A 49,669-nucleotide genomic window follows, 5' to 3' on the forward strand; every position below is an offset into this window, starting at 1 on the left:
GACTTCGTAGCACGGTCGGACCAGCGGAATGAGGCGTTGCGCCAATCCCGTGAGGACCGTCGGCGTGGGCTCGGCCAGGGACGACGTCCAGGCGATCCCCCGGCGCGCAGCTCCCGCGCAACATCACGGAGCGGTCACAACGCCGGGGCACCTGTCGACATTCGCCACGAACACCGCGAAGGATTCGCTCACACGTGCCCTGCACCAAAAGGGCCCTGTTCTCTGGAGGAAAGAGAACGTGAGTCAACCCCGCAATCAGAGCAGGCGTACCTCCGCCGCGCTCTTCGCAACGGTCCTGGCCGCCGGCGCCATGACCGTGACGGGTGGTGCCGCCACCGCGATCGCCGCTCCCCCCGCACCCGACACTCCGCAGGCCACCCCCGCCGAGGCGTTGGGCTCGCACGACGCCAAGCTCCTCGCCCAGGCCGAGGCGAAGCACGCGCCGACCGTGACCCTGATCGTCGCCACCGAGAAGGGCGAGGCCGGGGACGTCGCAGCCGCCGTGCAGGCTCTCGGCGGCGCCGTCAACCGCCGCTTCGACCAGATCGGCTACGTCCTGGCCACGGTGCCGACGGCGAAGGTGCTCAAGGCGGCCGCGCTGCCGGGCGTCTCCGCGGTCGACCTCGACGAGACGATCCAGCGCCCGGACCCCACCCCCGAGGCCGCCCCGAACGGCGCCAAGGCCGCCGAGCAGGCCGCCACGCTGGCGGGTCCCGGCGCGGGCACCGGCGCGGTCAACCCGTACATGCCGACCAACGAGACCGGCGCGGAGACGTTCAAGGCGGCCCACCCGCAGTGGGACGGCCGCGGCGTCACCATCGGCATCATGGACTCCGGTGTCGACCTGGACCAGCCGGCACTCCAGAAGACGACGACCGGTGAGCGGAAGATCATCGACTGGGTCACCGCGACGGACCCGGTGACCGAGAACGACGGCACGTGGCGGCGGATGGTCACCGAGGTGACCGGCCCGTCGTTCACCGCCGGCGGCGCGACCTGGACCGCTCCCGCCGGGGCGTACCGGTTCAACCTGTTCCGTGAGTCGATCACCGCCGCCAGCGACCCGGGCGGCGACGTCAACCGGGACGGCGACACCACCGACGCGTGGGGCGTCCTCTACGACCCCGGGACCCACGACATCTGGGTGGACGTCGACCAGGACAACAGCTTCACCGACGAGACGCTGATGCGCCCGTACCGGGAGAAGTTCGACGTCGGGCACTTCGGCACCGACAACCCCGCCACCGCCGTGCGGGACCAGATGCCCTTCGTGGTCGAGTACCGCGAGGACGTCGACATCGACCCGGCCGACGGCAAGCCCGGCCCGTACGCCGACTACGTCAACATCGGCATCATCGAGGCGACCCACGGCACCCACGTCGCGGGCATCACCGCCGCCAACGACATGCTGGGCAACACCGCCTTCGACGGCGCCGCCCCGGGCGCCAAGCTCGTCTCCGCACGGGCCTGCTCGTGGGGTGGCGGCTGCACCGCCGCCGCGCTGACCACCGGCATGGCCGACCTGGTCATCAACCGTCACGTCGACGTGGTCAACATGTCGATCGGCGGACTGCCGACGCTCAACGACGGCGCCAACGCCCGCGCGCAGCTCTACAACGACCTGATCAGCACCTACGGCGTGCAGATGTTCATCTCGGCCGGCAACTCCGGTCCGGGCGTGAACACCGTCGGCGACCCGTCGGTCGCCGAGAACGTCGTCAGTGTCGCGGCGAACATCAGCAGGGACACCTGGCTGGCCAACTACGGCTCGGTGGTGCGGACGAAGAACGCGCTGTTCAACTTCTCCTCCCGCGGCCCACGCGAGGACGGTGGCTTCAAGCCGAACGTCGCCGCCCCGGGATCGGCGATCTCCACCGCGCCGACCTGGCAGCCGGGCAACCCCGTCCCCGAGGCCGGTTACCCGCTGCCGCCGGGTTACCAGATGCTCAACGGCACCTCGATGGCCTCCCCGCAGGCCACCGGCGCGGCCGCGCTGCTGCTCTCCGCCGCCAAGGCCACCGACAAGGGCGTGACCCCGGCGGCGCTGCGCCGGGCCATCTACACCTCCGCCAAGCCGATCGCCGATGTCGCCACGTACGCGCAGGGCTACGGCATGTTCAACGTGCCGGGCGCGTGGAAGCTGCTCAGCAGGACCGTCGAGACCCGGTCGTACGTCTCGGACGCCCCGGTCTGCACCGAGCTGTCGCCGAATCTCACCCGCTACGACCGCGAGCTGAGCAGGTTCGTCCCCAACCCGAACCGCGGCGCCGGCGTCTACAACCGCTGCGCCTCCGCCCAGGGCGGGCAGAAGGTCGGCCAGAGCCGCACGTACCAGGTCACGGTGACCCGGACCAGCGGCCCGGCCGGCACGGTCAGCCACAAGCTGGCCCTGCGCGGCAACGACGGCACCTTCACCGCGCCCAAGACGGTCGCGCTGCCGCTCAACAAGGCCGTCTCCATCCCGGTCACCGCCAAGCCGAAGTCCACCGGCGCGCACGGCACGATCCTGACCGTGGACGACCCGAGGACCTCGGTGATCGACTTCGAGGTCTCCGCCGTCGTGGTGGCCGCGAACGACGTCACCAAGCCCGGCTACTCGTTCTCCGCCGAGGGCTCGGTGACGCGCAACGCGTTCACGTCGTACTTCGTCACCGTGCCGGCCGGCGCCGGCGCTCTGCAGGTGAACCTGTCGGGCATCGCCACCGGGTCGCAGACCCGGTTCATCGCCATCAACCCGTACGGCGTGCCGGTGGACAGCACCGCGAGCACCGCCTGCTACACCAACTTCTCCGACGCCGCCGCCTGCAAGCCGCAGGAGCGGGACTACCAGAACCCGATCGCCGGGGTCTGGGAGATCGAGGTGGAGTCGCGGCGGACCTCGCCGGCACTGAACAACCCGTTCCAGCTCCAGGCCCGGGTGCAGGGCGTCACCGTCGAGCCGTCGGTGATCGAGCTGCCCTCGGTCAGCGCCGGTGAGCCGACCCCGGCGAACTGGACGCTGACCAACGCCTTCGGCCCGGTCGCGGTGACCGGTCAGGGCGGCCCGCTGTCCAGCGTGCACGCCGAGCGGCCGACCATCGCGGAGGGCGCCCAGCAGGAGTATCTGGTGGACGTCCCGGCTGGTGCCACCAGCTTCACGGCGCGGATCGGCAACACGGCCAACCTGGGCGCCGACCTGGACCTGACCGTGTTCCGCGGTGACACCCAGGTCGGGCAGGCGGCCGACGGCGACTCCGAGGAAGCCGTCACCATCGCCAACCCGCCGGAGGGCGCCTACCGGGTCGTCGTCGACGGGTACGCCGTCGACGGGCCGAACACCAGCACCGCCTACGACTACCGGGACTCGTTCTCGGCCCCGTCGCTGGGCACGCTCGCGACCCCGAGCACCCCGCTGGCCCTGCCCAACGGCGCCACCGCCACCCTCACCGGCACCGTGACCGCCCAGTCCACGCCGGGCGCTGGGCGGGAGCTCTTCGGTGAGCTGGCGGTCGTGACCACCGAGGGCGCGGTCGTCGGCCGCGGCGCCGTCTCCATCGGCGCCGTCAGCTGACCCCTTCCCCACCGCACAGGAGCCCATCCCCGATCTTTCGGGGATGGGCTCCTGCGTATGGACCGGGTGGGGGTCTACCCGCCGGTTCCTTCCTCGGCGTGGTCGGGGGCGAAGGCGCCGCCACCGGTGCCGGTGTCGAGGTGGACGTGCTGGTGGCCGTGGCCGGCGTCGATGTTGATCTGGTCGAGCTGGGTGGCGGCGACGGACCAGGTGCCGACCGCCTGGGCTGCCTGTCGTGCCGCCAACTGCGTCAGAGCGGCCCGCTGGGCGGCCGGACCGGTGACGGCGACGAGATAGGTGTCGACGGCGAGCGCGGCCTGGTCGAGGGCGACCCGAAGCCCTCCTCGTGCCACGTTGGTGGCGGTGGTGCCGGACGGGGGATCGGCCAACGGCTGCGCCGCCTGGCGCACGGTCTGTTGCCACTGGCGGGCCTGTTCGGGGCCCGCCTGTCCGCTGGTCGACGTGTCCGCCTGTAGCGCGGTGAGGACGGGCGAGATCTGGCCGCTCAGGCGGCGAGCCGTCCCGGTCAGCTCGGCGATCTGCTGGGTGTCCCGCTGCGCCTCCGCCTCGCGCATGTCGGCGATGCTCGAATCCACGGGGTCCGGGCGGCCGGCCGTGTAGCCGACAGCGCCTCCCAGGAGAGCGGCCGCGAGCCCGACCCCCGTGACGACGGCCGCGAGACGGACGATCCGGCTGCGGCGCGAGTCGCGGGTGGGAAGCAGGTAGGAGGGCTTGCCCGTACGGCGCGACACGGCATCTCCTTGCGTCGATGGAGAGGTCGTCGCAGCCTAACTTCCTTCCACAAAGATCGTCGATACGTGGGGCCGAGTTCGCAGAACTTCTGCTCTCCCCGGCAGAAGGAAGCCCGGCCGCTCAGCGGGGCGGCATCTCCCGGCGGGACGGAAACGGGGTGCCGGGCTGGCCGAGAGTGGAGCGGGCGCGCAGACCGACCGGGTCCGGGGCGGCGGGCGGCGCCGCGGCGGCCGGCTCCGAGGCCCGCCGTGAGTCCAGGTACGCGGCGGCGGCCCGGTCGTCGTCGGTCGGGGCGGCGAGCAGGGCGTACAGCAGACCGACCACGCCGAAGATCACCGCCAGCACGATCGGCACGAGGAGGGTGCTCATGCCGGCGCCGCTGACCTCGGCCTGATCCTCGTGTCGGTGCACCGAGAGGGCGCTCATGCCGGTGAAGTGCATGCCGTTCACGGCCACACCCATGACCAGCGCGGAGGCCACAATCGCCAGCCCCCGACGGACGGTCATCGCGAGCCACAGGGCGACGGTGGCCGCCACGACCGCGATCACGACCGACAGCGCGACCCGGTTGGTGTCGTAGCCGAGGCTGCCGTTCAGGCGCATCGCCGTCATGCCCGTGTAGTGCATGGCCGCCACGCCGGCGCCGGTGAAGATCCCGCCGGCGATCAGCCGTACGGGGTTCAGGCGTCCGGTGCCCACGATGGCCAGGCCGATCCCGACCGCCACGACGGCGATGGCCGTGCTGGCAACGGTGAGCGGCACGTCGTACCGGATCCTGGTGCCGTCGACGGCGAACCCGAGCATGGCCACGAAGTGCATCGCCCAGATGGCGGTGCCGCCGAGGGCCCAGGCGGCCAGCAGGCCCCACCACGCGCGCTGACCGGCGCTGCCGGCCGTGCGGATACGCCCGGCGCAGATCAGCCCGAGGATCGAGCCGAGCACGGACAGCGCGTAGCTCAACGACGGTGTGATCCACCCGTACTCAAAGTGATTGATCTCCGCCATGACGGCCCTCTCCCCATTCGTTACCGGCGCGTAAAGGAAGCGCCTGGCAAATGATCAGGGGTGCTCCGAGCAGGGGCGACAGCACCCCCCGGGTTATCCGGGGGGTGCTGTCGCGGTGACCGTCCGATGCGTCGGTTCGTCAGTGCCGGTAACCGAGAGTCATGATCAGGCGGTGGTGTGGTACGCCAGCACGCCCCGGTTGACGGCCCCGATCGCCTGCCGGGCGGTGGAGCGCAGCTCCGCCGACGCTCCACCGGAGTCGGCCAGCTGGCCGAGCAGGTCGACCACCTGGCGCGCCCACCGGACGAAGTCACCGGCCGGCATCTCACCGTCGATCTCGTGACCGCTGCCGAGCACTTTCGCCAGCGCCTCGCCCCGGGCCCACCGGTACATGGGCCAGGCGAAGCCGAGATCCGGCTCGCGGGTCGCGTTCAGCCCGCGCGCCGCCTCGTCAGCCTCGATCTCGCCCCACAGCTTCAGCGTCTCGTCGACCGCGTCGGCCACCGGCCCGCGCGGCAGCGACGCCCGCTCGTCGACGTCACGGCGCGCCTCGAAGACCACCACGGACACCGCGGCGGCCAGCTCGGCCGGGGACAGCCCGTCCCACACGCCCCGGCGCAGGCACTCGGCGACCAGCAGGTCCGCCTCGGTCCAGATCCGTCCGAGCATCCGGCCGGCGTCGGTGACCGCGCCGTCGCGGGCGAGGTAGCCGCGGTCGGTCAGCAGCGCGACGATCCGGTCGAAGGTCCGCGCGAGCGACCCGGTACGCCCGGAGACCCGCTCACGCAGCTCCTCGGTGTCACGTTCCAGCCGCCGGCGCCGCTCCGCCCAGCGGGCATGCTCCTCCCGCTCCGGACAGGCGTGGCAGGGGTGGTGGCGCAGCTCGGTGCGGAGCTGGGTGAGCTGGTGGTCCTCGCCGGTCGCCTGCCGGGAGCGGCCACCCCGCCGGCCACCGTGCCGGTCCAGGCCGGTGCCGCTGACCTCGGCGGCGAGGTCGCGCCGAGCGGCCGGCGAGCGGTGGTTGAAGTGCTTGGGCACCCGGATCCGGGCCAGCACCTCGGCCGGGGTGGTGAAGTCGCCGGGGCTGACCCGCCCCGCCCAGCGGTCCTGGGTGAGCACCAGCGGCCGGGGCTCGCCGAACCCGCCGGTCGCCGGGTCCAGCACCACGGCCAGGCCGGCCCGCCGGCCCGCCGGCACCCGGATCACGTCGCCGACGCGCAGCCGCTCCAGCGAGGCCACCGCGGCGGCCTTGCGCTGGGTCTGCCCCTGCCGGGCGATGGCCTTCTCCCGGTCGGCGATCGCCACCCGCAGCGCGAAGTACTCGTCGAAGTCGCCGTGGTGGCAGGCGGCCTCCACGCCGTACGCCTCGATGGTCTCGGTGTTGCGCTGCACCTGCCGGGCCAGGCCGACCACCGACCGGTCCGCCTGGAACTGGGCGAACGAGGACTCCAGCAGGGCCCGGGCCGGCTCCGCGCCGACGGTGCCGACCAGGTTCACCGCCATGTTGTACGAGGGCCGGAAGCTGGAGCGCAGCGGGTAGGTGCGGGTGGACGCGAGCCCCGCCACGTGCCGCGGGTCGGTCTCCGGGGACCACACCACCACGGCGTGCCCCTCCACGTCGATGCCACGCCGGCCGGCACGCCCGGTGAGCTGGGTGTACTCCCCCGGCGTCAGGTCGACGTGGGCCTCGCCGTTGTACTTGACCAGCCGTTCCAGGACCACGCAGCGGGCCGGCATGTTGATGCCCAGCGCGAGGGTCTCGGTGGCGAAGACCGCCTTGACCAGGCCCCGGACGAACAGCTCCTCGACGATCTCCTTGAACACCGGGAGCATGCCGGCGTGGTGCGCGGCCAGGCCGCGCTCCAACCCGTCGAGCCACTCCCAGTAACCCAGCACCGACAGGTCCTCGCCGGGGATGGCGGTGACCCGGGACTCGACCACCCGGCGGATCTCGGCCCGCTCCTCGGGTGAGGTGAGCCGCAGCCCGGCGGCGAGGCACTGCTGCACCGCGGCGGCACAGCCGGCCCGGCTGAAGATGAACAGGATCGCCGGGAGCAGGCCCTCCCGGTCCAGCCGGTCGACGATGTCCGGGCGCATCGGGCCACGCCAGCGTGGGCCGCGCCGGCCGGAGCCGGGCCCGGCGCTGCGGCCCTCGCCCAGCTCCAGCCGGCGCACCGTGTCGCGGGTGTAGCGCAGCAGCTCCGGGTGCACGTCGTGCTTGCGCGCGGCGTCGGCGTCGTGGAACAGGTCGAACATCCGCTTGCCGACCAGCATGTGCTGCCAGAGCGGCACCGGGCGGTGCTCGCTGACCACCACCGCGGTCTCGCCGCGCACGGTGACCAGCCAGTCGGCGAACTCCTCGGCGTTGGAGACGGTCGCCGACAACGAGACCAGGGTGACCGAGGCCGGCAGGTGGATGATCACCTCTTCCCACACCCCGCCGCGGAACCGGTCGGCGAGGTAGTGCACCTCGTCCATCACCACGTACGCGAGGCCCTTCAGCGTGCTGGAGCCCGCGTAGAGCATGTTGCGCAGCACCTCGGTGGTCATCACCACCACGGGGGCGTCGCCGTTGATCGCGTTGTCGCCGGTGAGCAGGCCGACCTGCTCAGCGCCGTACCGGTCGACCAGGTCGTGGTACTTCTGGTTGGACAGCGCCTTGATAGGCGTCGTGTAGAAGCACTTGCGCCGGGTCGGCGGTGCGCCCGCGTCGCCGGCCGCCGCCGGGTCGTCGGGCCGCCCGCGCAGCGCCAGGTGTACGGCGAACTCCCCGACCACCGTCTTGCCGGCGCCGGTGGGGGCACACACCAGCACCCCGCTGCCCCTCTCCAGGGACTGGCACGCCTCCCGTTGGAAGTCGTCGAGGTCGAACCCCAGGTCAAGGGCGAACTCTTCCAGCGCCGGGAACTCTGAGGCCTGCGCGGCCCGGCGGCGGGCCGCGGCGTACCGTTCGGCGGGGCTCGACATGTCACCAAGATTAGTGCGTGCCGGGACATGGCACCCCACCAAGGCCGTGCGGAGGGGCCGTCGGCGGCGGTCGGTAGGGTGCACGACGTGCCGGACCATGCCGAACCGCCCCAGACCCCTCCGCCGGGCAGCGCCGAGGCCGTCGCCGCCCCGCGAGCGTCCCGACGGCCCGTCAAGGCGGTGCTCTTCGACTTCCACGGCACCCTGGCCCAGGTGGAGGAGCCCCGGCAGTGGGTGCTCGAGGCCGCGGCGGCGTGCGGGGTCAGCCTGGACCGGGTCCGGGCCACGTCGCTGGCCGACCGGCTGCTGACCGCCGGGCGGGCGGGCGGCCCGCTGCCGGCCCGGGTGCCGCCCCGGCTGGCCGAGCTGTGGGCTGACCGGGACCTCTACCCGCACGCCCACCGGGGCGCCTACACGGGGCTGGCCGAGACCGTCGACGCGGGCATCGAGGGCTTCGCCGACGCGCTCTACGAGCGGCTGCTGACCGCCGAGGGCTGGCTGCCGTACCCGGACACCGGCCCCACGCTCAGCGCGCTGCGCGAGGCCGGCGTGCGGGTGGGGGTGGTCAGCAACATCGGCTTCGACCTACGGCCGCTCTTCGACGCCTGGGGGTTGACCGAGCTGGTCGACGCGTTCGTGCTCTCCTACGAGGTGGGGCGGTGCAAGCCCGACCCGGCGATCTTCCTGCGCGCCTGCGGGATGCTCGGCGTCGACCCGGAACAGACGCTGATGGTCGGTGACACGCCGGCGGACGCGGGCGCGGTCGCCGCCGGCTGCGCCGTGCTGGTGCTGCCGGCCGCGGATCCCGGCCGGGAGAACGGGCTGGGCGCCGTCCTGGATCTGGCTCTGCCAGCCTGAGCCGGCGGGGTCAGCCGGCGACGACCTCGTGGGCGAGCGCGACCAGGTCGGCGACGCCGGGGTGCCGGGGCGGGTGCCGCCAGGCCAGCAGCACGGTGACCTCCGGAGCGTCGGTGAGCGGCCGGTACGCCACCGCCGGCGTGGGGTACATCGCGGCGGTCGCGGAGGTGGTCACCCCCGCCGCCCGACCGGAGCTGATCGCGGCGAGCCAGTCGTCGGTGTTCGCCACCGGCACCACGGTCGCCGGGGCGGCGTCCACCGGCCAGAGGCCGAGCGTGGTGGTGCCGGTGGCGGTGTTCACCGCGATCGGCTGGTCGACCAGGTCGGCCAGGGCGAGCACGGCCCGCTCAGCCAGCGGGCTGTCCGCCGGGACCGTGGCGAGCCGGGGCTCGGTGAGCAGCCGCACGGTGCGCACGTCGGGCAGGTCGACCGGCTGACGCAGCACCGCGACGTCCACGGCGCCGCGGGCCAGCCCGGCGCTGCGGTCGTCGATGCGCAGCAGCTCCAGCGGCGTGTCCGGGTGGGCCTGCCGCCACCGGCGCAGCAGGGTGACGGTGTGCCCGCCCAGCGCCGACCAGGCGTGCCCGAGCCGCAGCGGCCGCCCGGCGGCGTACCCCGGGTCCAGCACGTCGTCGACGGCCGCGACGGCGGCGGCGGCCCGGTCCCGCAGCGACCGGCCGGCCGGCGTCAGGTGCAGGTGGTGGGTGGAGCGGTCGACCAGCCGGATCCCCAGATGGTCCTCCAACTGGCGCAGCGTGCGCGACAGCGCGGGCTGGGTGACCCGGAGCCGCCCGGCGGCGCGGGTGATGCTGCCCTCCTCGGCGATGGCGAGGAAGGCACGCAGGTGCCGCAGCTCCACGGTCATAACCTCGAAGCATAACCGCAGTGGAACCGGCATTTCCCTCCCCCACGCCGCACCCCATACCGTCGCAACCGTGACCGACACCCTGCTGCCCGACCGACCGACACCCACCGTCGCGTCGACCGGCCGGGCCGGTGGCGTCGGCGCCGTCGGCATGGTGCTCGGCGGCGCGCTGTCGGTGCAGTTCGGCTCCGCCGTCGCCGCGCTGCTCTTCCCGCGGACCGGGGTGGCCGGGGCGGTGACCCTGCGACTGACGATCTCGGCCGTGCTGCTGCTCGTCGTGTGCCGGCCCCGACTGCGCGGGCACGACCGGGGGGCATGGGCCGCCGCCGGCGCGTTCGGCCTGGCGCTGGCCGGCATGAATTCCCTCTTCTACCAGGCCATCGAGCGGATCCCGCTGGGCCCGGCGGTGACCCTGGAGGTGCTCGGCCCGCTGGCGCTGTCGGTGTTCACCGCCCGCCGGCTGGCCAGTTGGTGCTGGGCGGGGCTGGCGCTGGCCGGGGTGGCGCTGCTCGGGCAGGGCGGCTTCGACCGGCTGAACCCCGCCGGGGTGGCGTTCGCGTTCGGCGCGGGCGCGATGTGGGCCGCGTACATCGTGCTCAGCGCCCGGGTCGGCGGCCGGTTCCCGGGAGCGGACGGGCTGGCCCTGGCGCTGACCCTCGCCGCGCTGGTCACCCTGCCGCTCGGCGTCGTCGACGGCGGCGCGGCGCTGCTCGACCCGGCCGTGCTGGCGCTCGGCACGGTCCTCGCGGTGCTCGCCTCCGGGCTGCCGTACACCCTGGAGCTGCTGGCGCTGCGCCGGATGCCCACCGCCACCTTCGCGGTGCTGATGAGCCTCGGCCCGGCCATCGCCACGCTGGCCGGGTGGCTGGTGCTGCGGCAGGCGCTGACCCTGCTGGAGTGCGCCGCCATCGTGCTGGTCATCGCGGCCAGCATCGGCGCCGTGCGGGTCAGCGCAGCAGCCGCAGCGCGCCCGGAACGGCGCTGACGGTCACCGGCAGGTCCAGCGAACGCTCGCCGTCGGCGTACGTGGTGATGCCCTCGGCGCTCAGCTCCACCGTCCGCGCCCGGTAGGTGCGGACGAGCGGGTGCTCGACGTGGGTGCCGTGGTAGATGCGGGGCTTGATCCGGATCAGGGTGCGCCGGTCGATCCGGCCACCCACCACCACGTCGAGCAGCCCGTCCGTCGGGTCGGCGTCCGGGCAGATCCGCATCCCGCCCCCGTAGCTCGGGCAGTTGCCCACCGCCACCAGCACCGCGTCCAGCTCGTGCGGCACCCCGTCCAGCCGCAGCGTGTACCGCCGGGGTCGCAGCCGGGCCAGCTCGACGAGGATCGCCAGGTCGTACCGGCGGGGGCCGCGCGGCCAGCGCATCCGGTTGGCCCGCTCGTTGACGATCGCGTCGAACCCGGCCGCGAGGACCGCCCCGTACCAGCGCTCGCCGCCATCGGCGCCGGTCATCCGGGCCAGGTCGACGAGACTGCTGCGGCCGGCGCGCAGCGCGTCGGCGATCACCGCCACCGCCGCCAGCGGATCGGCCGGGAAGCCGGTGTCCACGGCGAAGTCGTTGCCGGTGCCCGCCGGCACGGCGCCGAACGGCACGTCGGTGCCGGCGGCGGCCTGCAACGCCCGGTGCACCGTGCCGTCCCCGCCGATCGCGACCAGCGCGCCGGCACCGTCGCTGACCGCGGCGCGACACACCGCCTCGGCCTGTGCGGGGCTCGCTGCCGACAGCACCTCGACCGGCCGCCCGGCGACGGCCAGCCCGTCCAGCAGCCGGGAAAGCAGGCCGCGGTGCCGCCCCCGGCCGGCCGTGGGGTTGGCGAGCACGGCGACGGGGCCACCGGCGTGCGGGTGATCGTCTGCGGTCACGGGCAGCACCGTAGCCGGTCCGACGGCCGCCGTACATCCGCCGGGACGACCGCACCAGCGGTCCCGGTCGCGCCGCTCACCGTGAGGAGGTCGCGGTGGTTCCCTGGATCCCGCGCGAGCCGCCACGACGCGAGTTTCGTCGAACGACGGCGATACACGCCAGGCCGTGAGTTCCGTCGATCGCGAGGCCACGACGCGGCGACGCCGCCCCCCGGCAGGCGGGGACGGCGTCGGCGAACCGGGCGGCGCGGGACCGTCAGGTCATGTCGTCGTAGCGGCGTTCGATCGGGGCCGGTGGGGCGATCGGGTCCGGTGCGCCCACCGGCGCGGTCACGTCCACCCGCTGCCCCGCCTCGACCGGCTCGGGGTCGTGTTCCAGCGGCGACACCTCGTCGTCGTCGAGGCCGGCGTAGACCTCCTTGTCCCGCCCACGCCGCCTGTCGTTGATGAACGCGACGCCGACCGCGGCGAAGTAGAGCGCCGAGAGACAGAGCGCCAGAGCGGTCATCCCGAACGGGTCCGGGGTGGGGGTGACCACGGCGGAGAAGGCGAAGAACACGAAGATCGCCACCCGCCACCAACTGAGCAGCCGCTTCGCGCTGGCCAGGCCCACGAAGTTGAGCATCAGCACGATCAGGGGGAACTCGAACGCCACCCCGAACAGCAGGATCAGGTTGGTGACGAACGAGATGTAGCGGGTGACTTCCAGGTTGGTCGAGATGTCGTCGCCCGACACGTTCAGCAGGAACTCGAGGCCCTTGGTCGTGACGAAGAACGCGAGCACCGCGCCGGCCGCGAACAGCGGGGCCGCGAGAGCGGTGAAGATGTACGCGTAACGCCGCTCGTGCCGGTGCAGACCGGGCGCGATGAACGCCCAGAGCTGGTAGAGCCAGATCGGCGCCGCGATGATCAGACCCACCCACAGGCCGATCTTCAGGTTCAGCAGGAAGACGTCCGCGACGCCGAGCTGGACGAACTTGCACTTGCCGGTGACCGGATCGAGTGACGCTGGCAGGTCGCAGTACGGCTTCGAGAGCAGCACCCGGACCGGCGTCGCCAGCCAGATGCCGACACCGAAGCCGAGCATGATCGCCAGCGAGGCACGGAACAGACGGTTGCGCAGCTCGCGGACGTGCTCGATGAGCGTCATCGAACCGTCGGAGGCTCGCTCGAAGGTGCTCGGGCCGCGTTTACGCAGTGCGAAGGCCACGGTGCTCGGGCCTCTCGGTCAGTTGTCGCGGACGCGGTGCACCGGGTCGGCGACCGGCTGCTGCGGCGGCGCCTGCTGGTACGGCGCCTGCTGCGGCTGCCCGACCTGCGGCGGCATCGGCTGGTAGCCGGCCTGCGCGTCGGCCTTCTCGGCGAGGTCGCGGTCGTCGTCCTGCAGGCTCTTGGTCTCGGCCTTGATGATCCGCAGCGAACGGCCGAGCGAGCGGGCCGCGTCGGGGAGCCGCTTCGCACCGAAGAGCAGGATCAGCACAACCACGAGAACCGCGATGTGCCACGGCTTGAGGGCACCCATGAGAAGCTCCAGTCGCTCTGTGTGTCCGGGGGCGGTACGCAGCCCATCGTACGTGCGGATCGGCCCGTTGCCACCTGCCGGGTGGCGCTGGGCCGGCCCGGCCGGGTGAAGTCTTGACCAACCGCGATGATCAGTCAACCGTCGCGGAGCGGTCGGGCCCGCAGCGACCCTCCCCGACCAGGGGTGGGGCCGCGACGGGGGTCGATCAGCCGCGCTTGGCCTTGATCACCGCGAGCCGTTGCTGCGCGGTGTCGAGCTGACGCTGGACGCCCTCGGCGCGCTGCTGCAGCGCCTCGGCGGTTTCCCGCAGCGCCTCGGCCTCGGTGGCCCGTCGCTGCAACGCCACGGCGGCACGGCGCAGCTGAGGCAGCCGGGCCAGCACCGGGCGCACGGCGAGCGCGAGCGCCACGAGCGGGAGCAGCACCACCGCGAGCACGATCCAGATCAGCACGGGCGTCAGCCTACTGGGTGCGGCCGGCCACCGCCGGGTCGCCCGACGGTGATCGACTCGGTTTTGGTGATGGCGCGGTGTCCCGGGGCGGTGGATACATACCCCGATGTCAGGGATACCGAGTCGATTCCGGCCGGGCCGGCTGGTCCTACGCCGGGACGGCGGGCTCACCGGCCGGCCGGGGCGCGGCGGTCGGCGCGGGCACGGCGTACGCGTCCAGCGCGGCGGCGGCCGTCGCACGGACCTGCTCGGCCAGCTCGACCGGGGCGACCACAGCGACGTCCGGGCCCAGGCCGAGCACGAACCGGCGGGCCCACCCCAGGTCGGTCACGCGCAGCGAGACCAGCCACTGGTCACCGTCACCGGCCTCCACCCGCTCGCACGGGTAGTACTCGGTGATCCACCGCTCGCCGCGGCCGATCCGCAGCGTGATCAACGGCAGGTCGGGCGACGGGCGGAAGACGCCCTCGGTCAGGTCGTGCGGGACGGCCTGCGGAGGGACGGTGGCCGGCTCGTCCAGCTCGATGATCGCGTCGATCCGGTCGGCCCGGAACAGTCGGACCGCCTCCGCGCGGCGGCACCACGCCTCCACGTACGCGCGGCCGCCCACCATCAGCATCCGCAGCGGGTCGATGACCCGGTCGGTGGTCTCGTCGCGGGCCGCCGTGTAGTAGGTGATCCGCAGCGCCCGGCCGCCCTCCACGGCGGCGCGCAGCGCCTCCACCCGGCGGGTGTCCCCGGGCAACCGGACCGCCACCGGCGCGCCCACCAGGTCGCCGGCGGCGTCCTCGATCTTCGCGAGGGCCCGCTCGACGGCCTCCCGGTTGGCCACACCGGGCGTCTCGGCGAGCATCCGCAGCGCCACCACGAGGGCCAGCGCCTCGTCGGGGGTGAGCCGCAGCGGGCGGTCGATGCCGGCGTCGTAGGTGATCGTCACCCGGTCGCCGTCGAAGGCCATGTCGATCAGGTCGCCGGGGCCGTAGCCGGGCAGCCCGCACACCCAGAGCAGCTCCAGGTCCTCGCGCAACTGCCGCTCGGTGACACCCAGGTCACCGGCCGCCTCGGCGATCTCGATGCCCGGTCGGGCCAGCAGGTAGGGAACCAGGTTGAGCAGCCGGGCCAGGCGGTCGGCGGAGGCCCGGGAGCCGCCCCGGGCGGCCGGCCGGGTCATCGGGCGCCCCCGGTGACGGCCAGCTCGTCGTGGCGGGCGGCGATCTCCTTGAGTCGTTGGATGACCGCCTCGCGGACCTCCGGCGGGTCGAGCACCCGCACGTCGGGGCCGTACCCGACGAGTTGGCCGGCCAGCCCGTCCGGGTCGGCGTACGGCAGGACCAGCCGGTCGCCGTCCGGCCCGGCGGTCACCTCGACCGCCCAGCGGCGCAGCCCGGCTGCCCGGCCCGGAGCGGCCAGCACGGTGGCCCGGCCGGTGCGCTCCACCGGGCCGGACCAGCGGGCCACGTGGCTGATCAGGTCGACGCCGGCCGGCGGCTCGTACCCGCCGGACTCGCCGGTCACCCGGACCGCGCCGACCACCCGGGACAACCGGAAGCAGCGGGTCGCCGCGCGGTCCAGGTCGTGGCCGACCACGTACCACCGGCCGCGCCAGCAGACCACGCCCCACGGCTGGAGCCGGCGGCGGCTGGGCGCGTCCCGGTCGGGCACCCGGTAGTCGAAGCCGACCTCGCGGCGGTCGCGGGCGGCGGCGGTCAGCGGCGCGAACGCCGGGTCGACGGTGACCATCGGCTCCAGGCCCAGCGTGGCCTGCGGGTCCACGTCCACCCCGGCGGCGCGCAGCTTGGCCAGCCCGGACGACGCGGCGGCGGCGAGGCCGGCGTGCTGCCACAGCCGCGCGGCGATGCCCACGGCGGCGGCCTCGTCCGGTTCGAGGGGGATGTCGGGCAGGGCGTACTCGCGGTGGGCGATGCGGTAACCGGGCTCGGCGTCGAAGGCGCTGGCCGTCCCGGTCTCCAGCGGCACGCCCAGCTCGCGCAGCTCAGCCTTGTCACGCTCGAACTTGCGCTGGAACGCCTCGTGGTCACGGGCGTCGTCGGGATCGTGCTCGTAACCGGGCACGGTCGCGGCGATCTGCGCGGCGGTCAGGAACCGTCGCGTGGACAGCAGGCAGATCACCAGGTTGACCAGGCGTTCGGTGCGGGTCCGCGACACGGGTAGACGCTAGCAGCCGACACGCGCAGGACGTGCACCCACGCTGGCGTGCCGCACATCTGTTCGGATCGGCGGGTCCGGGCCGCTCGCCCGGCGCGGCGCCGCCACCGGACTTAGGGTGGCCCTCATGTCGGAAGCGGCGGAGGTCAAGACCGAGAGCGTCGGCACCGTGATCGTCGCGGGGGCCGCGAACCTCGCCATCGCGGTGGCCAAGCTGATCGCCGGGCTGATCTCCGGCTCGGCCGCGATGCTCTCCGAGGCGGCGCACTCGGTGGCCGACACCACCACCGAGGTGCTGCTCTACCAGGCGCTGCGCCGTGGCGCCCGGCCGGCGGACACCCGGCACCCCTTCGGGTACGGCAAGGAGAGCTACGTCTGGGCGTTCTTCGCCGCCATGTTCACCTTCGTCGCCGGCGCCGGTTTCGCGGTCACCCACGGCGTCACCACGATCCTGGTGCACAAGCACAGTGGCGACTACCTGGTCTCGTACATCGTGCTGGGCGCGTCGTTCGTCATCGAGTCGATCTCACTGGCCCGGGCGGTGCGGCAGGTCCGCGGCGAGTCCCGGCGGTGGCGGACGACTCCCCGGCGGTTCCTGCGGCTGACCGCCGACACCACCGTCAAGGCCGTCTTCCTGGAGGACAGCGCCGCGCTGATCGGCCTGCTGCTGGCCGCGCTCGGGGTCGGTCTGTCCCAGGCCACCGGCGACGAGGTGTGGGACGGTGTCGCGTCGATCCTGATCGGCGTCCTGCTGCTGGTCGTCGCCGGGATACTCGCCAGCAACAACCTGTCGCTGCTGGTCGGCCGGGCGGTCCCCGAGCGGCTGCGCCGCGAGATCGAGCAGGAGCTGGCCCGGCTGCCCGAGGTGGAGCGGATCGACACCCTGCTGACCATGCAGCTCGGCCCGGACGACATCCTGGTCGCCGCGAAGGTCGACTTCCGCGACGAGGCGACCGGCGCCGCCATCGAGGCCACCGCCGACGAGGCGGAACGGCGGCTCACCGAGCGGTACCCGGAGATCCGCTACGTCTTCCTCGACCCCACCCGTTCCCTGCCCGGTGCGGACGGCCGCACCCGGAACATCCAGGCCGCCCCGAGCCCCGACGCCGGCGGCGAACCCGGCCCCGCCTGAGCCACGCCGTCGGACCACCCGGGCGCGGGGCGCCGGCCGCGCGCGGCTAGCGTGCCCGTCATGGTGCGATGGCGGGCGGGGACGGTGGCGGCGCTGCGACGGCAGTGGACCGGGGCGGTGGAGCTGGACGTCGACCTGCCCGACGGCACCCGCATGCGGGCGCTGGCCTACCCGGAGCTGGTCGGCACACCCGAGCCCGGCGACCGGGTGCTGCTCAACGCCGGGGCGCTGCTGATGGGGCTGGGCACCGGCGGGTACGCCCTGGTGGTGGCTCTGCCCGACCGGCTGCCGCCGGACCCGCCGGACGCCGGCGACACCCGCGACGCCGGGCACCTCGTCAAGGCCCGCTACACCCCGCTGCAACCGATCCTGCTCGGCGTCGACGAGGAGGCGTCCCCGCACCGGGACGTGCTCGCCGAGGCCGACGACCTGGGCGGGCTGCCGGTCGTCACCGCCGACCTGCACTCGGCCCTGCCGGCGATCCTGGCCGGCATCAGGGCCGGCGCCCCGCAGGCACGGGTGGCGTACCTGCTCACCGACGGCGGGGCGTTGCCGGCCTGGTTCTCCCGCACGCTGGCGGGGCTGCGCGCCGAACTGGCGGGCACGATCACCGTCGGGCAGGCGTTCGGCGGGGACCTGGAGGCCACCACCCTGCACGGCGGCCTGCTCGCCGCCCGGCACGTCCTCGGCGCCGACGTTGCCGTGGTCGCACAGGGGCCCGGCAACCTCGGCACCGGCACCCGCTGGGGTTTCTCCGGGGTCGCCGTCGGCGAGGCGGTCAACGCTATTGCCACGCTCGGTGGCCGCCCGGTCGGGTCGCTGCGGATCTCCGCTGCCGACCCCCGCCCCCGGCACCGGGGCGTGTCGCACCACAGCCTCACCGCGTACGGCCGGGTGGCGCTCGCCCCGGCGGAGCTGGTGGTGCCCGACGACCTGGAGCCGGCGTTGGCCGCCGAGGTGGACGCGGCGCTGGCTCCTCTGGCCGCCCGGCACCGGATCGTCCGGGTGAGCACCGCCGGCCTCGACGCCGCGTTGCGCGCCAGCGCCGTGCCACTGTCCACGATGGGCCGCGGCCTCGACGCCGACCACGCCTACTTCGTCGCGGCGGCGGCGGCCGGCCGCCACGCCACCACCCTGCTCCCCTGAGCCCTCGGCCCGCTTCGGCCGCGGACGCGGGTCAACGGATCACCGGGCGTTGGTCGCGGGGCAGGGCCTCGATCAGTTCCCGGGGCAGGTTGAGGATGTCCGCGCTGACCTGGGGCGGGGTGTTCGCCATCCACTGGGTCAGCGAGACGGACTCGAACCGGGGCTTGCGGAACATCTCCAGGAAGACCAGCGGCTCGGTGCCGAGGTTCTCGATGTAGTGGCCGTACGCGAACGGCACGTACCCGACGTCGCCGGCGCGCATGTCGAAGGTGCCGGCCACACCCTGGCTGGCGAACACGCCCATCCGGCCATGGCCGGAGAGGTAGTACTGCCACTCGTCGTCGGTGGGGTGCCAGTGCAGCTCCCGCATCCCGCCCGGGTCGACCTCCACGAGCGCGGCGCAGATGGTGGTGGATGCGGCGAACCGTGTCACGTCGGCGATGCGCACCTGGCCGCCCGGGAAGCGCTGCGGCTCCTGCGCGAGAAGCCGGTGGCTCAGCGTGCGCGGCACGTCCCCGGTCGGGCTCACCACCCGGTCGCGATCCAGCGGCGGCGGCACCTCCCCGGCGAAGATGTACTTCTCCCGCTCCGGGATCGAGTCGAGCTGCTCGGGCCGCCAGCCGAAGTTCTTCGCCAGCACGTCCCTGGGCGTGTGCGCGAAGTAGTCGCTGATCAGGAACGTGCTGTTCTCCGTGAACGCCCCGTCGTCGAAGACGAGCAGGAACTCCACGCCCTCGTCGAGGGCCTGGATGTGGTGCGGCACCCCCTGCGGGAAGAACCACAGGTCACCGGCGCGCACGTCGCCGAGGAAGTTGCGGCCCTCCTGGTCGACCGCGCTGATCCGGGCGCCGCCGTGCGACACGTACGCCCACTCGGACTGCTTGTGCCAGTGCATCTCCCGGTAGGCGCCCGGTTCCAGCGCCATGTCCACACCGCAGAGTTCGGTGGCGATCGGCAGCTCCCGGACCGTGACCTCGCGGGTCCAGCCGCCGCGCTGGACACGGGTGTGCGCGTCGGAGAAGGAGAACCGCAGGTTGGGCAGCGTGCCCGCGTCCGTGGTCGGCGGCGTCAGCAGATCCGGGTTCTGCCGGTCCCGGAGCACGTCGCGCGGCCCGGGATCCTGCCAGCCGGCCTGCCCCCGCTTCGGCTGTGGCGTCGCGCTGTCCCCGCCCGTCATCGCTCGCTCCCCCCGTCGGCCTGCCCCGAGGCCACCGGGGCGCCGCGGAGCGCGGACGTCCGGTGACCGGCGACGACGGTTACCCGGCCGGGAGGCACGGACGGGCCAGCGGTGGCCCGGCCGGGCCAGCGGGGATCAGGCGAGGAAGATGAGGGCGAGCCAGCCGCCCACGATGAGCACCAGCGCCAGGGCCAGCACCCAGGTCGGCACGGTGTACTCGCCGCGCCGGTTGCGGTCGATCTCGGCGCGGATCTTCTCCCGCCGGCGTTCGACCCAGTTCTGCCGCTCGGCGCCGCGCTCGGAGCGGTCGGGAGGTCCGGAAGTCGTCATGGCGCGCCCAGCCTACCGGGCCGGCCGACCCCGCCGGCGGACACCACCGCCGGGGCCGGCACACCGGTCACATGCTGGCGATCAGCCGCTCCACCCGTTCGTCGTACGCCCGGAACGGGTCCTTGCAGAGCACGGTGCGCTGCGCCTGGTCGTTGAGCTTCAGGTGCACCCAGTCGACGGTGAAGTCGCGCCGCTTCTCCTGCGCGTGCCGGATGAACTCGCCGCGCAGCCGGGCCCGGGTGGTCTGCGGTGGAGTCTCCTTGGCCTCGAAGATCTCCGGGTCGGTGGCCACCCGGTCCACCTCCCCGCGGCGCTCCAGCAGCCCGTAGAGGCCACGACCGCGGCGCACGTCGTGGTAGGCCAGGTCCATCTGCGCCACCCGGGGGTGGGACAGCGGCAGGTCGTGCTTGCGCTGGTAGCGCTCGATCAACCGCAGCTTGCTGACCCAGTCGATCTCCCGGGAGACGGGCTCCAGGTCACCGGTCTCCACGGCGTGCAGCACCCGGCCCCACAGCTCGACCACCCGCTTGGCCGCCTGGTCGCCGCCGCGGCGCTCCACGAACTCGGTGGCCTTGGCGAGGTATTCCTGCTGGATGTCCAGCGCGCTGACCTCCTTGCCGGAGGCCAACCGCACCTTGCGCCGGCCGGTGATGTCGTGCGAGACCTCCCGGATCGCCCGGATCGGGTTCTCCAGCGACAGGTCGCGCATCACCACCCCGGCCTCGATCATCCGCAGCACGATGTCGGCGGTGCCGACCTTGAGCAGCGTGGTGACCTCGTTCATGTTGGAGTCGCCGACGATCACGTGCAGCCGCCGGTAGCGCTCGGCGTCGGCGTGCGGCTCGTCCCGCGTGTTGATGATCGGGCGGCTGCGGGTGGTCGCCGAGGAGACGCCCTCCCAGATGTGCTCCGCCCGCTGCGACAGGCAGTAGACAGCGCCGCGCGGGGTCTGCAGGACCTTGCCGGCCCCGCAGATCAACTGCCGGGTGACGAGGAACGGGATGAGCACGTCGGCGAGCCGCCCGAACTCGCCGTGGCGGGAGACGAGGTAGTTCTCGTGGCAGCCGTACGAGTTGCCGGCCGAGTCGGTGTTGTTCTTGAACAGGTAGATCTCACCCGCGATGCCCTCGTCGTGCAGCCGCTTCTCCGCGTCGACGAGGAGCCCCTCCAGGATCCGCTCGCCGGCCCGGTCGTGGGCCACCAGGTCGGTCACCGAGTCGCACTCCGGTGTCGCGTACTCCGGGTGCGACCCGACGTCCAGGTAGAGCCGGGCCCCGTTACGCAGGAAGACGTTGCTCGACCGGCCCCAGGACACGACGCGACGGAACAGATACCGCGCGACCTCGTCCGGGGACAGCCGCCGCTGCCCGCGATAGGTGCAGGTGACGCCGTACTCGGTCTCGAGGCCGAAGATTCGCCGCTCCATGGTGTGACATTAGCCGCCCGGAGGCCCCGTTCGTCACTGTCACACCACAGGTCGTACGCCCGGGCCGGTCACATACCGGCTGAGTGCGACATTCCGTCCTGCCCGAGGCTCGCCACGAACGAACGACAGGCGTCGTACTCCGGCAACAGCCCGCGCTCGCGCGCCTGCGCCAGCGTCGGCGCCGCGTCGTCGCGGGCGGACAGCAGCGGGGTGTCGGCCGGCCACTCGATGCCCAGCTCCTCGTCGAGCGGGTGCACCGCGTGCTCGCCGGTCGGGTTGTAGGTGGCCGAGCAGAGGTAGCTCAGGGTCGCGTCGTCGCTCAACGCGCAGAAACCGTGCCCCAGCCCCTCGCTGAGGTAGACCGCCCGCCGGTCGGTGTCGTCCAGCCGGACGCCCTCCCACCGGCCGAAGGTCGGCGAGCCCACCCGCAGGTCCACCACCACGTCGAGCACCGCGCCCCGCACGCAGGTGACGTACTTGGCCTGGCCGGGCGGCACGTCGGCGAAGTGGATGCCGCGCACCACCCCGCGCGCGGAGACCGACAGGTTGGCCTGGGCCAGCCGCAGCGGGTGCCCCACCGCCTCGGCGAGCCGGTCGAAGCGGTACCACTCCATGAACATCCCGCGCGGGTCGCCGTGCTGCTGGGGAGTGATCTCCCAGGCGCCCTCGATGCCCAGCTCCCGGATCTTCACCGGCCCACCTGCGGGCCGTGCCCCTCGGCGAGGAGACGCAGCAGGTAGTCGCCGTAGCCGCTCTTGGTCAGCGGCTCGGCGAGCGCGCGCAGCTGCGCGTCGTCGATCAGGCCGGCCCGCCAGGCCACCTCCTCGACGCAGCCGATCTTCAGGCCCTGGCGTTCCTCGACCACGCGGACGAACTCGCCCGCCTGCATCATCGAGGTGAAGGTGCCGGTGTCCAGCCAGGCGGTGCCCCGGTCCAGCACGGTCACCGACAGCTCCCCGGTCTCCCGGTACGCCTCGTTGACCGCGGTGATCTCCAGCTCGCCACGGGCGCTGGGGGTCAGCTTGCCGGCGATGTCGACGACCCGGTTGTCGTAGAAGTACAGCCCCGGCACCGCGTAGCGGGACTTCGGCCGGGCCGGCTTCTCCTCGATCGAGAGCACCCGACCGTCGGCGTCGAAGTCGACCACCCCGTACTCCTGGGGGTTGGCCACGGGGTAGGCGAAGACCCGGCCGCCGATCAGGTCGCTGTGGTCGGCGAGCTGCCGGCCCAGGCCGACGCCGTGGAAGATGTTGTCGCCGAGGATCAGCGCCACCGAGTCGTCGCCGATGAAGTCCGCACCGAGGATGAACGCCTGCGCGATGCCCTCCGGGCGGGCCTGGCTGAGGTACTCCAGCCGCAGCCCGAGCTGACTGCCGTCGCCGAGCAGCCGGCGGAACTGGTCCTGGTCCTCCGGTGTGGTGATCACCAGGATCTCCCGAACCCCGGACATCACCAGGGTGGAGAGCGGATAATAGATCATCGGCTTGTCGAACACCGGCATCAGCTGCTTGGACACCGCCCGGGTGATCGGCCAGAGCCGGGATCCGGTGCCACCGGCGAGTAGGATTCCGCGCACCGACGGAGCCTACCGGCACGGCCGGCGGCCGTTCGCGGGGGTCGCGTCCCACGGTCGCCGCCGCGTTTCGCGTACACTTCCGGACCCGTGAGGATCCTCGTCACCGGCGGAGCCGGATTCATCGGGTCGGAGTACGTTCGCCTGCTGCTGGGCAAGCCCCTGGGCAGCGCCGCGAGCGTTCCCGCGCTCGAACCGGCGGTCGTGACCGTGCTCGACGCGTTGACCTACTCGGGCAACCCGGCCAACCTCGACCCGGTGCGCGACGACCCCCGGCTGCGGTTCGTGCAGGGCGACATCTGCGACGCGGCCGTGGTCGACGAGGTGGTCGCCGGGCACGACGTCATCGTGCACTTCGCGGCAGAATCGCACGTCGACCGCTCGATCGCCGGCGCCGCCCCGTTCGTCACCACCAACGTGCTCGGCACCCAGACCCTGCTGGACGCGGCGCTGCGCCACGGCACCGGCCGGTTCGTGCACGTCTCCACCGACGAGGTCTACGGCTCGATCGACACCGGATCCTGGACCGAGACGTGGCCCCTCGCCCCGAACTCGCCGTACTCGGCCTCCAAGGCCGGCTCCGACCTGCTCGCCCTGGCCTACCACCGCACCCACGGCATGGACGTGGTGGTCACCCGCTGCTCCAACAACTACGGGCCGTACCAGTTCCCCGAGAAGGTCATCCCGCTGTTCGTCACCAACCTGCTCGACGGCGGCACCGTCCCGCTCTACGGCGACGGCGGCAACGTCCGGGACTGGCTGCACGTGCACGACCACTGCCGCGGCATCGCGCTCGTCCAGCAGAAGGGCCGCGCCGGCGAGGTCTACAACATCGGTGGCGGCACCGAGCTGACCAACAAGGAACTCACCGGCCGGCTGCTGGAAGCCTGCGGCGCCGGCTGGGAGCGGGTCGTCCCGGTTGCCGACCGCAAGGGCCACGACCGCCGCTACTCGCTGGACATCACCAAGATCAGCGAAGAGCTGGGGTACGCCCCGAGCATCGACCTGGACCGCGGCCTCGCCGACACCGTGCGCTGGTACCGGGACAACCGGGCCTGGTGGGAGCCGCTGAAGTCGGCCCCGGCCGCATGACCCGACTGCTCGTCACCGGTTCCGGCGGGATGCTCGGCCGGGACCTGGTCGCCGTGCTCGACACCCGGCCGGACCTGAAGGTGACCGCCGCCACCCGTACCGACCTGGACCTCACCGACGCCGCGGCGGTCCGCGCCACGGTCGCCGGACACGACGTCGTGATCAACGCCGCGGCGTGGACCGACGTCGACGGCGCCGAGGCCGACGAGGCCGCCGCCACGCTGGTCAACGGCGACGGCGTCGCCCACCTCGCCACGGCGTGCGCGGACACCGGGTCCCGCCTGATCCAGGTCTCCACCGACTACGTCCTCGCCGGCGACGCCGACACCCCGTACGCCGAGGACGCCCCCACCGCCCCCGTCAACGCGTACGGCCGCAGCAAGCTCGCCGGCGAACGGGCCGTCGCCCGGCTGCTGCCCGACACCGGTTACGTCGTGCGTACCGCCTGGCTGTACGGCGCCCACGGCCCGAACTTCGTCTCCACCATGCTCCGGCTCGCCGAGCAGCGGGAGCACCTCGACGTGGTCGACGACCAGCACGGCCAGCCCACCTGGTCGTACGTCCTCGCCGAGCGGCTGGTGGCGCTGGCCGACGCGGCGCTGGCCGGGCTGGCCGTCCCCGGCGTCTACCACGGCACCTGCACCGGCCGCACCACCTGGTACGGGCTCGCGCGGGAGGCCTTCGCGCTGCGTGGGCTGGACCCGGACCGGATCAGACCCACCACCAGCGACCGCTTTCGGCGTCCCGCTCCCCGACCGGCGTACAGTGTGCTATCGCATGGCCGTTGGGCCGCTGCGGGTCTGCCACCTCTGCCGGACTGGCGGGCCACGCTGGGTGCCGCTCTCGCCTCCCCCACCGCTTCGCCCGCCGCCCCGTGGAAGGTCACATGAAACTCACCCTCGTCACTGGCCTGACCGGCCTGATACTCCTGGCCACCATCATCGAGCTGCTGCGCCGCCGGCAGCTGCGCGAGAAGTACGGCATGCTCTGGCTGGGCGTGCTGGTGATCGTGATCCCGCTGTCCCTCTTCCCCCGGCTGCTCGACAACGTCGCCGAACTCCTCGGTGTCGCCTCCGGTGTCAGCCTCGTGCTCTTCCTCGGCATCGTCTTCCTGCTGCTGGTCTGCGTGCACCTCAGCTGGGAGGTCAGTGCCCTGGAGGAGGAGACCCGCACCCTGGCCGAAGACTTCGCCCTGCTCCGCGCCCAGATCGAGGCGGACAAGGCAGCCCGAGACGAACTGGTGTCGACCGATGGTTAACGGCAAGCGCACCCTGATCATCATCCCGGCTCTCAACGAGTCGGGCTCCATCGCCGACGTCGTCGGCGAGGTCCGCGGCGAGCTGCCCGGCGTGGACGTGCTGGTGGTCGACGACGGCTCCACCGACCGCACCGCGGCCGTCGCCGCCGCGGCCGGCGCCCGGGTCGCGAAGCTGCCGTACAACCTGGGAGTCGGCGGCGCGATGCGTCTCGGCTACCGGTACGCCCGCGACCACGACTACGACGTGGCCATCCAGGTGGACGCCGACGGCCAGCACGACCCGCGCTACGTGCCGAAGCTCGTCGACATGCTCGAGGACAACGACCTGATCATCGGCGCCCGGTTCGCCGGTGAGGGTGACTACAGCGTCCGCGGCCCCCGCCGCTGGGCGATGGTCATGCTCTCCGCCGTGCTGTCCCGGGTCGCCCGCACCAAGCTCACCGACACCACGTCCGGTTTCCGGGCGGCCAACCGGCGGGTGATCGAGATGTTCGCCAGCTGGTACCCGGCCGAGTACCTCGGCGACACCGTCGAGACTCTGGTGCACACCGCCCGCCGCGGCTACCGGATCCGGCAGGTGCCGGTGGCCATGCGCAAGCGGATGGCCGGCACCCCCAGCCACTCCCCCGCCAAGGCGATGATCTACCTGGGTCGGGCGTTCGCGGTGCTCACGCTGGCGCTCATCCGCCGGTGATCCGCCGGCTACTGAGCCTGGTCCCGCCCGGCACCGTCGCAGTCGGTGCCGGGCTGGCCCTTCTCGGGCTCGCTTCGTACGTGCACCTGGCCGTGGCCGGGCACAGCCTCACCAAGGCGGACTACTCCTCCCTCTCGGTGCTCTGGACGATCGTGTTCACCCTCGGCATCGGCCTGTTCATGCCCTTCGAGCAGGAGATCGCCCGCGTCGTCGCCGCCCGCCGCAGTCAGGGCCTGCCGCCGGGTCCCGTGCTCGTGCGGGGCGGCGCCCTCGCGGCCGGCGTCCTGCTCGGGCTGGTCGCGCTGATCGTCGTCGCCCGTGGGCCGATCGCCGACCGGCTCTTCGAGGGTGACCGCACGATGGTCACCGTGCTGGTCGGCGCGCTGGCCGCGCTCGCGGTGGCCCACACCACCCGGGGGGTGCTCTCCGGCCTGCAGCTGTTCCCCTGGTACGGCACGCAACTCGCCCTCGACGGCGGGCTGCGGATCGGCCTGGTCCTCCTGCTCGGCCTGACCGGCGTCACCTCCGCCGTGTGGTTCGGCGCCGTGCTCGTCATCGCGCCCCTGATCGGGGTCGCGCTGACCACGCCGCCCGTCCTGCGGGTCCTCGGCGGCGGAACCCCCGTGGCCTGGGCGCCGCTGCTGCGCGGTCTCGGCCTGCTCGTCGTCTCCAGCCTGCTCTCCCAGGTCGTGGTCAACATCGGCGTGATCAACGTCCGGTTGCTCGCCCCGTCCGACGTCGCCACCGCCGGCGCCCTGCTCTCCGCCCTCGTCCTGGTCCGCATCCCGCTGTTCGTCTTCGCCTCACTCCAGGCGTCGCTGCTGCCAGGCCTGGCGACCTCGGCCACCACCGGCGCCCACGCCGCCTTCCACAGCCTGCTGCGCCGGGCGCTCGGCGTGGTCACCGCCCTCGGCCTCACCGGGGCGCTACTCGCCGTCCTGCTGGGCCCCTGGCTGGTACGCACCCTCTTCGACGCCCCGGACGTCCTCGGCCACGACGACTTCGCCTGGCTCGCCGCGGCCACCCTCGCCTACCTGTGGGCGATGGTGCTCGGCCAGGCGCTGCTCGCCCTCGACCGGCACCGCGCACAGGCCGTCGCCTGGTGCGCGGGCGTGGCGGTGCTCGTCGCCGTGACGCTGATCCCGCTCCCGGTCGCCCTGCGCGTCGAGCTCGGCTACGCCAGCGGCTCGCTCGTGGTGGCCGCCGTGATGGCCGTCCTGCTCCGCGGCGCCGTCCGGGTCGCGCCCTCGCCCGCCCCCTCGCGCGACACCGTCGCCGTCGGCCCCTCCGGAGGCATTCGATGACCCGACCCCGGGTGAGCGCGGTCATGCTCGCCTACGGCCCGGAGCCCTACCTCGTCACCGCCGCCCAGGCCGTGCTGGCCAGCACCGACGTCGACGTCGAGCTGATCGTGGTCGACAACGGCTGCACCGGGGACGGCATCGACGTCGTCAAGGGCCTCCCCGGGGTACGCGTGGTGCGCCCGGAACAGAACACGGGATACTCCGGCGGTTGCCGCGTCGGCGCGGCCGAGGCCACCGGGGACTGGCTGGCGTTCGTCAACTCCGACGCCGTGGTGGCCCCCGACGCCCTGGCGAAGACCACCGCCGTGGCCGCCGAGCCGGGTGTGGGCGCCGCGATGGCGTCGATCCGGTTGGCCGACACCCCCGAGCTGATCAACACCAGCGGCAACCCGCTGCACTTCACCGGGCTTTCCTGGGCCGGCGGCAACGGTGAGCCGGCCAGCGCGCACGCCGAGCGGCGGGTCGTCCCGTCCCTCAGCGGCTGCTGCTTCGTGATCAGCCGGCGGCTCTGGCAGGAACTCGACGGCTTCGCCGCCGAGTACTTCGCCTACCACGAGGACACCGAGCTCAGCCTCCGGCTGTGGCAGCGTGGCCTGCGCCTGGAGTACGTGCCGGACGCCGTGGTGCGCCACCACTACGAGTTCTCCCGCAACGCCCTGAAGCTCTACCTGGTCGAGCGGAACCGGCTGGTCACCCTGCTCACCGCGTACGAGGGCCGGACCCTCGCCGTCCTCGCCCCGGCGCTGCTCCTGACCGAGCTCGCCATGATCACCGCAGCGATCTTCGGCGGCTGGACCCGCCAGAAGGTCCGGGGTTGGGGCTGGCTCTGGCGCCACCGCGACTGGGTCCGCGACCGCCGCCGGCAGCTGCAGGCCGAGCGCCGGGTGCCCGACGGCGTCATCGCCGAGCTGATGACCGGTCGGGTCACCCCGTCGGGAGTGCCGACCGCACCCGGGTTGGGCGCGTTCAACGTCCTCGCTGGCGGCTACTGGGCCCTGACCAGGCCGCTGCTGCGCCGAGGGTGAGCCCGCCGCTGGTGCCGGGTCCGAGAGGGACGCCGGCACCAGCGCGCGGCTCCGTCAGCGCTCGCCCCCGTCGGCCGGCTTGTCCTCCAGGTCGGCCGACCCCGCCGACGTCGTCGGCTTGTGCGCCTCGCCCGTCGGCACGGTGGGCGCGCCCGGACCGCCCGCCTCCGCCGGCTGCTCGGCGGCCGCGACGTCGCCGTCCAGCAGCGCGGTCAGCGCCGCGCCGGTGATCCGGCGGAACGTACGCCCGACCCGGTGGCGGTCCAGGACCGCCACCTCCAGCTGGTTGGCGGCGATCGTCCGGGCGGCGCCGCCCTCCCCGCCCACGGTGCTCAGGGCCTGCACCGCCACCTTCGCGGCCTCGGCGAGGGACATGTCCGGCCGGTGCTGCGACTTGAGCACACCGGTGATCGCCTCGGCCTGGCCACCCATCGCCATCCGGCCCGGCTCGTCGTTGACCGAGCCGTCGTAGGTGAGCCGGTAGAGCTCGTCATCGTCCGGGGTGGCCCCGACCTCCGCCACGCAGATCTCCACCTCGAACGGCTTCGACTGCTCGGTGAAGATGGCGCCGAGCGTCTGCGCGAACGCGTTCGCCAGCGCCCGGCCGGTGACGTCCCGCCGGTCGTAGCTGAGCCCGTTCAGGTCGGCCATCCGCACGCCGGCACGGCGCAGATTCTCGAACTCGTTGTAACGGCCGACCGCGGCGAAGCCGATCCGGTCGTAGATCTCGCTGACCTTGTGCAGGGCGCTGGAGAGGTTCTCCGCGACGAAGATCACCCCGCCGGAGTAACTGAGGACCACCGCGCTGCGACCCCGGGCGATGCCCTTGCGGGCCAGCTCGGAGCGGTCGCGCATGATCTGTTCGGGCGAGGCGTAGAACTGCATTGCCACGGCGGCGGTTCTCCTTACGGCGCTGTGCTGACGACTGCGGACTGGTGGGGGTGGACGAGGCTCAACCGCCCGGGTTCTCCATCCGGCCGGAGACCACGCCCTCGGCGATCGCCGCCGTCTCGGCGTCGGTCAGCCGGCGGGTGCCCTCGGCGGTCGCGGTCATCACCACCGGGTAGATCCGTCGGGTGAGATCCGGTCCGCCGGTCGCGGTGTCGTCGTCAGCCGCGTCGTAGAGCGCCTCGACCGCGAGCCGGGTCGCGTCGTCGACGGACAGGCCGGCGCGGAAGCGCTTCTTCAGCGCCGACTTCGCGAAGAGCGAGCCGGAGCCGATCGCGTCGTAGCCGGTCTCCTCGTAGGGGCCGCCGGTGACGTCGAAGCTGAAGATCCGGCCAGCCTTCGCCGGGTCGGCGGCGGCCAGGTCGAAGCCGGCGAACAGCGGCACCACCGCGAGCCCCTGCATCGCCGCGCCCAGGTTGCCCCGGATCATCGACGCGAGCCGGTTGGCCTTGCCGTCCAGCGAGAGCATCGCGCCCTCGATCTTCTCGTAGTGCTCCAGCTCCACCTGGAACAGTCGCATCAGCTCGATCCCGATGCCCGCGGTGCCCGCGATGCCGACCAGCGAGTACGCGTCGGCCGGGTGCACCTTCTCGATGTCGCGCTGGGCGATCAGGTTGCCCATGGTGGCCCGCCGGTCGCCGGCCATCACCACGCCGCCGGCGGCCGAGATGGCCACGATGGTGGTCGCGTGCGGCGCCAGGTCGGCGGCCATGCCCGGCGGCAGCGGCCGTCGACCGGGCAGCATCTCGGGCGCCACCCGGCTCAGGAACGTGGTGAAGGAGGACGTCCCCGCGTTGGTGAACACATCTGGTAGACGCCCGGATGGATCAAAGCCCGCTGCCACGTGGTTCCTCTCAGGTACGTGATCGCCCTGGCCAGCCTCATGGGACTGTCACGGAACTGGCCAAGACCACCGTTGCAGTTGAAGCAGAGTATCCCGCGCACCCATCCGGTGCGATGATCGTGGTCCAGATGTTGCGGGTCCGCGCCGCCGCAGATCGCGCAGACGCCGCCCTGCTCGGCCAGGAGCTCGTCAAACTCCTTCTGCCCGACGCCGTAGCGCCGCCGCAGGTGGTACTCGCGGCTACCGCCGTACAGGCGCTGCCTGACTTCCTTGGTGCGGCTGTTGTGGCACGGCTTGCAATACGTGGCGTAGCCCGTTCTGTCGGCGCGGTTGCGGGGGAATTCGGCCACGGGCCTGACAGTTCCACAGTCGGCACAGAAGCGGTGCCCTTCCGGAACTTCCCGGACGGGCTTCACCTCTCGTCCGTGCCTCTCCTTCACCCGCTTGGCGTAGCTGGCCTTGGAGCGCTCGTTGAAGCAGAGCTTGCAATAACTGCCCCGACCGCTGGGACGTTTGCTGTTCGCACAGAACTCGTCCAAGGGCTTCCACTCGCCGCAGTCGCGGCAACGGCGTCGGCCGTCTTCATCGTCCAAAGGGAGCGGCATGTCCGTTTTGCCCCGCTATGCTCACTCTCCTCCTTTTTGTACGTAACCTCGGACAAATTCCTCGGCGTTCTCCTCGAGGACCGAGTCGATCTCGTCGAGCAGGTCGTCGACGTCCTCGGTGATCTCGGCGTGCCGCTCGGCCACCTCGGGGTTGGCCTCGGTGGTGACGTCCTCGATCTCCTCGCCCTGCCGGGACTTGCCGGACTGCGACTGACCGCCGCTGTCACGAGTGGCCATTGCTGCCTCCTCCAGATCGCCTGGCATGAAATCTACCCCGCGGAGGCGACAGGAAGCCCCCGCGTCAGCCGTGTTCGGGTCGCACCGACCCCGACGGCGACCAGTACGGGCGCGCGCGCAGGAACGTGCCGCGACCGTCAGCTTCGGTGGGCGGGCGCGTCGGCCGCGACCGGAACCGGTTCGGCCACCGGCGCGCGTTCCGGCTCGCGCTGTCGTGGCTGCTCCACCGCACCGCCGCTGGGCGGAGCCGAGCGGCGGAGGCGGGGGGTCCAGTCCTTGAACCGCAGCGCGGGCTTCTCCACCAGGTGCCAGGACAGGAACGCCAGCACGACGGTGAACACCATGACCACCGCGAAGTAGCCGACGAAACCCCAGGCCGCCGCTCCCAGCCAGGCCAGCGTCTGCTGCACCACGAAGGAATAGATGTAGATGCCGTACGAGTAGTCGTTCTTCTGGCCCACCGAGTGCAACAGCCGCGGCAGCCGCACCGCCAGGTAGAGGATGGCGTACTCGTAGGCGAGCAGCGCCGGGCCGAACAGGTGGCCCTCCAGGGTCTGCCAGCCGGTCAGAATGAGGGCGGCAATCCCGAGGACGTCGTTGATGGGCAGCTTGTCGCTGTAGAGGTCGGCGACCGCACCCACCAGGAACATGAAGCCGAATCGCAGGAACCAGATCTTGCTGAGCCCGCCGAGCAGCGGAAGCGGGCCGAGGGAGCCGCTGGTGAAGTACGTCGACCCGCCGAAGCGCAGCGTCTCGTACTGGTTCCAACAGAGGAGGCCGAAGACGAGCACCGCGGCGACGAGCACCAGCCAGCGGGCGCGGCGCAGCACGGCCACCACGGCGAGGGCCGCCACGATCAGGTAGCAGAAGATCTCGTAGCTGAGGGTCCAGAGCGAGCCGTCGAGGACGCTGCGACGCGTCTGGTCGCCGTACGGCGTGTCCCGGAAGACATCCACGATCCCCTGCTGGCGGTAACCGCCCCACCAGTTGGCCTGCAGGAAGTTGACCACGCCGGCCGGGTGGCGCCACAGGCCGTCCAGGTGACCGCGTTCGGCGTACCAGACGGCCGGAGCCACCACGAGACCGATGAACAGCAGGCACACCCAGAGGCCGGGCCAGATCCGCAGGGCGCGGTGCCACAGGTAGCGGGGCAGGGAGCTGCGCCGGGCACTGCGGGTGATGAGGAACCCGGAGATGCCGAAGAATCCCGCCACCCCCAGGCCCGCCACGTCCACCACCTCGGTCAGCGGCCGGGCGTAGCCGATCACCGCGGTGTGCGCGAGGACGACGGCGACGGCGAAGCAGAGCCGCAGGAAACCGAAACTGTTGGCACGACCGGCGTACGCGTTCGACAGCGGAACAGCCGTCACCGCACGCCGGGCGACCTGCCGGGCAGAGGGGAGCATCGGATCACCGTGTGGGTCGAGGAATCGGGGGACGGCCTAGCATGCCACAGGGTGATCCGCAGCGGGCGCACCGGCGCTCAGCGGCCGGTCAGCGTCTCCAGGAGGTCCTTGGCGCTGGCGCAGCGGTCGAACAGCGCCCCGACGTGCGCCCGGGTGCCCCGTTCCGGCTCCATCATCGGCACCCGGACCAGCGACTCCCGGCCCACGTCGAAGATCACCGAATCCCAGCTCGCCGCGACCACCTCGGAGGCGTACTGGGCCAGGCAGCGGCCGCGGAAGTAGGCCCGGGTGTCCTCGGGCGGCTCGGTCATCGCGGTGCGCGTCTCCTCGTCGGTGAGGAGGGTCTTCATCGCGCCGCGGGAGACGAGCCGGTGGTAGAGGCCCTTCTCCGGCCGGACGTCGGAGTACTGCAGGTCGACGAGCTGGAGCTTGTGGGCGCCCCAGCCCAGCTTCTCCCGCTCGCGGTAGCCCTCCAGCAGCCGCAGCTTCGCCACCCAGTCCAGCTCGTCGGCGCAGAGCATCGGGTCGCGGCCCAGCCGGTCCAGCACGCTCTCCCAGCGGTCGAGCACGTCGGCGGTCTGGTCGTCCACGTCCGTGCCGTAGCGGTCGTCGACAAAGGACCGGACGCGCTCGAAGTAGGCCCACTGCAGGTCGAGTGCGGTCAGCCGGCGGCCGTCGCGCAGCCGCATCCGGTGGGACAGGGACGGGTCGTGGCTGACCGCGCGCAGCTCGCTGACCGGGTCGGCGATGCCGAGGTCGCCGCTCAGCGCCTTCTCCTCGATCATGCTGAGGATCAGCGCGGTGGTGCCGACCTTGAGGTAGGTGGAGATCTCCGAGAGGTTGGCGTCACCGATGATCACGTGCAGCCGGCGGTACTTGTCGGCGTCGGCGTGCGGCTCGTCCCTGGTGTTGATGATGGGCCGCTTGAGGGTGGTCTCCAGGCCAACCTCGACCTCGAAGAAGTCCGCCCGCTGGGAGATCTGGAAGCCGCTCTGGCCGCCGTCCTGGCCGATGCCGACGCGGCCGGCGCCGCAGACGATCTGGCGGGTGACGAAGAAGGGCGTCAGGTACGCCACGATGTCGGCGAACGGGGTCTGCCGACGCATCAGGTAGTTCTCGTGCGCGCCGTAGCTGGCGCCCTTGTTGTCGGTGTTGTTCTTGTAGAGGTGGATCGGCTGGCTGCCGGGAATGGTGGCGGCGCGGCGGGACGCCTCGGCCATCACCCGCTCGCCGGCCTTGTCCCAGCGCACCACGTCGCGCGGGTTGGTCACCTCGGGCGTGGAGAACTCCGGGTGGGCGTGGTCGACGTAGAGCCGGGCCCCGTTGGTGAGTATCACGTTGGCGAGCCCGAGGTCCTCGTCGGCGAGGGCCTCGGCGGGGTCGTAGGCGGCCCCGGAGTAGGTGAAGCCGCGTGCGTCGCGCAGCGGCGACTCCTCCTCGTAGTCCCAGCGGGCCCGGCCGCCCCGGTTGAGCTCCGGTCGGGCCCCGTAGGCGTTGACCACCTGGGAGGAGGTGACCATCGGGTTGGCTCCGGCCTGGCCGGGCACGGAGATGCCGTACTCGATCTCGGTGCCCATGATCCGTCTTACGCTCATCGACCTACCCGCTTCGCTCGCCCGACCCGGTCCCCCGTCAGGTCGAGCGTAGTCCGCCCTCGGTGCCTACACCCCGTAGGCGGGAGCCGGCGGGCCGCAACAGTTCGGCGGGAGGGTCGGTCGGGGTGGACGCCTCGGCCGTTCCCAGCGGCGCCGGCTCGTTGCCGGCCACGGGGCGGGCGGTCCAGACGAGCCAGCCGAACAGGACCAGCCCCAGGATGGCGGACAGCAGCGGGACCACCGAGCCGACCACCGGGTGCCAGTCGCCGGCGAGCGGGTTGAGGCTGCTCAGCCCGAGGTTGGCGGGTAGACCGTTCTGCCAGCGAACCATCGTGTACGCGAGGCAGAACAGGTGGATCGGCAGGAGCACCAGCACGGCGAGTCGGCTGAACGAGCGGGCCCGGGCTATCTCGAAGCCGCGTTGTTCCGCGGCCCACGCGGCGTAGAGCAGAACGCCGACCAGCATGGGCAGCATGTAGCGGCCCTGCGTGACGAAGCCGCTCTCGTTGACCAGGGCGACCTGCATGACGGACGGCACCAGCACGCCGCCGCCGAGCAGCACCAGGAGCCGCCACCGGTCCAGGGTGCTGCCCCAGACGACGCCGAGGACCAGCAGGGCGCCGGCGACGAGCTGCCAGATCACGTACGGCGGGGCGGGCATCCGGGTGTCGAGCCAGGAGGTGACCCCGACGATCTGGTCGAGGTACCCGCGCCACCGGTCCGCCTCGCGCAGCGCCGCCTGCCCGGCGGTGAACCGTTCAGCGGACGAGTAGTCACCGAGGTCCGAGGTCTGCTGGCGCACGCTCCAGCCGAGGACGGCGAGGGTGGCCAGGACGATGACGGCCGCCCAGATCCGTACCGCCCGGTCCCGCAGCAGGCCGACGAGGTTGCTGCGCCGCAGCGGGAAGGCGAACGCGACGAAGGCGGTCGCCAGCCAGAGCGGGCCGGTCTGGCGCAGGATGGCCAGGAGCAGCCCGCTGATCCCGACGAGCAGGATGAGGCCGCGCCGCGGGCCGGGTGGGCCGATCATCAGCGGGATGACCGCGCTGAAGAAGGCCACGCCGGCGGCGATCTCCAGGCCGTTCGGGTTGACCGCGCTGGCCATGTGCACGGCCATCGGGGTGGTGACCACGACCAGCGCGCCCATCATCAGGCCGCTGCGCGACCGGTTGCGGATCACGACGTACGCGCCGGCGAGCAGCGCCGCGCAGCACAGCGCGCTGATCATCCGGGCGAGCAGGACACCGGACCAGCCGGGCCAGAGCACCGTCGGCGCGCCGACCAGGGCGTAGTAGGCGGGGAAGTAGCGGCCCGCGCCGGTGCCGGCCCGGGTCGGCGTACGGTCGCTGCCCGGCGGTTGCGCGCACGCCGCCGACACCTCCTTCTTGAACTGCCAGCACTGGTCGCGGACGAGGCCGCCGGGAACGGTCTGGAAGGCGCCGGTGCCCTTCTTCGCGGCGTCCGGCGGGGGCGCGATCTGCCCGGCGGCGACGCCGGCCGCCCGGACGATGTGCTCCCGTTCGTCGGGGGTGCCGTCGTACGGGGCGGCCATCGACCACCCGAAGATGATCAGGAAGAACGCGACGAAGGCGAGTGCCCAGTGCTTGCGGGCGAGTCTGCGACGGGGCGCCGGGCTCCCGCCGTCGGCCGGTGGCGTCACACTTCCGGGTTCAGGCACGTCAACCTCGCGGCTCGCGCGGGCAGGCCCCGCTGGGTGGATGGACAGACGATAGACTCCGTCGTCGTCCTCACCGCTCCGGGTCCCCCCTTGGAGATCTTCTTGCTGTCACCTGTTGCCGACTCCGTCCGCCATCTGTCCCGTCACAGTGCTGTGCGGTTCCTGGTCGTCGGAGGCCTGAGCGTCGCCGTGGACACCGGCTCGCTGTTCGTCTACCACGGTGTTCTCAAGATCGTGCTTCCGGTCGCAGCCGGCCTGTCGTTCCTGACCTCGTTCTGGGTCAACTTCGGGCTCAACCGGGCGTGGTCGTTCGGCTCGTCCGCTCAGATGGTGCCGCAGGTCGGGCGGTACTTCGCGCTGGTCCTGGCGAACCTGACCGCCAACGTGGTGCTGGTCTCCGCGCTGACCTGGGCCGGCACCCCGTACTTGCTGGCCAAGCTGCTGGTGACGGCGTCGTTGTCGGCGGTGAACTACCTGGTGTCGAAGCGGTGGATCTTCGCCTGACCGGTCCCCGACCCGTACGCAGACAGCGGGGGTGTCCGCCGGATGGCGAACACCCCCGCTGCTGCGATCAGAGGTACTGGCCGGTGTTGCTGGCGGTCTCGATGGACCGGCCGGCCTCGGCGCCCTTGCCGCCGGAGACGAGCGTGCGGATGTAGACGATCCGCTCGCCCTTCTTGCCGGAGATGCGGGCCCAGTCGTCGGGGTTGGTGGTGTTGGGCAGGTCCTCGTTCTCGCGGAACTCGTCGACGCAGGCGTCGAGCAGGTGCTGCAGACGCAGCCCCTTGCGGCCGGAGGTGAGGAACTCCTTGATGGCCATCTTCTTGCTCCGGTCGACGATGTTCTGGATCATCGCGCCGGAGTTGAAGTCCTTGAAGTAGAGGACTTCCTTGTCACCGTTGGCGTAGGTGACCTCGAGGAAGCGGTTCTCCTCGGTCTCCGAGTACATCCGCAGCACCACGGCGTCGATCATCGCCGCGACGGTGGCCTGGGCGTCGGCACCGTGCTCGGCGAGGTCGTCCGGGTGCAGCGGCAGCCCGGAGAGGATGTACTTGGAGAAGATGTCCTTCGCCGCCTCGGCGTCCGGCCGCTCGATTTTGATCTTCACGTCGAGCCGACCGGGGCGCAGGATCGCCGGGTCGATCATGTCTTCCCGGTTGGAGGCGCCTATGACGATGACGTTCTCCAGCCCCTCCACGCCGTCGATCTCGCTGAGCAGCTGCGGGACGATGGTGTTCTCCACGTCGGAGGAGACACCGGAGCCACGGGTCCGGAAGATCGAGTCCATCTCGTCGAAGAACACGATCACCGGGGTGCCCTCGCCGGCCTTCTCCCGCGCCCGCTGGAAGATCAGCCGGATGTGCCGCTCGGTCTCGCCGACGTACTTGTTGAGCAGCTCCGGGCCCTTGATGTTGAGGAAGAAGCTGGTGTGCTTCTCCTTGCCCTGCCGCTCGGCGATCTTCTTGGCCAGCGAGTTGGCCACCGCCTTGGCGATCAGCGTCTTGCCACAGCCGGGCGGGCCGTAGAGCAGGATGCCCTTGGGCGGGCGGAGCTGGTGCTCACGGAACAGGTCCGCGTGCAGGAAGGGCAGCTCCACCGCGTCGCGGATCTGCTCGATCTGCGCCTGGAGGCCACCGATGTCGGTGTAGTCGACATCCGGCACCTCCTCCAGGACCAGCTCCTCGACCTCGCTCTTCGGGATCCGCTCGTACGCGTACGCCGAGCGGGGCTCGATCATGAGCGAGTCGCCGGCCCGGATCGCCGAGCCGATGAGCGTCTCGGCGAGGTGCACGATGCGCTCCTCGTCGGAGTGGGAGACCACCAGCGCCCGGTCACCCGGCCCGCCACCCGGCCCCTCCAGGATCTCCTTGAGCATCACCACCTCGCCGACCCGCTCGTAGCCGAACGCGTCAACGATGTTGAGCGCGTCGTTGAGCAGGACCTCCTGGCCACGGCGCAGCTCGGCCACGTCCAGCGAGGGCGAGACGGCGACCCGTAGCTTGCGGCCGCCGGTGAAGACATCCACCGTGCCGTCGTCGTGCTTCGCCAGGAAGACGCCGTAGCCACTCGGCGGTTGCGCGAGGCGGTCGATCTCCTCCTTGAGCGTCACGATCTGCGTGCGAGCCTCCTTGAGGGTGCTCACCAGCCGGTCGTTGTTCTCGGTCAGCCGCGCCAACTGTGCCTGGGTGGCCGCCAGCCGCTCTTCGAGCTGCCGGACGTGTCGGGGGCTTTCGGTCAACTTGCGCCGCACCAGGGCGAGTTCCTCTTGAAGAAACGCGACCTGCGTGGAGAGATCGTGGGCTTCCTTCTCCCACCGTGCGGCGCGCGAGTCCGCGTCGTCGCTGCGTGCCACGTCCCACCTCCCCGGGGGGCTTGAACGTTCTGCCCTAACACTAGCCGCTATGAGGCCGATTCGGTCCCACGCAACACCCTCGTCACCGAACCTTGATCGCCAAGGGTGGCCTGGCGGGCCGGTACCGGCGTTCGGGTACCGTCGGACCGTGGGACGGGAGAACATGGGGGGTGCACCAATGGCCGAGGTCGCGACCGACCAGTTGCAGGTCTGGGTGGACCAGGATCTCTGCACGGGCGACGGGCTCTGCGTGCAGTACGCGCCGGAGGTGTTCGAGTTCGACATCGACGGCCTGGCCTACGTCAAGGGCGCCGACGGTGAGCTGCGGATGGCGCCGGGCAGCCGGGTCGACGTGCCCGAGCACCTGCGGCTCGAAGTGATCGACTCCGCGAAGGAGTGCCCGGGCGACTGCATCCACGTGGTGCGCGGCGACGGCGTCGAGGTCGCCGGCCCGGACGCGGAGGACTGAGCCGCCCCGTCGGGGCCGGCGTCCGCGCGAGCAGCGCGCCACCGGCCCCCACGGGGTACGGCTGTCAGAGCATCGGGCGGCCGACCACCGAGGCGACCAGCCGGGCGAACTCCTCCAACCGGGCGATCTGCCCGGCCCCGCCGTCGTCGAGGGTCTTGCCGAAGCGCAGCGCGTCGTGCCGGGGCGTGCCCGCCAACTCCTCGCTCGGCGGGGCCTCGTCCAGCGACGTGAGCAGCAGATACACGTCGATGCTGTCGACCTTGATCTCGCCGCTGTCGGTGCGGTTGAGCCGCCGCCGGCAGCCGACCTCGGTGACGGTGGAGACCGGCACCACCCGCAGCGACGAGGTCATCGACCCCGGTGGGCCCTCCTGCGGCGGCACGTCCTCGCCGTGCCAGAGGATCAGGCGGCTGCCGTCGCAGACCACGACCTCCTGCCAGACGCCGTTGACCTCGTTGACGAAGCGTTCGAGAGTGAAGCCGAGCACCGACGCGCCGCGCAGCACCCCGCCGAGCGCCTCCAGGGCCACGTCCGGGTCGCGCAGGTAGGCGCGCGCCGCCGACTCCAGGTCCTGGTAGGGCGACCAGTCGGGAAACACCGCGGGAAGGTCACCGCCGCCATAGCCCGGTCGGCTCATGCCGCCGCCTCCCCCCGCTCGGCGACGCCGGCGCCCAGCTCGATGGTCACGGCCTGTCCATCTCCCCCGTCGTGTCGGGCTCCACACCCGCGGCCTGGGCGGCGGCCGCCTGCCGGGCCGCCTCCGCCTCCCGCAGGTCCTGCCGGCGCTGCGCGTACGCCTCGGTGCCCTTGCTGGGCTTGCGCCGGCGGGGCGGCGCGGTGACGCCGGGGGCCAGCTTGCGCGCGGAGACCAGGAACGCCGTGTGCGCGATCATCCGGTGGTCCGGTCGGACGGCGAGGCCCTCGGCGTGCCAGTCGCGCACCAGCGACTCCCAGGCGCGCGGCTCGGTCCAGCCGCCGCGCTCGCGCAGCGCCTCCACCAGCTCGGAGAGCTGGGGCGTGGTGGCCACGTAGCCGATGAAGACGCCACCGGGCACCAGCGCCCGCTCGACCATGTCGAGGGTCTCCCAGGGGGTGAGCATGTCCAGGATGATCCGGTCGAAGCCGGTCTCCTGGCACTGGGCGACGTCGCCGACGTGCAGGTTCCAGGCCGGGTGCGGCCCGTTGAAGAACGCCTCGACGTTGCGCCGGGCGATCTGGGCGAAGTCGTCGCGCAGCTCGAACGAGTGCAGCTCCCCCTCGGTGCCGACCGCGCGCAGCAGCGAGCAGCTGAGCGCGCCGGAGCCGGCGCCGGCCTCGAGGACCTTCGCGCCGGGGAAGATGTCGCCCATCGCGACGATCTGCGCCGAGTCCTTCGGGTAGATGACCTGCGCGCCACGCGGCATGGACAGCACGTAGTCCGACAGCAGCGGCCGTAGCGCGAGGAACGCCGTACCGCCGCCGGAGGTGGTCACCACGCTGCCGTCGGGCAGCCCGATCAGCGCGTCGTGCGCCAGGATGCCGCGGTGGGTGTGGAACTCCTTGCCGTGCTCCAGCGTCACGGTGTGCATCCGCCCCTTGGGGTCGGTCAGCTGCACCCGGTCGCCGGGCCGGAACGGGCCGCGGTGCACGGGTGTCAGTGCCGGGGTGGCGGCGTCGGCCGGGACGGTGGAGGGAGTTGCGGTCACGATGTCATCTTCCGGTCGGGTTCGAGGAGCTGGGCGAGGTCCGCGATGTGCAGAATGCCGACGACATCTTCGCCTGCCGTCACCACGTACTGCGCGCCCGGGTGGGTCTGCACGGCCTCCATCACCCGCTCCCCGTCCAGCCCGACCGGCAGCGCGGGGAGCGTGCCCAGCGACCGGGCGACGGCGTCCACCGCCAGCCACGGACGGCGCTCGGCGGGCACCGCCTCGGCGGCGGTCGGGTCGACCAGCGCGACCGGCCGGCCGGTGGAGTCGGTGACCAGCAGCGCGGCGGCGGGCTGCCCCGCCTCGGCGCGCCGGCGTTGGGCCTCGGACAGCGGCGTGCCGGTGGTCACCGGCCAGACCGGCCGGGCCAGCCGGGACAGGTCGATCAGCGGGAACCGGCGGCTGACCCGGGCGGCCCGGATCGACTGCCCGGCCCCGCGCCAGAGGGTGACGGCGACCAGCAGCATCAGCGGCAGCGCCAGCGGCGCCAGGTAGTCGGTCAGGGTGAGCAGCAGGACCAGGGCGGCCGTGCCGACGGCGACCACGCGCCCCGCCCAGCCGGCGACCTCGGTGCCGCGGTGCCGGTCGCGGGTCAGCCCCCACACTGCGGCGCGCAGCGCCCGGCCGCCGTCCAGCGGCAGGCCGGGCAGGATGTTGAACAGCGCGACGATGACGTTGCTCACCGCGAGCTGGAAGGCGAGCTGGTGGGCCACGGTCCCCTCGGGCAGGGCCAGCGTGGCGGCCACCGCGAGGACGCCGAGCACCGCGGAGACCGCCGGGCCGGCCAGCGAGACCAGCAGGTCGATCCGGGGTGACGGGGCGTCGCGGTCCATCTCGGTGTAGCCGCCGAGCAGTTCCAGGGTGATCCCGCGCACACCGATGCCGTACCGACGGGCGGTGAGCGCGTGACCCAGCTCGTGCAGCAGCACCGAACCGAGCAGCGACACCACGAACCCGAAGCCGATCAGATAGCCGCTGACCTGCGGCAGCTCCAGTTGCCGGCGGGCGAACTCGGCGTACAGCACCGCCACCAGCAGAGCGAGCAGGAGCATCGAGCCGTTGAGGTGCAGCGGCACCCCGAACACCCGGCCCACGCTGAGGCCGGCGCGCCGGTCGGGTGGGCGGGGCGGCCGGGATGTCTGCTCCATCGGGACGATGCTACGGACCGCCGGCGCCCGGGGCGGCCGGCGGGCGGTGTCACACCGGTGCCCTAACCTTTGCGGACATGACGGCGGAACCGGTCACCACCCACCACTCCCCCTCCCCGGCGCAGACACCGCCGACGGTGCGGGCCTCGCTGTCCCCGTCGCGGGCGGCGGATTTCAAGACCTGCCCGCTGCTCTACCGCTTCCGCAGCATCGACCGGCTGCCCGAGCGGACCACCATCGAGCAGGCCCGGGGCACCCTGGTGCACGCGGTGCTCGAGCGGCTCTTCGACCTGCCCGCGCAGGGCCGCACGCCGGCCGCGGCCGGCGACCTGGTGGCACCCCAGTGGGACCGGCTGGTCACCGAGCAGCCGGATCTGGCCGCGATCTTCGTCGACGCGGAGCCGGCCGGCCCGGTGGAGTTCCTGCGGTCCGCCGCCGGGCTGCTGGAGGGCTACTTCGCGGTGGAGGATCCGACCCGGCTGGAGCCGGCCGAGCGCGAGAGCCTGATCTCCGCGGTCGTCGACGACGAGCTGCTGATCCGGGGCTACCTCGACCGCCTCGACGTGGCCCCGGACGGCGCGCTGCGGGTGGTCGACTACAAGACCGGCGGCGCGCCGCGGGAGGCGTTCGAGGCGCGGGCGCTGTTCCAGCTGAAGTTCTACGCGTTGGTGCTGTGGCGCACCCGGGGCGTGGTGCCCAGGGTGCTGCGGCTGCTCTACCTGCGCGACGCCGAGGTGTTGGACTACACGCCCGACGCCGACGAGCTGGTCCGCTTCGAGCGCACGGTGGTGGCGCTGTGGCGGGCGATCGAGCAGGCGACCGCCCGGCAGGATTTCCGGCCCCGGCCCAGCCGGCTCTGCGACTGGTGCAGCCACCAGGCGCTGTGCCCCAGCTTCGGCGGCACCCCGCCGCCGTTCCCGGTCGGGCTGGCCGGCGCCGATCCCCTGCGCGACGCCCGGTCCACGCCGGTGGCGCCGGGCGTCGACGACTGACTCCGGTCCAGGCGACCACTCCGGGCGGCCGGCCGGGCACGCCGTGTCGGGCCGGTCACCGCGCGACCTGACCGCTTTCGCTGCCGCTTCCCCACCCCCGAAGGCCGGGAATCCGACCGTTGCGGCGCCGCGCCGGGCGGGACGCGGCGGCGGGCCGACCTCTACGGTGGTCCGCGACGCGGCGGCCCGCGTACGCGAGGATGGCCGGTGCGGCAGCACGGCGTCGGCGCGGGACAGGGAGGCGAGATGACGGATCGGGTGGCCTCGGCGCGGCCGGTGCGGATCCTGCTCGCCGACGACCAACCGCTGCTGCGCACCGGCTTCCGGATGGTGCTGGGCGCCGAGAACGACCTGGACGTGGTGGCGGAGGCCGGCGACGGCCTGGAGGCGGTGGACCTGTCGCGCCGGCTGCTGCCCGACGTGGTGCTGATGGACATCCGGATGCCACGGATGGACGGGGTGGCCGCGACCCGGGCGATCGTCGACGCCCGGCTGCCGGTGCGGGTGCTGGTGCTGACGACGTTCGACCTCGACGAGTACGTGGTGGGCGCGCTGCGCGCCGGCGCGAGCGGGTTCCTGGCCAAGGACGTCCCGGCCGAGGAGCTGATCGCGGCGATCCGCACGGTGGCCGGCGGCGACGCGGTGGTGGCGCCCCGGATCCTGCGGCGACTGCTGGACCGCTTCGCCGACCTGCTGCCCGACCCGGCCGCGACGCCGTCGGCCGCGCTCAGCACGCTCACCGACCGGGAGCGCGAGGTGCTGGTGCAGGTGGCCCGAGGGTTGTCCAACGCCGAGATCGCGGCGGTGCTGTCGGTCAGCGAGACCACCATCAAGACCCACGTCGGGCACGTGCTGACGAAGCTGCGGCTGCGCGACCGGGTGCAGGCGGTGGTGCTGGCGTACGAGTCGGGGCTGGTGCGTCCCCGGGCGTAGCACGTCCCCACCGGCTACCCCCTCCGGCGTACCCACAGATCCCTCCGTGGGGGGACGGCCCGGTTGCCGCGCTCACCTACCGTGACCGCAGACGGCTCGGCGCGGTTGACCCTCTCGTGGGGTCAGCTTCTAGCGTCGGGCTCCGCAGGCGTTCCGCGGGCCGGGAAACACGGTGGATCGGCCGTCGGGTCAGGGGCAACCCTGAGCCGGCATGGGGGTGCACCCGCAGCGTGAAATCCGCGCCGGGTCCCCCCGTGGGCGGACGGGGTGGGCGCGAGCAGCGCCGATGATGGAACAGTCGCGCCGGACCAGCGGGGGCGGCGCGTATTGGCAGAGACGGAAGAGGTAGATGACGTGACCGCGACGGTAGGCCAGCAGGCGCAGGCCGCGGCCCGGGCGAACGACGTGTGGAAGGTGTACGGCAGCGGCGAGGCGCAGGTCATCGCGCTACGGGGGGTAAGCGCGGAGTTCGAACGCGGCCGGTTCACCGCGATCATGGGCCCGTCGGGTTCCGGCAAGTCGACGCTGATGCACTGCCTCGCCGGCCTGGACTCGGTGACCCGGGGGACGGTGGCGATCGGTGAGACGACGGTCACCCGGCTGGGCGACTCCGGGTTGACGAAGCTGCGCCGGGACAAGGTGGGCTTCATCTTCCAGCAGTTCAACCTGCTGCCGACGCTGACGGCCAAGGAGAACATCCTGCTGCCGCTGTCGATCGCCGGGCGCAAGCCCGACCCGGCCTGGTACGACACGGTGATCGACACGGTCGGCCTGCGGGACCGGCTGGACCACCGGCCGGCGCAGCTGTCCGGCGGTCAGCAGCAGCGGGTGGCGTGCGCGCGGGCGCTGGTCTCCCGCCCCGAGGTGATCTTCGCCGACGAGCCGACGGGCAACCTCGACTCCCGCTCCGGCGCGGAGGTGCTCAACTTCCTGCGCAACTCGGTCCGCGAGCACGGCCAGACCATCGTGATGGTGACCCACGACCCGACCGCCGCCGCGTACGCCGACCGGGTGGTCTTCCTGGCCGACGGGGAGATCGTCTCGGAGCTGATCGAGCCGACCGCCGAGACGGTGCTGGACACCATGAAGAAGCTGGACACTCCGGCCGAGGTGGGCAACTGATGTTCCGGGCGACACTGAAGAGTCTGCTGGCCCGCAAGGTCCGGCTGATCCTGTCCGGCCTGGCGGTGGTGCTCGGAGTGATGTTCGTCTCCGGCGCGTTCGTGCTCACCGACACGCTCGGCCGCTCCTTCGACTCGGTCTTCGCCGACGGCTTCTCCGAGATCGACGTGAACGTCGCGGCGAAGCCGAAGGTGGAGGTCAGCGAGGTCGAGGGCGAGCAGACCGCCACCCCGCTGCCCGCCGCCGTGGTGGACCGGGTGAAGCAGGTGCCGGGGGTCGCCTCGGCGACCGGCATCGTCAACGCCGACGGCGCCCGCGTGATCGGCAGCAACGGCAAGGTCGTCACGTCGTTCGGTCCGCCGCAGTTGGGCGAGAACTGGACCGGCGAGAGCGAGCTGCTGCAGCTGCGCGAGGGGCGCGGGCCGCAGGCCGACGACGAGATCGTCATCAACAAGTCGCTGGCCACGGCCGCGAAGGTGCAGGTCGGTCAGAAGGTCGGCGTGCTCACCGCGTTCGAGTCGAAGAAGCGGGACTTCACCCTGGTCGGCATCCTCGGTTACAGCGGTGACCGGGACTCGATCGGCGGCCTCAACGAGGTCTTCTTCACCACGCCGGTGGCGCAGCGGCTGATGCTCGGCGCTCCGGACTCGTTCAGCAGCATCACCGTGCGCGCCGCCGACGGCGTCCCCGACGAGACGCTGCGCGACGACGTGGCCCGCACCCTGGGCGCGGGGTACGAGGTGAAGACCGGCGAGCAGGTGGCCGCGGACGCGTCGGCGAGCCTGAAGGAGGGCCTGTCCTTCTTCAACAAGATCCTGCTCGGCTTCGCCGCGGTGGCGCTGCTGGTGGGCACGTTCCTGATCCTCAACACGTTCTCGATCATCGTGGCGCAGCGCACCCGGGAGCTGGCCCTGATGCGGGCCATCGGGGCCAGCGGTCGGCAGATCATCGGTTCGGTGGTGCTGGAGGCGATCGCGGTCGGGCTGATCGCCTCGGTGCTCGGCCTGGCGGCCGGCATCGGGATCGGCGCGCTGCTGGCGTTCCTGTTCGGCAAGCTGGCGGGTGGGCTGACCCTGGCCGGCGTGGGCGTGCCGGCGGCGGCGGTGATCGGTTCGTTCGCGGTCGGTCTGTTGATCACCGTGGTGGCGGCGCTGCTGCCAGCGCTGCGGGCGTCCCGGATCCCGCCGATCGCGGCCATGCAGGACGTGGCCACCCCGGACCGGCCGCTGACCAAGATCACCGTGGCCGGGTCGCTGGTCACCGGCATCGGCGTCGTGCTGCTCTTCCTCGGGCTCAGCGGCAACGCCAGTGGGCAGACCCTGCCCACCATCCTGGGTGGGGTGCTGTTCGCCTTCATCGGGGTGGCGCTGCTGACCCCGCTGATCAGCCGGCCGGTGGTGAGCCTGCTCGGCGCGATCTTCTCCTGGTCGGTGCCGGGCAAGCTGGGCCGCCTGAACTCCGGGCGCAACCCGCGCCGCACCGCGATCACCGCGGCGGCGCTGATGGTCGGCATCGCGCTGGTCACCGGCGTCACGGTGATCCTCGACTCGGCCAAGGGCAGCATCAGCGCCCTCGCCGAGGACACCATCAAGGCCGAGCTGGTGATCTCCGGCGTGCAGGGCGGTCCACGGCCGCCGAGCTTCGACCCGTCGGTGCTGGACCGGGCCAAGGCCCTGCCCGGCGTGCAGATGGTCGACGGCGAGTACGGCGACATGGCGAAGCTCGACGGCGAGAGCACCTGGGTCGCGGCGAGCAGTGACATCGCGTCGCTGCGGCAGATCTTCGGCGCGAAGCCGACGGCCGGCGACATCGACCGGCTCTCGCCGACCGAGATGCTGGCCAGCTCGGACACCGCCACCTCCCGTGGCTGGTCGGTGGGCTCGACGGTGAACGTGCAGCTGACCCGCGGCGAGGCACGCACGTACACGGTCAGCGGCATCTACGAGTCGTCCCAGCTGACGAACCCGGTGACGCTGCCGGCGGCGGCGGCGAAGGACTTCGCCATACCGCAGCCCATCCAGGGCTTCATCCAGCTGGCCCCTGGCACCCGGGTCGCCGACGTGCAGCCGCAGGTGGAGACGCTGCTCGCGGACAGCCCCGAGGTGTCGGTGGCCGACCGGGAGGCGTTCATCAACCAGCAGACCAGTCAGCTCGACGGACTGCTCACGATGATCCAGATCCTGCTGGCGCTGGCCATCGTGATCGCCGTGCTCGGCATCATCAACACCCTGGCGCTGTCGGTGCTGGAGCGGACCCGGGAGCTGGGTCTGCTGCGGGCGATCGGCCTGCGCCGCGGGCAGACCATGGGCATGATCACCGTGGAGGCGGTGGTGATCTCCGTGTTCGGCGCGCTGCTCGGCGTGGTGGTCGGCACCGGCCTGGGCGCCGCGGTGGTCGAGGCGCTCAAGGACGAGGGGATCACCGACCTGGTCCTGCCCTGGGGTCAGATGGGCGTCTTCCTCGGTCTCGCCGCGATCATCGGGGTGGTGGCCGCGGTGCTCCCGGCGGTCCGGGCGGCCCGGATCAACGTCCTGGGCGCGATCGCCCACGACTGACCCGCTCACCACGAGACCCCGGCGCCGCGAGCGGCGCCGGGGTCTCGTGCCGTCGGCCCGGCGAATCGTCCTCTGGCGCCCACCCGAGCTGCCAGGATGGCCGTGCGGGGGCGAAAGGCCGGGAGGGGCGACATGACGGAGCAGGATGCCTACCAGCGGGCACTGGACAACGCCGAGCGGCTGCTCGGTCAGCCGCTCGTGCTGCCGCTCGCCAGCGGCGAACCACCGGTCGGGCACGACTTCCGCCGCCTCGCCACCGTGCAGACCTTCGGCGAGGCATGGCCCCGGGAGGGGTTGGACCTGCGCAGCCGCTGCCTGGTCTCGGTGGCGATCGCCGCCAGCCTCGGCACCCACGAGCCGCTGCGCGGCCAGCTGCGCATCGCCCTGCACTCCGGGGTGACCAAGGAGGAGATCGTCGAGCTGTTCATCCACCTGGCCGCGTACGCGGGCGCCGCCCGGGCGTTCGACGGGTACCAGGTGGCCACGGCCGTCTTCGCCGAACGCCCCTGACCCCGGTCAGCCGGCCGCGCCGGCCCGGTCCACCACCAGCGCCGCGAGCAGCTCCAGGTCCGCGCCGGTCAGGCTCTCCACCTGGTGTACGCCGGCGATGGTCGGCAGCGGCGCCTCGGCGGGTACGGCCAGCACCGCCGCGCCGGCAGCCAACGCGCTGGCCACCCCGGTCGGCGAGTCCTCGATCGCCACGCAACGCCCGATCGGCACGCCCAGCAGCCGGGCCGCCGTCAGATATGGCTCCGGGTGCGGCTTGGCCGCGACCACCTCGTCACCGCAGACCACCGCGTCGAAGCTGTCCCGACCCAGGGTATCCAGGGCGATCTCGACCAGCGGCCGGCCACTGGAGGTGACGAGCGCGGTGGGGATGCCCGCCTCCCGCACCGCCCGCAGCAGGGCGAGCGCGCCCGGCCGCCAGCGCAGCCCGGTGCGGAACAGCTCCAGGATCCGGGCGTTGATCCACGCCGCGCTGGCCTCCGGGTCCCGCTCGGGCTGCCCCAGGTCGTCGTGCAGGATGCGCATCGACTCGGCCATGCTGGTGCCGATGATCGCCCGGCGGGCGGCGATGGACAGCTCGCCGCCGTACTCCCGGGCGAGTTCCTGCAGTGCGACGTCCCACAGCTTCTCGCTGTCGACCAGCGTGCCGTCCATGTCGAAGAGCACGGCGGCGGGGTGATGGCTGCTCAGCGGATCCTCCAGGGTCGTGGCCGACACCGGCGATCCTGCCAGGGCCGGCCCCCGCCGGTGGCAACGGCGGCCGCCGGGGTGACGCGGACAACCCGCTCAGCCCAGGTCGCACGCGTCCAGGGAGCGCTCGTACCCGCCGAAGAACGACTCCGTGCGCTGCTCGGCGGTGCCGTGCGAGCCCTCCGCGAACCACGGCTGGTCCGGGTCGTCGCCGACCGCCGCCAGCCCCTCCCGGAACTCGTCCAGGTCACCCTCCGCCAGGGTCAGCGCGCCGGAGCGCACCGAGTCGCCGAGATACGCCCCGGCCATGCAGTCGGCCTGCAACTCCTGCTGGATGGTGAAGTTGTAGCGGATGCCGAGCCGCACCTGGATGCCGTGGGCGTACTCGTGGCCGAGCAGATAGAACACGAACGCGTCACCGACCTGGCGGAACGCCGCCACCGACCAGGCGACGTCGTACGCGATGAAGTCGCCCTGCGAACAGTAGACCGCGTTGTTGCGCGGCAGCGGCTGGCCGCCGCACGACACCTCGCCCGCCCGCTGGTACGGCGTGATCCGCCGGATCGGCTGGAAACGCTGCCCGGACGCCTTGAACTGGGCCGCCCAGTACCGCTGGGCGATCACCTCGGCGTCGCCCACGTCCTGCTGGAACTCGGCGACGCTGGTGGTGCTGTCCGCCCGCGTGGTGCTCGGCCCCGGCGAGGCCGCAGACGGGTCCGGCGCCTGCCGCTCACCCTCCGGCTCGGCCACCCCGCCGACGGCGCAGGCGGCCGACACCAGCGCGGCGATCAGCAGGCCCACCAGCGGACCTCGGACATCGCGTCCTGACCGTGCCACCACTGTGCCTCCCCTGGCGTCGGTGCTGCTGCCCCTGTACCCCGCGGTACGGTCGCCATGCCCGCCACCTCATTCACGTCCGTGGGCGCCTCGCGGTTCAGGGCGTGGGCGTTCAGGCGCGGGGGCCTCGCGGTGCACGGCGTGGGCATTGAGGTGCGCGGGGGCCTCGCGGTGCACGGCGTGGGCGTTCAGGTGCGCGGGGGCCTCGCGGTTCACGACGTGGGCGTTCAGGTGCGCGGGGGCCTCGCGGTTCACGGGGTGGGTCCGCCGCATCGGGCGGGTCTTGCGGGCGGCCACCGTGCGGCCACAATGGGCCGGGGCGGGTGGACCGTCCGGTGAGGAGGGTCTGGTGCACGTGCTGGGCAGCCGCCGGCGCAGCCAGCCGGCCCCGCCGCACATCGTGTGGCGCTCGCTGCGCGACCCGTACGAGGCGGGCAGCCGGCCCTGGCTGGAGCTGAGCGACGACGAGGCGCCGCCCCGGGTGGTGGCGGGCTATGCGCCGGTGCTGCTGGTCTGGTCGTCGCTGTGGCCGCACCGGCCGCTCGACCGGATCCGCTTCGACCTGGCCGCCCTGCCGGCGAGCCAGGAATGCGCGTTGCGCTGGACACTCACCACCGACGGGGAGTTGCCGAGCGAGAGCACGCTCGGATACCTGCGACACCGGCTCAACTACCTGATCAACGGCCGTCTGCGGCGTTCCTACGGCCAGTGAACCGTCAGCCCGTGCTGTCCCGGCCACGCTGCCACGTGTCGCCCTGCTCGGCGTGCCGCTCGGCCTCGTACCGCTGCTGGGTGGCCCGGGCGGCACGAGCGGCGGCGTCGTCGTCAGCGGAGCTCAACCGCCCCCGATCACGCCACGCCACCACACCGAACGCCCCAGCCCCCACCACGACGAGAATC

General features: G+C 72.6%; 47 protein-coding genes and 1 pseudogene. 19 read left to right on the plus strand and 29 right to left on the minus strand.

All coding sequences use genetic code 11. The features are described from left to right. Positions 1 to 238: 238 nt before the first annotated feature. On the plus strand, positions 239 to 3,550 hold the full coding sequence (locus DKT68_RS11595; RefSeq protein WP_109817427.1) for a S8 family serine peptidase: 3,312 nt from the start codon (positions 239 to 241) through the stop codon (positions 3,548 to 3,550). A gap of 74 nt (positions 3,551 to 3,624) precedes the next feature. Here the strand turns inward: DKT68_RS11595 and DKT68_RS11600 are convergent, their stop codons facing one another. The 3 genes from DKT68_RS11600 to DKT68_RS11610 all read right to left on the minus strand — a co-directional run bounded on the left by DKT68_RS11600 (position 3,625) and on the right by DKT68_RS11610 (position 8,275). After that, positions 3,625 to 4,302: a hypothetical protein gene (locus DKT68_RS11600; RefSeq protein WP_109817428.1), complete on the minus strand. Its 678-nt coding sequence runs from the start codon at positions 4,300 to 4,302 to the stop codon at positions 3,625 to 3,627. Positions 4,303 to 4,423: 121 nt separating this feature from the next. Continuing rightward, a complete protein-coding gene (locus DKT68_RS11605; RefSeq protein ID WP_109817429.1) occupies positions 4,424 to 5,308 on the minus strand; it encodes an MHYT domain-containing protein in 885 nt (294 codons plus the stop codon). 165 nt (positions 5,309 to 5,473) lie between these two features. Further along, entirely contained in the window at positions 5,474 to 8,275 is a 2,802-nt protein-coding gene (locus tag DKT68_RS11610) for a DEAD/DEAH box helicase (protein ID WP_109817430.1), read from the minus strand. A gap of 87 nt (positions 8,276 to 8,362) precedes the next feature. On the opposite strand from DKT68_RS11610, the gene DKT68_RS11615 reads away from it, so the two are divergent. Next, the gene (locus DKT68_RS11615) at positions 8,363 to 9,133 is read left to right on the plus strand and encodes an HAD family hydrolase (protein WP_109817467.1); all 771 of its coding nucleotides are present in this window, start codon (positions 8,363 to 8,365) and stop codon (positions 9,131 to 9,133) included. A 10-nt stretch (positions 9,134 to 9,143) separates the two neighbouring features. On the opposite strand, the gene DKT68_RS11620 is transcribed toward DKT68_RS11615, so the two are convergent. Continuing rightward, positions 9,144 to 9,998 carry a LysR family transcriptional regulator gene (locus DKT68_RS11620; protein WP_109817431.1) on the minus strand — a complete coding sequence of 285 codons (855 nt, stop codon included), beginning with the start codon at positions 9,996 to 9,998 and terminating at the stop codon, positions 9,144 to 9,146. A gap of 151 nt (positions 9,999 to 10,149) precedes the next feature. Between DKT68_RS11620 and DKT68_RS11625 the strand changes: the two genes are divergently transcribed. Then, the gene (locus DKT68_RS11625) at positions 10,150 to 10,983 is read left to right on the plus strand and encodes an EamA family transporter (protein ID WP_236646848.1); all 834 of its coding nucleotides are present in this window, start codon (positions 10,150 to 10,152) and stop codon (positions 10,981 to 10,983) included. On the opposite strand, the gene DKT68_RS11630 is transcribed toward DKT68_RS11625, so the two are convergent. From DKT68_RS11630 to DKT68_RS11655, 6 genes are all read right to left on the minus strand, one after another. Further along, positions 10,946 to 11,875, minus strand: a complete 930-nt coding sequence (locus tag DKT68_RS11630) for a diacylglycerol kinase (RefSeq protein WP_109817433.1) — start codon at positions 11,873 to 11,875, stop codon at positions 10,946 to 10,948. The genes DKT68_RS11625 and DKT68_RS11630 overlap by 38 nt on opposite strands. A 247-nt stretch (positions 11,876 to 12,122) precedes the next feature. Continuing rightward, a complete protein-coding gene (gene tatC, locus DKT68_RS11635) occupies positions 12,123 to 13,076 on the minus strand; it encodes a twin-arginine translocase subunit TatC (RefSeq protein ID WP_109817434.1) in 954 nt (317 codons plus the stop codon). 18 nt (positions 13,077 to 13,094) lie between these two features. Next, positions 13,095 to 13,388, minus strand: coding sequence for a Sec-independent protein translocase subunit TatA (tatA, locus tag DKT68_RS11640; protein WP_109817435.1), 294 nt, complete (start codon positions 13,386 to 13,388; stop codon positions 13,095 to 13,097). 205 nt (positions 13,389 to 13,593) lie between these two features. Then, positions 13,594 to 13,839, minus strand: a complete 246-nt coding sequence (locus DKT68_RS11645) for a hypothetical protein (protein WP_109817436.1) — start codon at positions 13,837 to 13,839, stop codon at positions 13,594 to 13,596. A gap of 148 nt (positions 13,840 to 13,987) precedes the next feature. Further along, positions 13,988 to 15,010 (minus strand): helix-turn-helix transcriptional regulator, encoded by a 1,023-nt coding sequence (locus tag DKT68_RS11650; protein ID WP_109817437.1) that lies wholly within the window; start codon positions 15,008 to 15,010, stop codon positions 13,988 to 13,990. After that, entirely contained in the window at positions 15,007 to 16,005 is a 999-nt protein-coding gene (locus DKT68_RS11655) for a helix-turn-helix transcriptional regulator (protein WP_109817438.1), read from the minus strand. Before DKT68_RS11655 ends, DKT68_RS11650 begins: the two co-directional genes overlap by 4 nt. Before the next feature lie 127 nt (positions 16,006 to 16,132). Between DKT68_RS11655 and DKT68_RS11660 the strand changes: the two genes are divergently transcribed. After that, positions 16,133 to 17,137 carry a cation diffusion facilitator family transporter gene (locus DKT68_RS11660; protein WP_109817439.1) on the plus strand — a complete coding sequence of 335 codons (1,005 nt, stop codon included), beginning with the start codon at positions 16,133 to 16,135 and terminating at the stop codon, positions 17,135 to 17,137. A 60-nt stretch (positions 17,138 to 17,197) separates the two neighbouring features. Next, the gene (locus DKT68_RS11665; RefSeq protein WP_109817440.1) at positions 17,198 to 18,283 is read left to right on the plus strand and encodes a DUF3866 family protein; all 1,086 of its coding nucleotides are present in this window, start codon (positions 17,198 to 17,200) and stop codon (positions 18,281 to 18,283) included. A gap of 31 nt (positions 18,284 to 18,314) precedes the next feature. On the opposite strand, the gene DKT68_RS11670 is transcribed toward DKT68_RS11665, so the two are convergent. The 5 genes from DKT68_RS11670 to rfbA all read right to left on the minus strand — a co-directional run bounded on the left by DKT68_RS11670 (position 18,315) and on the right by rfbA (position 22,792). Continuing rightward, positions 18,315 to 19,460, minus strand: a complete 1,146-nt coding sequence (locus DKT68_RS11670; protein WP_109817441.1) for a cupin domain-containing protein — start codon at positions 19,458 to 19,460, stop codon at positions 18,315 to 18,317. Between the two features lie 135 nt (positions 19,461 to 19,595). After that, positions 19,596 to 19,790, minus strand: coding sequence for a hypothetical protein (locus tag DKT68_RS11675; protein WP_109817442.1), 195 nt, complete (start codon positions 19,788 to 19,790; stop codon positions 19,596 to 19,598). A 67-nt stretch (positions 19,791 to 19,857) separates the two neighbouring features. Beyond that, positions 19,858 to 21,216, minus strand: coding sequence for a Pup--protein ligase (gene pafA, locus DKT68_RS11680; protein WP_089021075.1), 1,359 nt, complete (start codon positions 21,214 to 21,216; stop codon positions 19,858 to 19,860). Positions 21,217 to 21,284: 68 nt separating this feature from the next. Further along, the gene (rfbC, locus tag DKT68_RS11685) at positions 21,285 to 21,908 is read right to left on the minus strand and encodes a dTDP-4-dehydrorhamnose 3,5-epimerase (protein WP_109817443.1); all 624 of its coding nucleotides are present in this window, start codon (positions 21,906 to 21,908) and stop codon (positions 21,285 to 21,287) included. Next, on the minus strand, positions 21,905 to 22,792 hold the full coding sequence (gene rfbA / locus DKT68_RS11690) for a glucose-1-phosphate thymidylyltransferase RfbA (protein ID WP_109817444.1): 888 nt from the start codon (positions 22,790 to 22,792) through the stop codon (positions 21,905 to 21,907). The genes rfbC and rfbA overlap by 4 nt, the downstream gene beginning before the upstream one ends. A gap of 87 nt (positions 22,793 to 22,879) precedes the next feature. Here rfbA and rfbB point away from each other — a divergent pair, with 87 nt between their 5' ends. Genes rfbB through DKT68_RS11720 form a run of 6 tightly spaced genes read left to right on the plus strand, consistent with a single transcriptional unit; the run spans position 22,880 to position 28,162 of the window. Beyond that, a complete protein-coding gene (gene rfbB, locus DKT68_RS11695) occupies positions 22,880 to 23,881 on the plus strand; it encodes a dTDP-glucose 4,6-dehydratase (protein WP_109817445.1) in 1,002 nt (333 codons plus the stop codon). Next, positions 23,878 to 24,771: a dTDP-4-dehydrorhamnose reductase gene (gene rfbD, locus DKT68_RS11700; protein ID WP_109817446.1), complete on the plus strand. Its 894-nt coding sequence runs from the start codon at positions 23,878 to 23,880 to the stop codon at positions 24,769 to 24,771. Before rfbB ends, rfbD begins: the two co-directional genes overlap by 4 nt. After that, on the plus strand, positions 24,768 to 25,139 hold the full coding sequence (locus DKT68_RS11705; RefSeq protein WP_109817447.1) for a DUF2304 domain-containing protein: 372 nt from the start codon (positions 24,768 to 24,770) through the stop codon (positions 25,137 to 25,139). The genes rfbD and DKT68_RS11705 overlap by 4 nt, the downstream gene beginning before the upstream one ends. Then, positions 25,132 to 25,833: a glycosyltransferase family 2 protein gene (locus DKT68_RS11710; RefSeq protein WP_109817448.1), complete on the plus strand. Its 702-nt coding sequence runs from the start codon at positions 25,132 to 25,134 to the stop codon at positions 25,831 to 25,833. The genes DKT68_RS11705 and DKT68_RS11710 overlap by 8 nt, the downstream gene beginning before the upstream one ends. After that, on the plus strand, positions 25,830 to 27,137 hold the full coding sequence (locus tag DKT68_RS11715; RefSeq protein ID WP_236646846.1) for a lipopolysaccharide biosynthesis protein: 1,308 nt from the start codon (positions 25,830 to 25,832) through the stop codon (positions 27,135 to 27,137). Before DKT68_RS11710 ends, DKT68_RS11715 begins: the two co-directional genes overlap by 4 nt. Further along, a complete protein-coding gene (locus DKT68_RS11720; RefSeq protein WP_109817449.1) occupies positions 27,134 to 28,162 on the plus strand; it encodes a glycosyltransferase family 2 protein in 1,029 nt (342 codons plus the stop codon). Before DKT68_RS11715 ends, DKT68_RS11720 begins: the two co-directional genes overlap by 4 nt. Before the next feature lie 54 nt (positions 28,163 to 28,216). Here DKT68_RS11720 and prcA read toward each other — a convergent pair whose 3' ends face one another. From prcA to DKT68_RS11755, 7 genes are all read right to left on the minus strand, one after another. Beyond that, the gene (prcA, locus tag DKT68_RS11725; RefSeq protein WP_109817450.1) at positions 28,217 to 29,053 is read right to left on the minus strand and encodes a proteasome subunit alpha; all 837 of its coding nucleotides are present in this window, start codon (positions 29,051 to 29,053) and stop codon (positions 28,217 to 28,219) included. 61 nt (positions 29,054 to 29,114) lie between these two features. Further along, positions 29,115 to 29,954 (minus strand): proteasome subunit beta, encoded by an 840-nt coding sequence (gene prcB / locus DKT68_RS11730; protein WP_201748997.1) that lies wholly within the window; start codon positions 29,952 to 29,954, stop codon positions 29,115 to 29,117. Beyond that, complete coding sequence (locus DKT68_RS11735) at positions 29,873 to 30,304, minus strand: endonuclease VII domain-containing protein (RefSeq protein WP_236646849.1); 432 nt, start codon at positions 30,302 to 30,304, stop codon at positions 29,873 to 29,875. The genes prcB and DKT68_RS11735 overlap by 82 nt, the downstream gene beginning before the upstream one ends. Positions 30,305 to 30,580: 276 nt before the next feature. Then, on the minus strand, positions 30,581 to 30,796 hold the full coding sequence (locus DKT68_RS11740; RefSeq protein WP_088993750.1) for a ubiquitin-like protein Pup: 216 nt from the start codon (positions 30,794 to 30,796) through the stop codon (positions 30,581 to 30,583). Positions 30,797 to 30,933: 137 nt separating this feature from the next. Next, positions 30,934 to 32,202: an acyltransferase family protein gene (locus DKT68_RS11745; protein WP_109817453.1), complete on the minus strand. Its 1,269-nt coding sequence runs from the start codon at positions 32,200 to 32,202 to the stop codon at positions 30,934 to 30,936. A 77-nt stretch (positions 32,203 to 32,279) separates the two neighbouring features. Further along, positions 32,280 to 33,797 carry a depupylase/deamidase Dop gene (gene dop, locus DKT68_RS11750; RefSeq protein ID WP_109817454.1) on the minus strand — a complete coding sequence of 506 codons (1,518 nt, stop codon included), beginning with the start codon at positions 33,795 to 33,797 and terminating at the stop codon, positions 32,280 to 32,282. Positions 33,798 to 33,834: 37 nt separating this feature from the next. Beyond that, positions 33,835 to 35,475 (minus strand): DUF2142 domain-containing protein, encoded by a 1,641-nt coding sequence (locus DKT68_RS11755; RefSeq protein ID WP_161556648.1) that lies wholly within the window; start codon positions 35,473 to 35,475, stop codon positions 33,835 to 33,837. A gap of 153 nt (positions 35,476 to 35,628) precedes the next feature. Here DKT68_RS11755 and DKT68_RS31160 point away from each other — a divergent pair, with 153 nt between their 5' ends. Further along, entirely contained in the window at positions 35,629 to 35,979 is a 351-nt protein-coding gene (locus DKT68_RS31160) for a GtrA family protein (RefSeq protein ID WP_161556649.1), read from the plus strand. 67 nt (positions 35,980 to 36,046) lie between these two features. On the opposite strand, the gene arc is transcribed toward DKT68_RS31160, so the two are convergent. After that, the gene (gene arc, locus DKT68_RS11765) at positions 36,047 to 37,828 is read right to left on the minus strand and encodes a proteasome ATPase (RefSeq protein WP_109817457.1); all 1,782 of its coding nucleotides are present in this window, start codon (positions 37,826 to 37,828) and stop codon (positions 36,047 to 36,049) included. Positions 37,829 to 38,006: 178 nt separating this feature from the next. On the opposite strand from arc, the gene DKT68_RS11770 reads away from it, so the two are divergent. Beyond that, positions 38,007 to 38,297: a ferredoxin gene (locus DKT68_RS11770; protein WP_074309704.1), complete on the plus strand. Its 291-nt coding sequence runs from the start codon at positions 38,007 to 38,009 to the stop codon at positions 38,295 to 38,297. Between the two features lie 64 nt (positions 38,298 to 38,361). Here the strand turns inward: DKT68_RS11770 and DKT68_RS11775 are convergent, their stop codons facing one another. From DKT68_RS11775 to DKT68_RS11785, 3 genes are read right to left on the minus strand one after another with little or no spacing between them, the layout of a single operon-like run. Beyond that, the gene (locus DKT68_RS11775) at positions 38,362 to 38,934 is read right to left on the minus strand and encodes a hypothetical protein (RefSeq protein ID WP_109817458.1); all 573 of its coding nucleotides are present in this window, start codon (positions 38,932 to 38,934) and stop codon (positions 38,362 to 38,364) included. Positions 38,935 to 38,980: 46 nt separating this feature from the next. Beyond that, positions 38,981 to 39,982 carry a tRNA (adenine-N1)-methyltransferase gene (locus DKT68_RS11780; RefSeq protein ID WP_407940728.1) on the minus strand — a complete coding sequence of 334 codons (1,002 nt, stop codon included), beginning with the start codon at positions 39,980 to 39,982 and terminating at the stop codon, positions 38,981 to 38,983. Then, a complete protein-coding gene (locus DKT68_RS11785; protein ID WP_109817459.1) occupies positions 39,979 to 41,133 on the minus strand; it encodes a site-2 protease family protein in 1,155 nt (384 codons plus the stop codon). The genes DKT68_RS11780 and DKT68_RS11785 overlap by 4 nt, the downstream gene beginning before the upstream one ends. A gap of 77 nt (positions 41,134 to 41,210) precedes the next feature. Here DKT68_RS11785 and DKT68_RS11790 point away from each other — a divergent pair, with 77 nt between their 5' ends. The 5 genes from DKT68_RS11790 to DKT68_RS11810 all read left to right on the plus strand — a co-directional run bounded on the left by DKT68_RS11790 (position 41,211) and on the right by DKT68_RS11810 (position 47,245). Then, on the plus strand, positions 41,211 to 42,125 hold the full coding sequence (locus tag DKT68_RS11790) for a RecB family exonuclease (protein WP_109817460.1): 915 nt from the start codon (positions 41,211 to 41,213) through the stop codon (positions 42,123 to 42,125). Positions 42,126 to 42,371: 246 nt separating this feature from the next. Further along, positions 42,372 to 43,058 carry a response regulator gene (locus tag DKT68_RS11795; RefSeq protein WP_109817469.1) on the plus strand — a complete coding sequence of 229 codons (687 nt, stop codon included), beginning with the start codon at positions 42,372 to 42,374 and terminating at the stop codon, positions 43,056 to 43,058. Positions 43,059 to 43,412: 354 nt separating this feature from the next. Next, on the plus strand, positions 43,413 to 44,180 hold the full coding sequence (locus DKT68_RS11800) for an ABC transporter ATP-binding protein (RefSeq protein WP_109817461.1): 768 nt from the start codon (positions 43,413 to 43,415) through the stop codon (positions 44,178 to 44,180). After that, complete coding sequence (locus tag DKT68_RS11805; protein WP_109817462.1) at positions 44,180 to 46,735, plus strand: ABC transporter permease; 2,556 nt, start codon at positions 44,180 to 44,182, stop codon at positions 46,733 to 46,735. The genes DKT68_RS11800 and DKT68_RS11805 overlap by 1 nt, the downstream gene beginning before the upstream one ends. A 132-nt stretch (positions 46,736 to 46,867) precedes the next feature. Then, positions 46,868 to 47,245 carry a carboxymuconolactone decarboxylase family protein gene (locus DKT68_RS11810; protein WP_109817463.1) on the plus strand — a complete coding sequence of 126 codons (378 nt, stop codon included), beginning with the start codon at positions 46,868 to 46,870 and terminating at the stop codon, positions 47,243 to 47,245. Positions 47,246 to 47,251: 6 nt separating this feature from the next. On the opposite strand, the gene DKT68_RS11815 is transcribed toward DKT68_RS11810, so the two are convergent. Further along, positions 47,252 to 47,908, minus strand: a complete 657-nt coding sequence (locus DKT68_RS11815; protein ID WP_109817470.1) for an HAD family hydrolase — start codon at positions 47,906 to 47,908, stop codon at positions 47,252 to 47,254. Positions 47,909 to 48,028: 120 nt separating this feature from the next. Then, positions 48,029 to 48,793, minus strand: a pseudogene (locus tag DKT68_RS11820) (neutral zinc metallopeptidase); the annotation flags it as partial. Positions 48,794 to 49,118: 325 nt separating this feature from the next. Between DKT68_RS11820 and DKT68_RS11830 the strand changes: the two are divergent. Then, a complete protein-coding gene (locus DKT68_RS11830) occupies positions 49,119 to 49,481 on the plus strand; it encodes a hypothetical protein (RefSeq protein ID WP_109817466.1) in 363 nt (120 codons plus the stop codon). Positions 49,482 to 49,485: 4 nt separating this feature from the next. Here the strand turns inward: DKT68_RS11830 and DKT68_RS31875 are convergent. Next, on the minus strand, positions 49,486 to 49,669 hold a 184-nt coding region (locus DKT68_RS31875), incomplete at its 5' end, for a hypothetical protein (protein ID WP_236646847.1).

It is taken from the genome of Micromonospora acroterricola, assembly GCF_003172955.1.
In the GTDB taxonomy this organism is placed as follows: Bacteria; Actinomycetota; Actinomycetes; order Mycobacteriales; family Micromonosporaceae; genus Micromonospora; species Micromonospora acroterricola.

Excerpts from the sequence above, each read along its gene's own strand:
- DKT68_RS11665 (WP_109817440.1), top strand. The coding sequence starts at position 17,198 with ATGGTGCGATGGCGGGCGGGGACGGTGGCGGCGCTGCGACGGCAGTGG.
- tatA (WP_109817435.1), bottom strand. The coding sequence starts at position 13,388 with ATGGGTGCCCTCAAGCCGTGGCACATCGCGGTTCTCGTGGTTGTGCTG.
- DKT68_RS11675 (WP_109817442.1), bottom strand. The coding sequence starts at position 19,790 with ATGACGACTTCCGGACCTCCCGACCGCTCCGAGCGCGGCGCCGAGCGG.
- DKT68_RS11810 (WP_109817463.1), top strand. The coding sequence starts at position 46,868 with ATGACGGAGCAGGATGCCTACCAGCGGGCACTGGACAACGCCGAGCGG.
- dop (WP_109817454.1), bottom strand. The coding sequence starts at position 33,797 with ATGAGCGTAAGACGGATCATGGGCACCGAGATCGAGTACGGCATCTCC.
- DKT68_RS11705 (WP_109817447.1), top strand. The coding sequence starts at position 24,768 with ATGAAACTCACCCTCGTCACTGGCCTGACCGGCCTGATACTCCTGGCC.
- DKT68_RS11710 (WP_109817448.1), top strand. The coding sequence starts at position 25,132 with ATGGTTAACGGCAAGCGCACCCTGATCATCATCCCGGCTCTCAACGAG.
- DKT68_RS11805 (WP_109817462.1), top strand. The coding sequence starts at position 44,180 with ATGTTCCGGGCGACACTGAAGAGTCTGCTGGCCCGCAAGGTCCGGCTG.
- DKT68_RS11650 (WP_109817437.1), bottom strand. The coding sequence starts at position 15,010 with ATGACCCGGCCGGCCGCCCGGGGCGGCTCCCGGGCCTCCGCCGACCGC.
- DKT68_RS11625 (WP_236646848.1), top strand. The coding sequence starts at position 10,150 with ATGGTGCTCGGCGGCGCGCTGTCGGTGCAGTTCGGCTCCGCCGTCGCC.
- DKT68_RS11745 (WP_109817453.1), bottom strand. The coding sequence starts at position 32,202 with ATGCTCCCCTCTGCCCGGCAGGTCGCCCGGCGTGCGGTGACGGCTGTT.
- DKT68_RS11775 (WP_109817458.1), bottom strand. The coding sequence starts at position 38,934 with ATGAGCCGACCGGGCTATGGCGGCGGTGACCTTCCCGCGGTGTTTCCC.
- rfbD (WP_109817446.1), top strand. The coding sequence starts at position 23,878 with ATGACCCGACTGCTCGTCACCGGTTCCGGCGGGATGCTCGGCCGGGAC.
- DKT68_RS11670 (WP_109817441.1), bottom strand. The coding sequence starts at position 19,460 with ATGACGGGCGGGGACAGCGCGACGCCACAGCCGAAGCGGGGGCAGGCC.
- DKT68_RS11770 (WP_074309704.1), top strand. The coding sequence starts at position 38,007 with ATGGCCGAGGTCGCGACCGACCAGTTGCAGGTCTGGGTGGACCAGGAT.
- DKT68_RS11720 (WP_109817449.1), top strand. The coding sequence starts at position 27,134 with ATGACCCGACCCCGGGTGAGCGCGGTCATGCTCGCCTACGGCCCGGAG.
- DKT68_RS11610 (WP_109817430.1), bottom strand. The coding sequence starts at position 8,275 with ATGTCGAGCCCCGCCGAACGGTACGCCGCGGCCCGCCGCCGGGCCGCG.
- DKT68_RS11620 (WP_109817431.1), bottom strand. The coding sequence starts at position 9,998 with ATGACCGTGGAGCTGCGGCACCTGCGTGCCTTCCTCGCCATCGCCGAG.
- DKT68_RS11795 (WP_109817469.1), top strand. The coding sequence starts at position 42,372 with ATGACGGATCGGGTGGCCTCGGCGCGGCCGGTGCGGATCCTGCTCGCC.
- DKT68_RS11790 (WP_109817460.1), top strand. The coding sequence starts at position 41,211 with ATGACGGCGGAACCGGTCACCACCCACCACTCCCCCTCCCCGGCGCAG.
- pafA (WP_089021075.1), bottom strand. The coding sequence starts at position 21,216 with ATGGAGCGGCGAATCTTCGGCCTCGAGACCGAGTACGGCGTCACCTGC.
- DKT68_RS11740 (WP_088993750.1), bottom strand. The coding sequence starts at position 30,796 with ATGGCCACTCGTGACAGCGGCGGTCAGTCGCAGTCCGGCAAGTCCCGG.
- DKT68_RS11785 (WP_109817459.1), bottom strand. The coding sequence starts at position 41,133 with ATGGAGCAGACATCCCGGCCGCCCCGCCCACCCGACCGGCGCGCCGGC.
- DKT68_RS11660 (WP_109817439.1), top strand. The coding sequence starts at position 16,133 with ATGTCGGAAGCGGCGGAGGTCAAGACCGAGAGCGTCGGCACCGTGATC.
- DKT68_RS11605 (WP_109817429.1), bottom strand. The coding sequence starts at position 5,308 with ATGGCGGAGATCAATCACTTTGAGTACGGGTGGATCACACCGTCGTTG.